Origin of the sequence: Streptomyces palmae, assembly GCF_004684805.1 — a bacterium.
Classification (GTDB): domain Bacteria; phylum Actinomycetota; class Actinomycetes; order Streptomycetales; family Streptomycetaceae; genus Streptomyces; species Streptomyces palmae.
On the sequence record NZ_SRID01000014.1, the window covers coordinates 1 to 43,983 of the forward strand.

36 protein-coding genes are annotated in these 43,983 nt (G+C 73.9%); 21 read left to right on the forward strand and 15 right to left on the reverse strand.

Annotated features, from left to right (window positions below; genetic code table 11):
* Nucleotides 1–196: 196 nt before the first annotated feature.
* Both E4099_RS03010 and E4099_RS03015 read right to left on the reverse strand, forming a co-directional pair.
* On the reverse strand, nt 197–1,009 hold the full coding sequence (locus E4099_RS03010) for a hypothetical protein (protein WP_245244550.1): 813 nt from the start codon (nt 1,007–1,009) through the stop codon (nt 197–199).
* A 169-nt stretch (nt 1,010–1,178) separates the two neighbouring features.
* Nucleotides 1,179–1,715, reverse strand: a complete 537-nt coding sequence (locus E4099_RS03015; RefSeq protein WP_135337327.1) for a PadR family transcriptional regulator — start codon at nt 1,713–1,715, stop codon at nt 1,179–1,181.
* A 143-nt stretch (nt 1,716–1,858) separates the two neighbouring features.
* Here E4099_RS03015 and E4099_RS03020 point away from each other — a divergent pair, with 143 nt between their 5' ends.
* Together E4099_RS03020 and E4099_RS03025 are read left to right on the forward strand one after the other, a co-directional pair.
* The gene (locus E4099_RS03020; RefSeq protein ID WP_135337328.1) at nt 1,859–2,617 is read left to right on the forward strand and encodes an alpha/beta fold hydrolase; all 759 of its coding nucleotides are present in this window, start codon (nt 1,859–1,861) and stop codon (nt 2,615–2,617) included.
* 346 nt (nt 2,618–2,963) lie between these two features.
* On the forward strand, nt 2,964–3,191 hold the full coding sequence (locus E4099_RS03025) for a hypothetical protein (RefSeq protein ID WP_135337329.1): 228 nt from the start codon (nt 2,964–2,966) through the stop codon (nt 3,189–3,191).
* A 108-nt stretch (nt 3,192–3,299) separates the two neighbouring features.
* Here E4099_RS03025 and E4099_RS03030 read toward each other — a convergent pair whose 3' ends face one another.
* Nucleotides 3,300–4,106, reverse strand: coding sequence for a helix-turn-helix transcriptional regulator (locus E4099_RS03030; RefSeq protein WP_135337330.1), 807 nt, complete (start codon nt 4,104–4,106; stop codon nt 3,300–3,302).
* Between the two features lie 202 nt (nt 4,107–4,308).
* Here E4099_RS03030 and E4099_RS03035 point away from each other — a divergent pair, with 202 nt between their 5' ends.
* From E4099_RS03035 to E4099_RS03050, 4 genes are all read left to right on the forward strand, one after another.
* Complete coding sequence (locus tag E4099_RS03035) at nt 4,309–5,043, forward strand: SDR family oxidoreductase (protein ID WP_135337331.1); 735 nt, start codon at nt 4,309–4,311, stop codon at nt 5,041–5,043.
* Between the two features lie 44 nt (nt 5,044–5,087).
* A complete protein-coding gene (locus E4099_RS03040; protein ID WP_135337332.1) occupies nt 5,088–5,846 on the forward strand; it encodes an SDR family NAD(P)-dependent oxidoreductase in 759 nt (252 codons plus the stop codon).
* 109 nt (nt 5,847–5,955) lie between these two features.
* Nucleotides 5,956–6,858: an aldo/keto reductase gene (locus tag E4099_RS03045; protein WP_135337333.1), complete on the forward strand. Its 903-nt coding sequence runs from the start codon at nt 5,956–5,958 to the stop codon at nt 6,856–6,858.
* Nucleotides 6,859–7,612: 754 nt separating this feature from the next.
* A complete protein-coding gene (locus tag E4099_RS03050; protein WP_135337334.1) occupies nt 7,613–8,023 on the forward strand; it encodes a roadblock/LC7 domain-containing protein in 411 nt (136 codons plus the stop codon).
* A gap of 119 nt (nt 8,024–8,142) precedes the next feature.
* Here E4099_RS03050 and E4099_RS03055 read toward each other — a convergent pair whose 3' ends face one another.
* The 8 genes from E4099_RS03055 to E4099_RS33940 form a co-directional block, all read right to left on the reverse strand.
* A complete protein-coding gene (locus E4099_RS03055; RefSeq protein WP_135337335.1) occupies nt 8,143–9,666 on the reverse strand; it encodes a chitinase in 1,524 nt (507 codons plus the stop codon).
* 405 nt (nt 9,667–10,071) lie between these two features.
* Nucleotides 10,072–11,886 carry a complex I subunit 5 family protein gene (locus tag E4099_RS03060; protein WP_135337336.1) on the reverse strand — a complete coding sequence of 605 codons (1,815 nt, stop codon included), beginning with the start codon at nt 11,884–11,886 and terminating at the stop codon, nt 10,072–10,074.
* Nucleotides 11,887–11,888: 2 nt separating this feature from the next.
* A complete protein-coding gene (locus tag E4099_RS03065; RefSeq protein ID WP_135337337.1) occupies nt 11,889–12,236 on the reverse strand; it encodes a sodium:proton antiporter in 348 nt (115 codons plus the stop codon).
* Nucleotides 12,236–12,988, reverse strand: coding sequence for an MnhB domain-containing protein (locus E4099_RS03070; protein WP_135337338.1), 753 nt, complete (start codon nt 12,986–12,988; stop codon nt 12,236–12,238). The genes E4099_RS03065 and E4099_RS03070 overlap by 1 nt, the downstream gene beginning before the upstream one ends.
* Nucleotides 12,985–13,269 carry a Na(+)/H(+) antiporter subunit B gene (locus E4099_RS03075; protein ID WP_135337339.1) on the reverse strand — a complete coding sequence of 95 codons (285 nt, stop codon included), beginning with the start codon at nt 13,267–13,269 and terminating at the stop codon, nt 12,985–12,987. The genes E4099_RS03070 and E4099_RS03075 overlap by 4 nt, the downstream gene beginning before the upstream one ends.
* Nucleotides 13,266–13,565, reverse strand: coding sequence for a cation:proton antiporter (locus E4099_RS03080; RefSeq protein ID WP_135337340.1), 300 nt, complete (start codon nt 13,563–13,565; stop codon nt 13,266–13,268). The genes E4099_RS03075 and E4099_RS03080 overlap by 4 nt, the downstream gene beginning before the upstream one ends.
* A 46-nt stretch (nt 13,566–13,611) precedes the next feature.
* On the reverse strand, nt 13,612–13,908 hold the full coding sequence (locus E4099_RS03085; RefSeq protein ID WP_245244552.1) for a monovalent cation/H+ antiporter complex subunit F: 297 nt from the start codon (nt 13,906–13,908) through the stop codon (nt 13,612–13,614).
* A complete protein-coding gene (locus tag E4099_RS33940) occupies nt 13,905–14,372 on the reverse strand; it encodes a hypothetical protein (RefSeq protein ID WP_245244554.1) in 468 nt (155 codons plus the stop codon). The genes E4099_RS03085 and E4099_RS33940 overlap by 4 nt, the downstream gene beginning before the upstream one ends.
* 197 nt (nt 14,373–14,569) lie before the next feature.
* Between E4099_RS33940 and E4099_RS03090 the strand changes: the two genes are divergently transcribed.
* On the forward strand, nt 14,570–15,226 hold the full coding sequence (locus tag E4099_RS03090) for a HemK2/MTQ2 family protein methyltransferase (RefSeq protein WP_135337342.1): 657 nt from the start codon (nt 14,570–14,572) through the stop codon (nt 15,224–15,226).
* Complete coding sequence (locus tag E4099_RS35010) at nt 15,207–15,680, forward strand: CDGSH iron-sulfur domain-containing protein (protein ID WP_342451901.1); 474 nt, start codon at nt 15,207–15,209, stop codon at nt 15,678–15,680. The genes E4099_RS03090 and E4099_RS35010 overlap by 20 nt, the downstream gene beginning before the upstream one ends.
* Here the strand turns inward: E4099_RS35010 and E4099_RS03100 are convergent.
* Nucleotides 15,651–16,637, reverse strand: a complete 987-nt coding sequence (locus E4099_RS03100) for an iron-containing redox enzyme family protein (RefSeq protein WP_135337343.1) — start codon at nt 16,635–16,637, stop codon at nt 15,651–15,653. The two genes, E4099_RS35010 and E4099_RS03100, sit on opposite strands and share 30 nt — an antisense overlap.
* A gap of 503 nt (nt 16,638–17,140) precedes the next feature.
* Between E4099_RS03100 and E4099_RS03105 the strand changes: the two genes are divergently transcribed.
* Nucleotides 17,141–19,294, forward strand: a complete 2,154-nt coding sequence (locus tag E4099_RS03105; RefSeq protein WP_135337344.1) for a hypothetical protein — start codon at nt 17,141–17,143, stop codon at nt 19,292–19,294.
* 177 nt (nt 19,295–19,471) lie between these two features.
* On the opposite strand, the gene E4099_RS03110 is transcribed toward E4099_RS03105, so the two are convergent.
* Nucleotides 19,472–19,858, reverse strand: coding sequence for a hypothetical protein (locus tag E4099_RS03110; RefSeq protein ID WP_245244555.1), 387 nt, complete (start codon nt 19,856–19,858; stop codon nt 19,472–19,474).
* Between the two features lie 368 nt (nt 19,859–20,226).
* Here E4099_RS03110 and E4099_RS03115 point away from each other — a divergent pair, with 368 nt between their 5' ends.
* From E4099_RS03115 to E4099_RS03150, 8 genes are read left to right on the forward strand one after another with little or no spacing between them, the layout of a single operon-like run.
* Nucleotides 20,227–22,116, forward strand: a complete 1,890-nt coding sequence (locus E4099_RS03115) for a hypothetical protein (protein WP_245244556.1) — start codon at nt 20,227–20,229, stop codon at nt 22,114–22,116.
* Nucleotides 22,117–22,143: 27 nt separating this feature from the next.
* On the forward strand, nt 22,144–23,304 hold the full coding sequence (locus tag E4099_RS03120) for a hypothetical protein (protein WP_135337345.1): 1,161 nt from the start codon (nt 22,144–22,146) through the stop codon (nt 23,302–23,304).
* A complete protein-coding gene (locus E4099_RS33500; RefSeq protein ID WP_135337346.1) occupies nt 23,301–25,949 on the forward strand; it encodes a hypothetical protein in 2,649 nt (882 codons plus the stop codon). Before E4099_RS03120 ends, E4099_RS33500 begins: the two co-directional genes overlap by 4 nt.
* Nucleotides 25,946–27,271 (forward strand): hypothetical protein, encoded by a 1,326-nt coding sequence (locus E4099_RS03130; RefSeq protein WP_135337347.1) that lies wholly within the window; start codon nt 25,946–25,948, stop codon nt 27,269–27,271. The genes E4099_RS33500 and E4099_RS03130 overlap by 4 nt, the downstream gene beginning before the upstream one ends.
* The gene (locus tag E4099_RS03135; protein ID WP_135337348.1) at nt 27,271–28,878 is read left to right on the forward strand and encodes a vWA domain-containing protein; all 1,608 of its coding nucleotides are present in this window, start codon (nt 27,271–27,273) and stop codon (nt 28,876–28,878) included. The genes E4099_RS03130 and E4099_RS03135 overlap by 1 nt, the downstream gene beginning before the upstream one ends.
* Entirely contained in the window at nt 28,875–29,534 is a 660-nt protein-coding gene (locus E4099_RS03140) for a 4Fe-4S single cluster domain-containing protein (protein WP_135337349.1), read from the forward strand. Before E4099_RS03135 ends, E4099_RS03140 begins: the two co-directional genes overlap by 4 nt.
* Complete coding sequence (locus E4099_RS03145; protein ID WP_209446508.1) at nt 29,524–30,936, forward strand: hypothetical protein; 1,413 nt, start codon at nt 29,524–29,526, stop codon at nt 30,934–30,936. Before E4099_RS03140 ends, E4099_RS03145 begins: the two co-directional genes overlap by 11 nt.
* Nucleotides 30,937–30,947: 11 nt before the next feature.
* Nucleotides 30,948–33,557, forward strand: coding sequence for an AAA family ATPase (locus E4099_RS03150; RefSeq protein WP_245244558.1), 2,610 nt, complete (start codon nt 30,948–30,950; stop codon nt 33,555–33,557).
* On the opposite strand, the gene E4099_RS03155 is transcribed toward E4099_RS03150, so the two are convergent.
* Entirely contained in the window at nt 33,532–34,506 is a 975-nt protein-coding gene (locus tag E4099_RS03155) for a coiled-coil domain-containing protein (RefSeq protein WP_135337351.1), read from the reverse strand. The genes E4099_RS03150 and E4099_RS03155 overlap by 26 nt on opposite strands.
* A gap of 167 nt (nt 34,507–34,673) precedes the next feature.
* Between E4099_RS03155 and E4099_RS03160 the strand changes: the two genes are divergently transcribed.
* The 4 genes from E4099_RS03160 (at nt 34,674) to E4099_RS33945 (ending at nt 42,394) form a co-directional block, all read left to right on the forward strand.
* Complete coding sequence (locus E4099_RS03160) at nt 34,674–35,003, forward strand: CU044_2847 family protein (RefSeq protein ID WP_135337352.1); 330 nt, start codon at nt 34,674–34,676, stop codon at nt 35,001–35,003.
* 4 nt (nt 35,004–35,007) lie between these two features.
* Nucleotides 35,008–39,423 carry a tetratricopeptide repeat protein gene (locus E4099_RS03165; protein WP_135337353.1) on the forward strand — a complete coding sequence of 1,472 codons (4,416 nt, stop codon included), beginning with the start codon at nt 35,008–35,010 and terminating at the stop codon, nt 39,421–39,423.
* A 240-nt stretch (nt 39,424–39,663) separates the two neighbouring features.
* Complete coding sequence (locus tag E4099_RS03170) at nt 39,664–41,367, forward strand: amidohydrolase (RefSeq protein WP_135337354.1); 1,704 nt, start codon at nt 39,664–39,666, stop codon at nt 41,365–41,367.
* 28 nt (nt 41,368–41,395) lie between these two features.
* A complete protein-coding gene (locus E4099_RS33945; protein ID WP_245244560.1) occupies nt 41,396–42,394 on the forward strand; it encodes a helix-turn-helix transcriptional regulator in 999 nt (332 codons plus the stop codon).
* 161 nt (nt 42,395–42,555) lie between these two features.
* On the opposite strand, the gene E4099_RS03185 is transcribed toward E4099_RS33945, so the two are convergent.
* On the reverse strand, nt 42,556–43,983 hold a 1,428-nt coding region (locus E4099_RS03185; RefSeq protein ID WP_135337355.1), incomplete at its 5' end, for a DUF3516 domain-containing protein.

The window sequence follows — 43,983 nt, forward strand, 5'->3', positions numbered from 1 at the left end:
GGGGGAACGGGAGCCGGGCATGGGCGTCCTCCGGGTGCGGGGGGCTGCGGACAGCGCCCCATCCTGCGGTCGCGGTCGCCCGTCGGGCCATGGGTGGGGCGCACACCCCCGCACCCCGTCCGGTGTGGCCCATCGTAGGAGCGCCAGGCTGAGCCCGCCTCCCGCACGGAGGCCGCCGGCCTCCTGGGGCGGTGGGTCAGCCCGGGCGGACCGCCAGCTCGTCCAGGGCGCTCAGCAGCGCGGGCAGCTCCGGCCCCCGGCCGACCGGAAGCACCTCCCCGGGGGCCTCGTCCAGCAGCACGAAGGCGATGTCGTCGGTGCGCGCGACCAGACTCCAGCCGGGCCCGTCGGCGCGCAGCGTACGCGCCTGGCCGGGGGCGAAGGCGGACCGGACCCGGCCCGCCGGGGGCGGTGTCCTGGTGTAGCCCCGCGCCTCCTCCAGCACCCGGCGCACCCCCTGGTGCGGCTGCCGCCCGGCGGGGACGAAGGTGTCCTCGTCGCTGATCTGCTCCCGCCAGGACGCCCACTGCAAGGCGATCTCGTCCGCCCCCAGCCGCCGCTGCGCCGGGCCCCACCGCTCGGCGTCCGCCGGGGTGAGCGGCGGCCGGGCTCCGTCGGCGCCCGGGGGCGGGTCGTGCGGCGCGGGGATGCCGGGCACGGCCACCGCGACCGCGAGCGGCCAGCCGGGCAGCGAGGCGGTCACCGACCGGTCGTCCAGGGTCAGTTCGTACTCCATGCCGCAGTCCCAGGTGGCGATGGCGCAGGCCACCAGCGACACGTCGGCGGTCACCACCGTCCAGCGCGCGCCGGCCCCGTCCTGGCCCAGGACCAGGCCGTACCCCGCGTCATGAGGGGCCAGCCCCAGGGCCGCGCAGGCCTGGGGGAAGTCGTCGCCGAGCACGCTGGGGAACCGCGCCGGCGTCAGCAGGACCGCCGTCAGCACGTACAGCGGTTCGTCACCGGGCTCGCCCTCCGGCCCCGTCGGAGCGTCTCCCACCGTCGCGGCCACGGCAGCCTCCTCGTTCGGCGTTCCGCCTTCACCGGCGCGGGCGCAACTTAACCCGCCGGTAGCCTTGGCGTCGAGAGGTGGCACCGCAACGAAATCCGTGCCCGGCGGGGGTCCGCGAGCCCTCCTCGCCCTGCCGGGCGGCCCGGTACGGCGGGCCGCCGCGCGGCCGTCAGTCCCCGGCCGCGGCGTGCAGTGACGCCAGGGTCCGCCGCAGCCAGGCGAGTTCGGCCCGGCTGGTGGCGCGGGCGATGGTGAGGATGCCGTTCCGGAAGGGATCCTCGACCTCCTCGGCGCGCAGCGGCCGGTCGCCCTCGTAGAAGAAGCTGGTGGGCCGGCTCAGGAAGTCCAGACGGCGCTGGAGGACGGCCGCCTGCGCCCGCGGGTCCTCCAGGTGCCGCAAGAACGCCAGCAGGGTGAACCAGCGGTTCTCGTCGCTGATCTCCCCCTCCGCGGGCTCGGCGAGCCGACGGCGCAGCTCCGCGCGGCCGGCCGGGGTCAGCGTCAGCACATGCCGAGGGGCGGCGCCGCTTCCCGGCTGCGTCTCGCGGGCCAGCAGCCCACCCTTCTCCAGGCGCTTGATGGCGGGGTAGAGGGTGCTCTCCGCCACCGGCTTGATGTGCCCGGTCAGCGCCGAGATGCGCTTGCGCAGCTCATAGCCGTGCAGCGGGAGGTCGTAGAGGAAGCCGAGGACGGCGAGTTCCAGCATGCCCACATTGTGCCTCAGTGGCGCTGTACCTCGCACTTGCAATACATCGGCACCGATGTATTGTCTGAGCGCGGCGCGACCGGCGCCGCCATCACCGCGAGGACGGCGGAGGCCGTTACGGCCCGCGGACAGCAGGAGGGGACATGCGACACACCGAGTTCACCGACAACGGGGATCTCGTCTGCTGGACCGAGGCGGCGGGGGAGGGACCGGCCCGGGTCTATGTGCACGGGCTGGGCAGCTCCAGCGCGCCCTACCACGCGCACATCGCCGCCGACCCCCGGCTGACCGGACGGCGGTCGCTCTTCGTCGACCTGCCCGGACACGGGCTCAGCGACCGCCCCCGGGACTTCGGCTACACCCTCGAGGAGCACGCCGGAGCCCTGGCCCGGGTGCTGGAGGCGGCCGGGGCCCGCGGCGCGGAGATCGTGGGGCACAGCATGGGCGGCGCGGTGGCCATCGTGCTCGCCCACCACCGCCCCGACCTGGTATCCCGCCTGCTGCTCACCGAGGCCAACCTCGACCCCGACCCGCCGGCCACCGCCGGCAGCAGCGGCATCGCCGGCTACACCGAGGAGGAGTTCGCGCACGGTGGGGGCTGGGCCGAGACCCTGGAGCGGGTGGGGCCGGTCTGGCGGGCCACCATGCGGCTCGCCGACCCCGCCGCCCTGCACCGCTCGGCCCGCAACCTGCGCGCGGGCACCCGGCCGACCATGCGGCAGATGCTCCTCGCCCTCCCGATGCCGCGCACCTTCGTCCAAGGAGAACTCAGCGGGCCGCCCGCCGGTCGGGCGGAGCTGGAGGAGGCGGGGGTGCGGGTGGTCACCGTGCCGGGCGCCGGGCACAACGTGATGTTCGACAACCCGGACCGCTACGCGGAAGCGATCGCCGCCCAGCCCTGACCGGCCCGGCCGCACCCAAGCCCGTGGCTGAAGGGATTGTCCCAAGGGCCGCCAGCGTCTCCGCAGGACGGCATTCCGAAGCGATCAGTCAGCCGTCACGCTCCACCCCGCTTCTGCCGCTGCCGTGTTTCTCTGGCACCGTATCGGGCACGGGTGCGAAACCTGGCCGTGGCAAAGGCCAACGCTCCCCGGCCCGGTCCTGCCCGGCCTGGGAACGCGCGCCTACCCGCTTACCGGCCCGTCCACCACTGGCATCAGACGCCGGCCGTGATGAAGCACACACCTGGAAGTTCCTCCGGACGCCCGATGGCTGCTACCGCATCACCAACTCCCTGCCCAGAGGTACTTGGGCACCGAAGGCGGCCTGGTCCAGCTCAACAAGAGGCTGTACCTCCCGGAGATCGACCAGCGGCCGGTCTGGCGGATAGAAAGGCAAGGCGACTGTCGCCTGATCACACCCCGCGCCGACCCGGAATTGGCCATGGCACCCGAACACGACGGCGAAGACGTGCATCTGCGCTTGTGGAATCGGTGGTGGACGATGGACCGCCTCTGGTTCATCCTCAACGCCTGACTCGCGTGTCTACCGGCACGTGCCGGTCCAGCCGGTCGCTTTCAGCCGGACCGGGCTCTCGGTCACCTTGGGTACGTCACATGCGGGACGTACCGCGGGCGCCTGGGGTCAGAGCGTGCGGAGCGCGGCTTCGGAGGACGATCCGGGTTCCACGGGGTACAGGCCGAGGGTCTGGCGCGGGGATCCGGCGGGTGTGAACGCCTCGAAGCCGAGGGTGAGGTCGCCGGCGATCGGGTGGTGGTAGAGCTTGGTGCCGTAGGTGGGCCGGTACACGTCCTGGTCGTCCCACAGGCGCCGGAAGTCGGGGTTGGCGGTGAGGTCGTCGACGATGCGGGCGAGGCGTTCGTCCTGCGGGTTGCGGCCGGCGTAGAGGCGCAGCATGCCGACGTTCTCGCGGGCGGTCTCGCTCCAGTCTGCGTAGAGCTCGCGGGCGGCGGGGTCGAGGAACATGAAGCGGGCCATGTTCCATTCGCCGGCCGGGGCGTCGTCGAAGGTCGGGTAGAAGGCGCGGGCGAGGCGGTTCATGGCCAGGACGTCGAGGCGGTGGTCGAGGACCAGCGCGGGGATGTTGGTGATGTTGTCCAGGGCGTGGAGCAGGCCGGGGCGTACCGCCTCGGGTGCGTTGTGGGGCTGCGGTCGGGCGGGCTTGGCGAGGGCGAAGAGGTGGTCGCGTTCGGCGGCATCCAGTTTCAGGGCGCGGGCCACGGCGTCCAGGACGGCGGGGGAGGCGTGCGGGTTGCGGCCGCGTTCGAGGCGTACGTAGTAGTCGACGCTGACGCCGGCGAGCTGGGCGACCTCTTCGCGGCGCAGTCCGGGGACGCGACGAACCCCGGGCGGGCGGGGCAGGCCCGCGGCCTCGGGGCTGACGCGGGCGCGACGGGAGCGCAGGAAGTCCCGCAGGTCACTGTCGGTCATAGCTGGCGAGACTAGCCGACTCACCTGCCCGGCGGGGCAGGCCGCACCCCTCCGTCCCGGGGGTCCAGAGGGGGGTATGCCGTACCCCCCGTACGCGGTGCCGAGGGTTCGGTTCCCGTCTGCCGCCACCGTCGCGGCGGTGGTGGTCTGGATATGTCGCGACCGACACCCACCTCTTCCGGAACCCCGAAGGGAACGAGCCATGAGCACGTCCAAGATCGTTCTGATTACCGGCGCCTCCAGCGGTATCGGCGAGGCCACCGCCCGCCGGTTGGCCGAGTCCGGGCACCACGTCGTTCTCGGCGCCCGCCGCGTGGACCGCCTCGCCCGGCTGACGGCCGAGCTGAAGGAGGCCGGGTACGAGGCGGAGTACGCGGAGCTGGACGTCACCGACCTTGACAGTGTGCGCGGTGTCGTCGACGACGTCCTCGCCCGGCTCGGCCGGCTCGACGTCCTGGTCAACAACGCGGGCATCATGCCGCTGTCCATGATCGAGGAGCTCCGGGTCGACGAGTGGAACCGGATGATCGACGTGAACCTGCGGGGCGTGCTGCACGGCATCGCGGCCGTCCTGCCGTCGATGCGCGAGCGTCACTCCGGGCAGATCATCAACGTCGCCTCCACCGCCGCCAACCGGGTCGACCCCACCGGCGTCGTGTACTCCGCGACGAAGTACGCCGTGCGCGCAGTGTCCGAAGGGCTGCGCCAGGAGACCTCCGACATCCGCGTCACCGTCGTCTGCCCCGGCCTCACCCGCACCGAGCTCACCTACTCCGGTGGCACGGACCAGCTCCAGGACGCGGTCCGCGGCGCGCTCAGCGTGGTCGGTCTCGACGCCTCGGCCATCGCGGAGGCCATCGGCTACGCGGTCGACCAGCCCGAGGGCGTCGACGTGAACGAGCTCATCGTCCGCTCCACCGCCTCGCTCCAGGGCTGACCCCACCCGCCACCGCAGCAGTACACGAGAGGGGAAGAAGGACCATGACGAAGCAGTTCGCGGGGAAGACGGCACTGATCACCGGCGGGGGCAGCGGGATCGGCCGGGCCAGCGCGCTGGCGCTCGCGGCCGAGGGCGCCTTGGTGACCGTCGCCGGCCGCACCGAGGAGTCCCTGAAAGAGACCGTGCGCCGCATCGAGGCCGCCGGCGGCACCGCTCGGTACGTCCTGGCCGACGTCTCACGGGAGGACGCCGTGGAGCGGGCCGTCGCGGCGGCGGTCGAAGGCACCGGCCGGCTCGACATCGCGCTCAACAACGCCGGCTACGACGGAGAGTTCCAGTACACCTGGGAGTACGACGCCGACATGCTCGACCGGATGCTCGCCACCAACACCCGCGGCGTGTTCCTGTCGATGAAGCACGAGCTGAAGCACATGGTCGCTCAGGGATCCGGCGTCATCGTGAACATGGCCTCCGGTGCCGGCCTGGTCGGGGTCACCGGCTTCTCGGGCTACACAGCCACCAAGGCGGCCGTGATCTCCATGACCAAGAGCACGGCACTGGAGGCCGCCCCGCACGGCATCCGCGTCAACGCGGTGGCGCCCGGGCTGGTCGAGACCCCGATGATCGCGGCCATGGACCCGGACACAGGGCCTATGAAGTCGATCGTCGCCTCGCATCCACTAGGTCGGATCGCCCGGGCCGCGGAGGTCGCCGACGCCGTGGTCTGGCTCAGCTCTGAGCGGTCGAGCTTCGTCACCGGCGCGGTCGTCCCGGTCGACGGCGGCTACACCGTCCCCTGACCGCACACCCTCCCATCGCCCGGCAGCGGACGGGACCCGGCCCCAGCCGGCTGGTGCTCCCGCCCGCCGCCGACCCAGCCACCGAACGAAGCGACCGCAGGAGAACGGCATGACCACCAAGCCCCAGGAACCCACCACGCCGGCAGCCGGGACCGTCACCATCGGCGGGGACCTCACCGTCCGCCGCATCGGCTACGGCGCGATGCGACTGACCGGGCCGAGGGTCTGGGGCGACTACCCCGACCGCGCCCGTGCCGTGGGCGTTCTGCGCGCCGCCGTCGAGCGGGGCGTGAACCTCATCGACACCGCCGACGTCTACGGCCCCCACGCCAACGAGGAACTGATCCATCAAGCCCTCCACCCCTACCCGGACGACCTGGTGATCGCTACCAAAGGCGGCTTCGTACGCGGCGGCCCCGCCTACGGCGACCTGGGCGCGGTCGGCAATCGCAACTACCTGCGACAGGCCGCCCACATGAGCGCACGACGGCTGGGCCTGGACCACCTCGACCTCTACTACCTCCACACGTCGGCCATGACCGACGTACCCTTCGAGGACATCGTCGGCACACTCGCCGACATGCGGCGCAGCGGCCTCATCCGGCATATCGGCCTGTCCAACATCAACGCCGACCAGCTCCGCACTGCCTTGACCATCACTGACATCGCGGCCGTCACCGTGCAGCACAACGTGATGGTCCGGGAGAACACGGCCGTACGGCGAGCAGCGGAAGAGGCCGGGGTCGTGTTCTCGCCCTGGCACCCAGGCGACATCCCCGAAGAAGGCGAAGGCGACGTCTTCCACGCGGTCATCGCCCCGATCGCCGCCGCCCACGAGGCCACGCCGCGGCAGATCGCCCTCGCGTGGCAGCTGCACCTGGGCCCCCGGACCCTGCTTATTCCCGGCACCACCAGCATCCGGCACCTGGCACAGAACCTCGACGCCGGACACATCCACCTCGACGCCGACGAGGTCGACGCCATCACAGCACTCGTCCCCGAAGAACACTGAGAAGGGGCAGCCCCTGCCCGAGCCCACCTCCCTTCTTACCGACTGGTTCAGCATGGCCATAGCCTGGTCGCACGGTGGAGTCCACCTGCACCATCCGGAGGGAAGGACGCCCGCCGGACGCCGGCGGTGCGGCGCGGACGGTCATCGCGTACATGATCCATCGCCACGGAGCGATCCATTTCGGCCGAATGGCGGCGGTTGCGGGAAACCGGCACCGCAGCCCTGACCAGCCGTCAGGCCGCAGATCTCGGTATCTCCGAAAGCCCCGCCGATTTCCCTACCTGACCTGCGATTTCGTCACGCACGCCACCGTGTGCCCAAGCCCCTTCGCCCCGGACCCGGCACCGCGGCGGTCGGCGATCCGGGTGGTCCGAAACCGCGACCGCTCGGCGCCGCCGCTCGGCTCCGCGCGCCCGCCCGCCAGGAGATTCGACGGCGACCGGCGGCCCGTCCTCGGTGCACCGCGCCCCGTCCCCACCGGTGCGGATCGCCTTGCCGGGCCAACTCCTTTACCTCTTCGCGGCGTTGCCCACCAGGTCATCCCCGGTCGGCGGGAACCGCGCCGGCATCCGCGGTGCGCCCTCCCCGCCGGGGGCGCGGCGGGCCACGGAATCCGGCCCACCCTGTAGCGATGTCTCCATCCTGTGCCAAGCCACCCCCGTTCACGTGCCGAAGGGTCGGTCGGCTTGCCCTGAAAGCCCGGGTGAGAAAGGCTGGCACGGCATTACGGGGAAGTCGGGACGGGGAGGACACGATGGCACAGGACCAGGGGCTCGACTGGCTGCTCGATGATCTGGTCGAGCGGATAGAGCACATACGGCACGCGCTCGTACTGTCCAGCGACGGCCTGGTGACCGCGGCGAGCTCCACGCTCGCCCGGCAGGACGCCGAGCACCTTGCCGCCGTCTCGTCCGGCCTGCACAGCCTGGCCAAGGGCTCAGGACACCACTTCCGGACCGGCGAGGTGCGTCAGACCATGGTGGAGTACGAGGAGGGCGTCCTCTTCGTGACGGCCGCGGGCGACGGGAGCTGTCTGTGCGTCCTCAGCGGCCCGGACAGCGATGTCGGGCAGATCGCCTACGAGATGGCGCTGATGGTCAACCGGGTCGGCGAGCACCTGGGCGTCGAGGCGCGCCAACGGGGCAGCGCCACCAGTCACCCGTGAGCCGCCCGGGCGGGAAGTGAACCACGGCAGGCCCGGCCCCGGAGGGGCGGCCGCCACGGGGAACGCGGTGGTGTCCGACGGCTCGACCGCCGGACACCACCGCGGAACCGCGGCCCCTGTCAGCAGGCGCCCAGGTCCTGCCAGACGCCCCACTCGCCGGTGGTGCCGGGCTCCTCGCCTGTCGTCCACCACTTGGCCTTCCAGGCGTGGCCCTGGTGGGAGACCTGCTGGCCCCCGGTGTAGACCGCGCCGGCGGACCAGGGGGCGGCCGTGCACTGGCCGCCGTTCCCGCCGGTGACGGTCAGGGTGTAGGAGGCGGTGTGCCTCCCGGAGGAACCCGTGCCGGTGACGGTGAGGGTGTAGGTGCCCGGGGTCGTCGCCGCGGTGGTGGCCACGGTCAGGGTCGAGGACCCGCCGGCGGTCACCGTGGCGGGGCTGAGGGTGGTGGTGGCGCCCTGGGGGGCGCCGCTGACCTCGAGGTCCACCGGCTGTGCCTGACCGGCCGTCACCGCGGTCTTGACGGTGGTGGTGGCCGTGCCTCCGGGGGCCACCGAACCGGTGGCGGGAGTGGCCGTCACCGAGAAGTCGTCGGCCGGATGGGTGCTCCCGCTGGTGAACGGGGCGAAGATACGGCTGAAGTCCCAGGTGTTCTGCTGGATCCCGGAGCAGTCGTCCGCCGCCGGGCCGCCGGGGCAGCCGCCGTTGTCCCGCTGGAGCGCCCACATCGACAGGGTGCCGATGCCCTTGTCGACCGCCCAGTCGTAGACCTGGCGGGCGTCGGCCAGGGTGAAGGTCTCGGCCGGGCCGAAGTCGTCCACCCCCGGCATCTCGGTGACCCCGATCATGCCCCAGAGCTGGTCTGAGGTCTTGTCCGGGTAGATGGCGGCCAGTTGGTCGTGCAGCCCCTGCGCCGCGGTCTCGGTGTCGTCGGCCATGTGGTGCGTGGCGTTGTCGTAGTAGTCGAACGTCATGATGTTCACCACGTCGACCCGTGCCCCGTTGCGTACCGCGTTCTTCAGCACGGCGAGCCCGCTGCCGGTCGGACCGTGGGTCGTGGTCGGCAGCGTGTAGGAGACCTCCAGCGGGCGCCCGTTCTGCGCCGCCCAGTCCTGGACCAGTTTGATGGCCTTGTTGCGGCGGTCGATGGCGGCCGAGTCGTCCAGCGAGTCGGCCTCGATGTCCATGTCGAGCCGGGAGACCCCGTACACCGTGATGACCTTCTCGTACGCCGCGGCGATCTTCTGCACATCGGTGCAGCTGTCGGCGATCTCGGTGCCGGTGGTGTCCGCGGTGTAGCCGCCGAAGGAGGGGATGGCGTCGCCGCCGTTCGCCTGGAGGGTGGCGATGTCGCTGCCGAAGGAGGCCGAGGAGATGGGCATGGCGGTGTCGCCGTTCCAGTACGGCGTGCAGGAGCCGGCGGCCTCGGTCTGGATGAACGCCATGGTCAGGTACGTGTTGCCGGACTGGGCGGCGAGGGCGGCGGGGCTCTCGCCGGTCCACGCCTCGAAGTACGGGGCGAAGACGTGGGCCGGCAGGGGGGTGGCCGCCCGGGCGGTGCCGCCGCCCGCCAGGGCCAGGCCGGCCGCGGCCAGGGTGGTGGCGGCCGCGGTGAGGACCGTGCGGAGGGAACGCATGCGTCTCATGTCAGTCCAACCGGTGAGGGGGAGTGGCCGCACGCTCCCGTGGGGCGGCGGCACCGGGGCTTTCTGGGATAGCCCTGCGGTCAGAAACATGTCAATGGTCTGAACCAAAATAGGACTGGACCAATTCGGGGGTGCGGGGTGCCCTCCGGCCGGGCCGGCCGCCGCGGTCAGCTGGCCGAACGCTCGCAGGCGCCGGCCGGCCACCCCCTTGCCGACACCGAACCGCACACGGCGTGTTCGAACAGCCGGCGCCGACCGCCGCGGGGCCCGCGCCGCCGTCGAAACCCGACCGGGGCGCGGCCCGGTGCCGGCGCGCCCTGCGACCCGGCGCGGCGACGCGGCGCCCAGGCCCTACGCCCGGCGAACGGACCGTCAGGTGGCGGCCCCGGTCCGCGCCCCCGCGGGTCAGGTCTGGGCGGCCAGCATGGCGCACAGCACCGCGACGCCGAGTGCCAGCCAGGCCAGATAGTCGCCGAGGTGGCCGGAGTGCAGGCGGCGCAGCGTCCGGACCGCGCGGGCGGCCGGGTGCCACCGCGGCGGCTGGGACCCGTACCGGACCGCGGTGGCGGCGAGTGCCGTGGCCAGGCCCGCGGACAGCAGGCCGAGGAGCACCCCCGCGGTGGTCCACCCGGCGGCCGGCTCGTGCGCACCTGACGAGGCGCTCCGCCCGGTGATCACGGCGGCCCGGTAGGAGGCCGGGTCGGTGAAGGCGGCCGCCCCCCGCGCCAGAGCACCGGCGACCGCGGGCAGGCAGCCCAGCGCGAGGGCCAGCGCCAGCAGGACCGCGGGAACGAGGACCATGGTGGGCGGCAGGGTGCGCCGCGGGGAGCGGATCTCGGGCTCCTCGCCCTCGCCCGAGGTCTCCTCCTCGCCCGGCCGGCCGCGCGGCACCGGGCCCAGGCCCCAGAAGATCCGCAGGCCCGCACGGAGCACCGCGGCGCCGGTGACGGCGGAGGCGGCGACGAACATGGCGGGCAGCCACGGCTGCCAGTGGCCGGCGGCGTCCTCGCTGAGGGCCTTGCCCAGCCCGGTGCCGAACGGCGGCAGTCCGGTCAGCGCCAGAGCGCCGGCCGCGAACAGCAGGCCCACGGGGCGAAGGGCACGAGCCCTGCCGTGCAGACCGTGCTCGTCGACAGAGCCGTAGCGATCCAGCAGCACCCCGCTCAGGGCGAACAGAGCCGCTTTCACACAGCCGTGCGCGGCGACGTAGAGCGCCGTTCCGGTGGCACCGTCGGGGGTGAGCAGGGCGACACCGATGAGGAACAGGCCGACATGGCTGACGGTGGAGAACGCCAGCAGGCGCTTGAGGTGCCGCTGCTGCCAGCACATCACCGCGCCCACCAGAGCCGTCAGCACCCCCAGCGTCACGAAGGTGGTGCGGAACGCGCCGTGCGGGATGCCGCCGGGCCCCGAGAAGACGGTCCAGTACACGCGACCGATGCCGTACGCACCGAGTTCGACCATGGCGCCGGACATCAGCATGCACACGGGCGTCGGGGCGACCGCGTGCGCGTCGGGCAGCCAGAAGTGGAACGGCACGGCGGCGGCCTTCACCAGCAGAGCGGTGGCGATCAGCACGAACCCGACCACGGTCAGCAGATCGGTGGGGTGTCCGGCCAGGCCGCGCCCGAGGCGGGCGAGGTTGAGTTCGCCGGTACGGGCGTACAGCAGGCCGATGCCGAGCAGGGAGCAGTAGGCGGCGAAGGAGGTGACGACGCCGAAGGCCAGCGCCCCTTGCAGGGGCCGGGGGTCTTCGATGCGGTAGCCGGTCAGGGCGTAGGCCGCCGCGCCCATGAGCTCGAAGAAGACGAAGGCGTTGAACAGGTCCCCGGTGAGCGCGAAGCCCGCCATCCCCGCCTCGAACAGCAGGATGAGGGCGGGGAAGACGCCGGCGTGCTGCCCCCGCGGTTCGTCGAAGTACCGCCAGGAGTACACCACCACCGCGAGCACCAGGACGGCGACCAGCAGCGCCAGGCCGGCGCCGATCGGGTCGGCCGCGAGCACGATGCCGACCCGGGCCGGCCAGCCACCCAGCTCCGCCGTGGCGAGGTGGCCGCCGCGCGTCCACAGCAAGGCCAGGCAGACCACCTCGGCGGTCGCGGCGGCGGTGGCCACGATGTCGCAGCCGACCCGGGACAGCAGCCGGCCGGTGACGGCGAGCAGGGCGGAGCCGAGCAGGGGAATGGCCACGGCCAGGGGCAGCAGCGCGGCCGGGCCCACGGTCAGCCCTTGAGGCCGGTGAGAGCCTGCGGGTCGACGGTGTGGTGGCGTTTGCGCAGCTGGATGGTGAGGGCGAGCAGCAGCGCGGTGACGGTGGCGCCGACGACCACATCGGTCAGGGCCAGGGCCTGGACGACGGGATCGACCACGGGGCGGGTGCCGGGGGTCAGGTCGGAGTAGACGGGGGCGGTGCCGCCCCGGCGGTAGCCGACGGCGAGGAGCAGCAGATAGGTCGAGGACTGGGCGACGGCCAGACAGCCGATGGCATGGATGAGGTTGTGGCTGGTGACCAGGCCGTAGAGGGCGACGAGCAGGACCCAGCCGGCGGCGAGGTAGGGCCAGATCCCCATCAGTCCCCTCCGGTCTCGTGCTGGTCGGGATCGGTGAGTTCGACGGCCTGGTCGAGGAAGTGGGCGAGCAGGGCGATGAGGCCGGAGGCGACCTCGATGCCGACCGCCGCGTTGAGGACCGGGACGGTGCCTCCGGAGGTGATCTGGTTGAAGGTGCCCAGCGGCAGTACGTTCTCCAGGAACGCGCCACCGGCGACCAGGCCGGCCAGCCCCACCAGGGTGAAGGAGGCGGCGGCGAGCGAGTCCGCGACGTCCAGGAAGGTCAGCGGGCGCAGTCGCTTCAGGGCGCGGTAGTCGGCGGCGACATAGGCCAGGTGCAGGGCGGTGGCCAGGACGACGCCGCCCTGGAAGCCGCCGCCGGGGCTGAGCTGGCCGTGCGCGACGATGTACACCCCCACGACCAGGGTGACCGGGAGCAGCAGTGTGCCGAACAGGCGGGTGGTGGGCATGACGCGCTCGGCCTCGGCCCGCCGGTGGCGCTCGTCCCGGGCCCGGCGCAGCAGCAGGGTGGCGCCGAGGACGGTGCCGAAGAGGATGGACTCCTCGCCGAGGGTGTCGAAGGCCCGGATGTCGAAGTTGACGGAGGCGACGGTGTTGGCGGTGCGGTGGGCGAGGGCCGCCGCCACCGCTCGGGCGGCGTACGGGTGGTCAGGTGTCCCGAAGGGCGGCAGCCGCGAGCAGGCGGCGGCGAAGAAGCCGGCGATCACCGCGGCCGCGGCCAGGAACATGATCAGCCGGGTGCGTGCCGTCATCCCTCCTCCTTGCCGCCGCCGCTCTCGCGGTGATCGGTACCGGAGGGCCTGCGGCTGACCTTGCGGACGCTGAGGAGGATCAGCAGCGGGGTCAGCGCGCTGCCCACCGCCAGCTGGGACAGGGCCACATCGGGGGCCTGGAGCACCGCGAACAGCACGGCCAGGCCCAGACCGAGCGCGGACAGGACGACGGCCTGGCGGGCCGGGTCACGGGTGAGCACGGCCGCGGTGGCGGACAGCACGACGAACGCCAGGGCAGCGCCGATCAGCCACTCGTTCACGGTCTCCCGCCTTCCGCCTCGGCCTGGTGGGAGGCGCGGCCGACGGCGATCGTCGTGACCGTGCTCCCGGCGGCGAAGAGCAGGCCGATGACCAGCGTCTTGACCGCCGCCCGGCTCCCCCCTTGGTCGACGGCCACGGCCACGGCGATCAGCGGCACCCCGAGGACGGAGGCGGGAGCCAGGGCGTGCAGGCGCATCAGCGTGCCGCGGAGCCGCAGGATGGCGAGCGCGGAGAGCAGCAGGCACCCGGTCCCGGCCCACAGCATGACGAGTACCACCAGGTGACGCGCCGTCATCCGACCCCCCGATCCCGCCGCCGGCCGTGCCCGGACCAGGCGCCGATCACGTCGGCGCACCGGGAGCGCCGCCGGTCGGCCGCCGTCCACGGTGCCCTCCGGCCAGGAAGCGGGTGAAGACGAGGGTGCCGGCGGGGGCCAGGACGGCCAGTATCAGCGCGAGGTCCTGGTAGGAGGGCCGGCCGTAGGCCTGGGGCAGCAGCAGGAAGACCGCGCCGACGACGGTCGACAGCAGCGAGGCTCCGGCGAGCCGTCGCACGGCGGTGCCGTGCCCCACCACCCACAGGCAGGCGGGTACCGGGACGGCCAGCAAGGCCAGGGCGGCCGCGGCCCAGGCATTCACCGCGACCCGCCCGCCTGGGAGACGACCTCTTCGAGGGGTCCCGCCTCCGGACGCAGGGCATGCACCACCGCCGTGTCCTCGCGCGGGACGTCGATCACGCAGGTGTCCGGGGACGCGGCGAGGAGCGCCGCGGCCCATCCCGCGTGGGCCTCCGGTTTCAGACGGACGCTCCGCACCGTCGCCCCGGTGGGGCGGGCGACGACGGCGACCACCAGGGCGGCCAGGCCGCGCAGGACCGCACGGGGCAGTGCCGGCACGGCCCGCGCGGCGCCGCGGACGCCCGTCACCTCCGCGCCGGCGGCCCGGCGCATCCGCCGGGCCGCGACCGCCCCGCCCGAGGCGGCGGCGCCGGCCACCGCCAGCTCGACGGGCGAGACCGCGCTGATCGACACCACCGCCAGCCCGAACAGCACGGCGCCCCACACCGTGATCTCCGCCGCAGCGCGCACCAGACCTCCCGTCACCCAGGCCATTGTTCGACCCCGCGGGGCCCGGCGACGCCTGATGCCGGGTGGCGTGCCCGGGTATCACCCGCTAGGCGCAGCACCACGGCCGAGCGGTCCCGCAGGCGCCGGGTCTTCGCGGGCCCCTCCGCCCGCCGGCGTCGGCGGGCGGTCCCCGATCCGGTTTCGCCGGCGCCGCGAGGGGTACCCCGTGGCGGATGGGGCTGCTGACACTTCCCCGGGTGTACCCGCCGCAGGAGGACACGGCCCTGCTGGAGCGGGCGCTGCGCGGGGAGGGGACGCTGACCGGCGCACACGTCCTGGACGTCGGTACCGGCTCGGGGGCGCTGGCCCTCGCCGCCGCACGGCGCGGGGCGGAGCGAGTCGTCGCCGTCGACATCGCCTGGGCCGCCGTGCTCACCGCCCGGCTGAACGCCGCACTGTCCCGGCGGCGTGTCCGGGTGCTCCGCGGGGACCTGCTGGCCCCGGTGGAGGGGCAGCGGTTCGACCTGATCGTGGCCAACCCGCCCTATGTGCCCTCGCTCGGCGAGAAGGTGCCGACACGCGGGCGCGGACGCGCCTGGGAAGGCGGACGGAGGGGCCGCGAGCTGGTGGACCGGCTCTGTGCGGGGGTCATGCCCCTGATGCGGCCAGGGGGTGTGCTGCTGGTGGTGCACTCCGAACTGTGCGGGACGGAGATGACGCTCGAGCGCCTGCGGCAGGCCGGGCTGGCCTCGGAAGTCGCCGAACGGCACCGGGTGCCGTTCGGGCCGGTCCTCCGCTCGCGCGGCGGCTGGCTGCGGGCGCAGGGGCTTGCCGGGCCGGACCAGGAGACGGACGAACTGGTGGTGATCCGTGGCCGACGCCCCGCGTGAGCGTGAGGCCCCGTACGACCGTGAGGTCCCGTACGTCCGCGAGGCTTCGTACGACCGCAAGGCCCCGCACGGCTGTGAGACCCCGCACGACTGCGAGACCCCGCACGACTGTGAGACCCCGCACGACTGCGAGACCCCGCACGACTGCGAGGCCCCGTACGACAACGAGGCTCCGCACGGCTGCGAGGTTCCGTGCGACCGTGAGGCCCCGCAGGACCGGGGGGAAGGCGACCGGAGGCGGCCCGCGCGGCGCGTGTGGCAGGAACCCGGCGGGCCCGTGCTGATCGAGGGACCGGTCGAGGTCGTCATGGAGGACGGCACCATCCTCCGCTCCGACCGGCCGATGGTGGCGCTGTGCACCTGCCGGCGCAGCCACATCCAGCCCTGGTGCGACACCAGCCACCGGGACCGGCGCCGACCCGCCTCAGGAGCCGGGGAGCGGCGCGCGCAGTGACGTGCGGCCCGAGCGCCAGGCGTCGAGCAGGCACCGGGCGAAGCGGTCCTCCAGGAACCGGGTGACGCGGACGCCGAAGGCCACGTCCGCGGCCAGCCGGGGCTCGCGGCGGAGCAGGTCGCCGATGACGTCATGGCGCACGAGTTGCTCGTGGACGGCGTCGGCCTCCACGTGCTCGGCGTAGAACCGCACCGCGGCCGGCCCGGCGCCCAGCCGTTCCATCGCCTGGACCAGCCGCCGGGAGGCGGGTGGCGAGGTGGCCTCCACCACGGCGAAGTGGCCCACGAGACCGCCGCGCAGCGCACGGTGCAGTCCCAGCAGGGACATGACGTTGACCGTGGCGAGGGTGGGCGCGGGGAGGTCGTCGAGGTAGTACCCGTGGGTGTCGTCGAGCCCGAGGTCCCGCATCAGGTCGGCGAACAGCCGCGCGTGCACCCGGTCGGCCCGCCCGGCGCCGAACTCGTCGTACTCCACGGCGACCAGGGACGCCTTGGCCCGCCCGGTCAGCCGCGGCACGGCCCAGACGTGCGGGTCGGCCTCCTTGAGCTGGTAGAGCGAGCGGTGGGCGGCGTACTCGCGCAGCTGCCACAGCTCACCCTCGTCGCGGAGGAACGACGACACGCCGGTACCGCCCGCGGGCTCGACCAGCACCTCCCGGAGGGCGGCGTCCACATCGTCACCGTCCGGGACGTCCGCACGCAGCCGCTCCAGGAAGAGCCGCTCCAGCGCGGCGCGGAAGCGCAGCAGGTCCGGGTCCCACTCCCACTCGTCAGCGACGCCGTGCAGGCCCTGATAGTGCAACTCGTAGCAGAGGCAGAGGGCGAGCTGGAGGTCATCCCCGTACGGATCGGCGCCGGCGACCGCCGATCCGGCGGGCGGAGCCCGGTCACCGGGCGGTCCGTCGAGCAGGTCCAAGAGGGCGGCGGACAGCTCGCCGCGCGGACGCGGGCGTCTCATCCCTCCTGCTTACCACCCCTCGCCAGGGCCCGCACGCCGACACCGCCCGCCCGGCCCGGGCCGTCCAGGCCGATCGCCCCGCCCAGCGGCCGGCGCCTGCCACAGGCCGCGGCCGGATGGGTGGCAAGGCGAACACCGCGGCGGATCCGCGACACCTTCCTCACCAGCGCGTTCCGTGCGGAGTTCCAAGCCGTCGGCTCGACGGCTCGGGTCACGACGGCCGCATGGCACGCGGTCCCATGGGCGCGGGCCGGTTCTCGCCGGCAGCCGAGACATCGGGACGTACCGCAGGCCGTCCTCACCACCCGAGCTGCCGCGGCATCCCCGGCCCAGCCTTCACAGAACCCGTCGGCCCAGCTCGTTACCGCCAACTCCCCGACTGTGACAGGGTGTTGCATCGGTGAAGCGCCATGTGGGCTGCGGCTGTCGGTGAGCCGGCATCGTCAGTCACCGGTGCGCGGGCGACCTGCACCCCACCCTCGGCACGGACTGGAGCAGGACTGATGACCGGCTATGTGATGGCTGCCACCGACGCCGGTGGTAAACGGCTCGGGGAACGCGTCGTCGCCACCGCGCCCACCCTGGGCGAAGCCGCCCAGCTCGGCGACAGCCATCGGATGAACTATGTGTCGGTCCGCCACGGCCACGACATCACCCTCTACGGGAGAGACACCACCGGCACCTGGTCGGTCCTCGTCGCCGATGCGCCCGCCGCTGTCGTCGTGGAGATACGCCGGCAGCACGATGCCCGGTGCCGGCCGGGGCCGGACTGGGACGACGAAGCCCAGGTGGGCTTCGAGTACGCCCCCGCCCCGGACAGCGGCTATCTGCTGACCGCCGTCGGGGTGGACGGCGAGCCGTTCGGAGAGCGCGTCAGCCCCACGGCGCCCACCCCCACCGAGGCCGCCGAGCTCGGCGGTCGCCACGGGTCGGACTACGTCATAGCCGGCCGGGACGACAGCGACGTGGTCACGCTCTACGGGCGGGACGCCGGCGGCTCCTGGTCGGTGATCGCGGCCGATGTCGACGTGGACACCGCCGAGGAGATGTGCCTCTGGTTCGACCTCACGCAGCACTACCGAGGCCGATCGCCGGCCGGCCACCACCCCCTCGACGACGTCCCGGCGCCCGAGGACGGGCGGATGGCGGCGCCACAGGCGATCTCACTGGTGGTGGCAGAGGTTCGCTCACGCGACCTGGACCACCCGACACAGGGTCTGACGGCGGATCGCTTCGCGGCGGGCTGGAGCGTATACGCCCCGGTGGACGTCGACGACAGCGACCCGATGGCATTCCTGGACATACCGGTGGGCCGATCGGTGTTCCTCGTCAGCGACGCCGGGCGGGTCAAGGAGATCTCGAGTGCGATCCCGCCGCAACAGGCGGAGGCGTTGTTCACCGCCGAGGAGGCCTACGTCCGCCGGCAGCTCGCCGAGGAACGCTTCATGGCCGATCTCAGGGGCGAGGTCATGCGGCTCGACTCCGCGTCCGGCCGCTCCGCGGGCATCGGCTCGTTCACCGTGGACGGTCCCTCCCAGGAGGTGATCGCGACCAGGGCGTCCCGGCTGGTCGGCCCGATCGCCCAGCAACTGGCGCTGCTCGGCCCGCCGGGATGGGACCACTTCACCGCCGTCTTCTCCTGCACGGTCTCCGGCGAGGTCACCCGGCTGCGGTTCCGGTCCGGGAAACGGAGCACCGAGGCCCGGGTACCCGAGCGGACAGCCGTGCTGGTCCGCCGGCAGCGGCACCTCGCCGCGCGCATGCCGGCCGGGCCGTGGTGGCGCCTGCTGCTCACCGTCAGCCACAGCCCGGGAACGGGCGCCCGGATGACCACCGACTACGACTACGGCGACCAGCCCTTCCCCGAGGAGGATCTGCTGGCCCCGGAGCACTACCGCAACGACCTGGCCGCCTACCCGCGCACCCACACACCGGCATGGCTGTCCGCGTACGCCGCGGGCGCCGGCCGGCCCGGCCGCGCGACCACCCCCACGGCACCGCAGGCCAGCACCGGGGCGGCGGGGCGGCCCTCCAGCCCCCGGCAGGACCGGACGGCGATACCGCCCGAGCGGCCGGCGCAGCCTGGACCGGTTCCCGTGCTCGATACGCGGATCGGGCGGAAGCGTCTCTACGCCGACCCCCATGAGATCACCTACGGAAAGAAATCGATCGCGCTCGACCAGGTGGAGTGGGTCGGTTACGCGGCGACCCACACCGCCACCAAGCGCTTCCTGTACCCGACGACCCACGACAGCACATGGGACTTCGTCGTGGGCAGATACCCGTACCACGGCGGGCCCTCGGTCCGGGTGGGCTTCTACCGGACGGGCCGCCGAGCCGAGCAGCCGGAGGAGTGGGCGTTCCTGGTGAACCTGGTCAGGCAGTACGTGGAGCCCCGGTTGCTGGCGGAGTCGGTCGCGCGGGTCCGCCGAGGTGAGACCGTGACCGTCGGCGGCGGCGTCAAGGTGGACCAGGCAGGCATCGCGTGCGCGAAGCCACGGCTCGCGCTGCCCTGGGGGTCCCTCCACAGCTCACAGCTCAACGGCGGCATGATCTGCGTCTATCAGAGGGGCAGCGAAAAACCGGTACTGACCGTGCCGCTGAGCCACCCCAACGCGGCATTGATTCCCGACCTCTTCGCGGCGCTCACCTCGTGACGGCCAAGCGCCGGCCACCGTTCGTCCAGCCAAGGCCTCGGCGGCACCTTGAGGACCATCCCACCAGCCTCGCCGGCCAGCGCGGTGGCCGACGACATGCGGCAGATCCGCCGGGCCAAGCGGACCTCATCGAGGGGGACACCCGGATGACCTGGCCATCGGGGTCGGCGAAGGCTGTCACCGGACAACCGTGATCCTCGGGAGCGGTTGCCGCCATCCACCCATTTCCGCAGCAAGAACTCGGCGTGCCAAGCACCGAGTCTGGGCCCACCCCGCGTCGGTGGACAGGGCGTCCGTTGTCCACCGATCGGTGATCTCGTCGTCGCTCATCCCGCTGAGGATCGCGTCGATCTTCCCCAGGGCGGCCATCACTCCGCCGGAGAGCCGGCCTTCGGCCACCAGGGCGTCGGCCATGCGAAAGGCATGATCGAAGTCCAAAGCGATCTCGTCCGCCATCACGCCATGGCTGTCCAGCCAGGCGGCCTGGGTTTGGGCATCAGCTGCCAACACGGCCAGCGATTCGATCAGCAGACGCTGACGGAACAAGGGACCAGGTGTCTCCACACCACGATCGTCGCATGGCCCCTCTCCCGCGCCCACCAGTGGTGCCGAGGTTCTCCGGGGTGGCGGTGAGTGCCGTGCGCGGTAGGCCGGAGATCGACCACCAGGGAATCGCCTGGAAGCTACCTCGGAGTTCGGCTTCGGGGTGGCTAAATGATCATTTCAAGATTCTCGGATAAAGGGATCGTCCTACGTCCTGTTGTGCCATCATGATGCACTCGGGTACGAGCACTTCCGGTCGGCGGTCGAGTGTGTCGTGGTGATCAAGTGCGCGGCCCGAGAGGCGAGACGGCATGTCGACATCGGTGATCGACAGATCGCATCGGGGGAGTCGCCGGATGGGAGGATCCCATATTGATCAAGCGTGCCCGGTGTGCGGAAATCCCGAGCAGGGCACCGAGTTCTGCGCGGTCTGCGCATGGCTGCTCCACGATGATCCGGTTCTGGGCGACCTGACCGAGGAGGACGTGCGCCGGGCGGCCTCGGCGCTGCGGGCGGCCGAACACGCCTGGGACGTACGGGCGGCGGCGCTCGCGGTGCGGGGCGCCGACGTCCGCGACGGCGGTGGCGGCGGACCGGTCGCGGACGTACTCCGCGGGGGGCCGCCCAGGCCGGGGGAGAAGGTGCCGTCGCCCCCGGAGGATTCTCCCGGGAATATGCCAGAAGCAGGCGCGGCAGGGTGTCGGGACATTCTCGACGAGCTGCTCGGCCGCCATGTCGAGGAATTGCTGTTCATCGAATTCACGCCTGAGGGCGTGCAGGTGATCAAGGTTTCGGTGGGCGAGGGGGGAATACCGCGCCACACCGACGGGGGAAGCACCGAATGGCGTTCCCTGGCGCCGGCGCTCGACGCCCGCGAGGATATCCGCCGCTTTCAACTCGCGGGCGGTATCGGCACGCTGCCGCCCGTCGGGCGCACGGAATTCGACGCCACCGTCCGGCGCTGGCTCAGGGCGTACATCCCGCCCTCCCGCGAACGCTCCCTGGTGCTGCTGACCCCCCGCGGCGGATGGGTCCTGCTGGAGCGCGCCGCGGCCATCGTGCGCGGCGCCTATCCCCTCCGGGCCGAGCTGCGCAGGGGCCACGCGGTCGCCGCGGACGGTCCGACCCCCGATGCGGTGGGGGAGGTACTGCGCACCGCGCCGCTGCTGGCCGACCACACGCTGCTGCTGGCCCGAGCCGACCGGCTGACCGGTGCCGTGCGCCCGCACAGCCATGTGCTCTTCCCCGCCGGTTCCCGGCTCGCCCCCGGGGAGACGGCGACCGCGGAGGTCGTCGTGCACGGCGGAGTCGGCCCCCCGGCGCCGCTGCTGCTGCCCGTGCTGGCCGGCGCGCCCGCCGCCGACGGCACCGGCGCCGTTCCGCTGGCCGTCCACCAGGTCACCGTGGGACCGCTGGAACAGGCCCGGTTGCGCTTCGTGCTGCGCGGGCCCGGCGAGGTCGACCTGGTCGCACCCGCCGCCGGCGCCCCGGGAACGCAGGGGCGGCGGTCCGCCGTCGACGTGCCCGGCCTGGTCCGCCGACTGCCCCGCCGCGTCATCCGCCCGCCCCGGCTGGAGCTCCTGTGCACCGTCGAACTCAGCGGCGCGCAGCAGGCGGAGACCGAGGAGCGGCTGGCCTTCGTCCGCGACCTGATCACCGCACTGGCCCGGCAGGACGGATCCGGTGCCGCCTTCCGCGCCGGCGCGGTCGGCCACTACGACCACGCGGTCCACGAGAACCTCTACACCTCCCGGCGCACCCTGCTGCAGGCGCCGGTGCCGGCCGGCCCCCCGCACACCACGCTCGCCGCACTGGCCGGCTGGCGGCCCGCACAGCGCACCCAGGACATGGCCTCCTCGCTGGAGGACGCGCTCAAGGCGCTGGTGCAGCTCGTCACCGGTGCCGCCGGTGCCACCGGCGCCGAGGACGTACGGCGCGTGGTGCTGATCGTCGCGCGCAGGCCGCCGGGACTCCCCGAGCAGCGCGGCATCGTCCCGGCCTGTCCGCTCGGGGTGGACTGGCAGCCGGCGCTCGACCGGCTGCGCGCCGCCGGCGTACAGGTGATGACCAGAGCGGACCCGGTCACCGGTCCGCTGCCCTACGACCACCCGGGCGCCGCGGCCCGGCGCTACGCCGACGCGGCGTGGGCGGCCCTCTCCGCCGACGGCGCCTTCCGACCCGGCACCGACTCGGCGGCGGACGTGGCCAGGGCACTCGCCCCGCCGTGGCGGCTGGAGGGCCCCGACTGCCGCCTGGCCTTCGCCGCCCCGCTCATATGACCCACCGTCCCGGTACGAGGAGACCCCATGTCCGCTGATTTCTACGACCCGAACAAGAAGTCGTCCGGCGGTCCGACGACGTCCTCCGCCGGTGGCCCCGCAGCGTCCGCCGAGCCCGCACCGCCGCCCATCCCGCCGCCCGCGGGCGCGCCCGCCTACCCGGTCCAGCCGCCGCTGCCGCCGGTGGCGGACGGCAACCTGGAACCGCTGCGCATCCCGACCGCGCCGCAGGGTGAGGGGGCGGCCCAGGACCGCGTCCGGATCGGGCTGTGGGGCGCGCCGCGCTCGGGCAAGACGACCTATCTGGCCGCGCTGCCGATCGCCGCGATGCAGGGCCGGCGGCACAGCCCGCACAACTGGCTGATCAGCGGCATGACACCGGAGGCCAACAACTTCCTCGGCGACAGCGTCTCCCAGCTCGCGGTCCGGCGGGTCTTCCCTCAGGCCACCGTGGGCATCCAGAACATGAGCTGGGCGTTCCAGGGCGAGGTGGCGCCGTCGGGGATGATGCGGCACCGGACCCAGCAGGTGAGCTTCGTACTGGAGATCCAGGACGCCTCGGGCGAGGTGTTCAAGCGGGACCACCCCCAGCACCAGGGGATCGTCGACCAGCTGGCCCGGGCCCAGGGCCTGATCTACCTCTTCGATCCCCTCGGCGACGCCCAGGAACTGACCGAGAGCCTGACCTTCTTCTACTCGACGCTGAACGAACTGAGCACGCGCATCCGGGACATGGGCGGGCACTACCGCGGCCGACTGCCGCACCATGTCTCCGTCTGCGTCGCCAAGTTCGACCACCCGGACGTCTTCCGGCCCTCCGTGGAGGCGGGCTGGGTCACCCAGGACACGGTGGGCTCGCAGCTGCCCAGGGTCCCCGCACAGCTCAGCGAGCGCTTCTTCCAGTGGATGTGCGACGACTTCCGCGGCTCCAACGCCCGCCTGGTGCGCGACGGGCTGGCCAACTTCTTCCATCCCGACCGCATCAGCTACTACGCCACGTCGGCCATCGGGTTCCGGCTCAATCCGCAGCACGTCTTCGACTACCGCAACTACGTCAACGAGGAGATCGTCGACGGCGTGCGCCGGATCTGCACCTCGCCCGAGCCCATCAACGTCCTGGAACCGCTGACCGACCTGGAGCACAACATCCGCACCGCACGCGCCGGGCGCAAGGGGTGGCGGCGGTGAACGAGGGCCTCGGATCGGTGCGGTTGACCGCCGACTGGGCGGTGCTGGGCAAGCATCCGGGGCAGGCCATGGGGTACGACGTCCTGGACGGCAGCCTGCCGGCGGACCGCGCCAAGCGCTACCTCTGGGGCGCCACCACCGGGGTCCCGGACAACCGGGACCCCGCGGAGGGGCTGCCGTGGCGGGTGTTCCTGGGCAGTGTGAGCACGGACCCGACCCCGGTGTGCGCGGCCGTGGAGACCACCTGGGACGGCAGCGCCGACGGCACCGGCGCCCCCAGCTACACCTGGCGGCTGCTCCTGCTGGAGTGGCCGCAGGCCAGCAACGCCCAACTGACCTGGTCCGCGATCGACCAGGTCCTGCCGCGCGACCGACTGCCCGACTCCGGGACCGGGGTGTCCCTCGCCGTGCCCCGCACCCCCGCCGCCGAACTCGCGGCCACCGTCGACCGGCTGGGCTTCGACTGGGCCGCCCGGGTCGCCGCCCTGCTGCTCGACCACCGGCAGGTGGCGATCGTCACCCCGCCCGGCGCGGCACTCCCGGAGGTCGCCGAGCGCGTCCGCGTCCTGGACGCGGTCTGCTCGCTGCTGCCGTACGGCTGCCGCGCCTGGCTCAGCGCCGCGACCTGGACCGGCCACTCCGAGCACGGCCTGCGGCTGGTCTTCGCGGCCACCGCGCGGACCGGGCAACTGGAGGTCCGGCTGGGCGCGGGCAGCCTGCCCGAACCCCAGGGCGCCGCGGCGCGCACCTATCTCGACGAGCTGCTGAGGCTGCGGGCCAAGCGCCACTCGACCACCGACCTGGTCGCACACCTGCTGGCCGCCGTCGCGGTCATCCCGGCACACGGTGCCGCCGAGGCGGTCCGGGTGCTGCGCGAGGCCGACCTGCTGGACTCGGTCATCGCGGAGATCGGTCACGGACGCGGTGAACTCCACGACGTGCAGCGGGTGCTGGAGCTGTATCCGGCGCACGCCCTGGGCGAGAACCGGCTGCGGGTGCTGGTGCCCTTCCTGGCCCAGCGCGCGAACCGCGGCAGCCTCCTGGCCCAGGCGGTGCTCCAGCAGCACTGGAGCCCGCTGACCCCGGGGCTGCTCGCCCGGGACGTCGTCCAGAGGGGCTCGACCCAGGAGTCCTTCGCACGGGCCAGGGGCTATCTGAGCCTGATGAACGCCCTGAACGCGGACCGTCCCGGTGCCTTCGAGGAGCTGTTCACCGACCTGGTGGGCGACCCGAGCCAGGATCCCGGCTGGACCGGGAACCTCATCTACATGGTGGAGAACGAGTTCGGCCACCGGTCGGAGGCGGCCGACGCCTTCCTCCTGCGCTCCCCGGCCGCCGGGCTCGCCTGGCTCCGCACGCTGGCGAAGAACCAGACCCCCGACCTGGCCCCGCTCCGCCGCCTGGCGGAGCGGGGGATCGGCGGGGACGCCGGCGGCACCGCCGGGTGGCCGCGCTTCGCCGCGGTCCTGGTGGGGATCGCCACCCCGGACCAGGCCACGGCCGAGGACGCCGCCGAGTTCACCGCGGCCATGGACGACGCCTGGCGGTTCGCCCTGGACATCGCCGCGACGGAGGGCCGGCCGGAGGTGCTGGGCCTGCTGGGCCCCGAGCTGCGGGAGGTGGCACGGGGCCGGGCCGGCCGCACGTATCTGCTGCACCTCCTGGACCGGCTGGTTCCGCCCGCGGCCGGCGGCACGGCGCCGGAGGTGGCCGCGGACGCCGATCTGCTGTACGCGCTGATCGCCGCCGCGCCGGGCGAGGTCCGGATGCCCTTGGCGCTGCCACGGCTGCGGCGGATCACCGGCGCGTGGGAGCAGGACGCCTACGCCTCCGCGCTGGTCGACCGGATCGGACCCGACGACCAGCTCCTTCGACTCGTGGTGGAGGCCCTGCTCGGCGAGGTGCCGAACGCGGACTCCTGGCGGGTGCTCAGCCGGCTCATGGAGCGTCGGCCCACCGCCGAGCACCTGGTGTGCGACGGCCTTGAGCGGCGGCTCACCCACAACCACCGGACCTGGCTCGACCTGGACTTCCCCGAGGAACTGATGGCGGCGCTGGAGCGCCGGCGCCACCTGGACTGGCTCCGGCCGCTTCGGGACTTCCGGAACGCCGTCCGGGCCCGCGAGCCGATCGAGGACCTGGCCCGGATCATCGTCCGGGCCACCACTTCGGCCTCCCGCGGGTTCCCCCCGCAGCTGCTTGCGGAGATCAGCGTCTGGCTGCGGGCCTACGGGGCGTCGGAGGGGTACGCCCTGAAGACCGCGCTGGACGCCGTGGTGCCCGGTCTGGGGCTCGAGTTGTACACGGCGGTCAGCCGGGGCGAGGAGGGCAGGGCGCTGCGGGACCAGCTGGCCCGGTTCAGCCGTCTCGAAGTCGACCGCCACCAGCGGATCCTGGCGGCCCTGGGGGCCGTACCGCAGGCCCTGCCCCAGGCGCAGCCGAGCCCGCGGCCCCTGCCGGCCGCACAGCCCCCGCTGCCGGCCCCTCAACCAGCGTCGCCGAACCCTCAGCCGCCGCCGGCTCCCCAACCACCGGCGGGGACCCTGCCGCCCGTCGCGCCGCCCCAGCACGCCGAGCGGAAGAAGGGCCTGCTGCGGAAACTCCTGCCGGATCGCCCCGACTGGTATCGGGGTACGAGGGAATGACCGCGCCCACCGCGATAGCGATCGACGCCGGCGCCCGCTTCACCCGCATCGCCCACCTCGGCGAGGACGGGACGCCGGTGCCGGCCGAGCTGCCCGGTTCGGTGCCCGGGGAGGGGCTGCCCACCCCGGTGGGCACCGGCGGTCACCGCGGCGCCGCCCTGCGGGACGCGTACGCCGCCTACCGCGAGCACCGCGGCACCCCCGAGCGCGTGGTGCTGGTCGTCCCCCAGCAGGACCGGGCCGACCACGCGCGCCGGGCAGTGGACGTGCTGACCGCCCTCCACGGCACCGACCCGATGCCCCGGCTGCGGGTGCTGGGAGCGCCGCACGCGGTCATGGCGCTGCTGCGGCACACGGCCACCGCGACCGCCCCCCGCTACACGGTGTGCGATCTGGGCGCCGGGGCGGTGGAGGTGTCGCTGTGCGCCTTCACCGCGGGCTCGGTGGCCGTGACCGGCTCGGCCCGGTACGGGCCCGCCGGCGGCTACGGCGCCGCATCCGACGCCGCCCTGCTGGACGGCGCCGGGCTGCCGGACGACGACGCGGGCCGCCGGGCACTCGACCAGGCCAGGGCACGGCAGGGGGCAGCGCAGCGGCTCGACGTCGCACTGCGGCGCACCGCACGCCACCCCGGGCGGTACGAGGACACCGTGGTCCTCCAGGTGGCCGGGCGGGACATCACCGCCGGCATGGTGCGCCGCGCGCTCGACCGGCTCGCCGCCGGTCTCGACCGGGCGCTGGCCGAGGCGCGGGGCGGCCGGCCCGCCCCGCCGGTGGTCGCGGTGGGCGGCGGGGCGCGGTTCGGCCCGCTGCTGCGGCATCTGGCGGACCGCCAGGGCGAGCCGGTCGCGCTGCCCGGCGGTGTGGACCCCGCGCACGCCGCCGTGTTCGGCGCCGCGCTGGTCGCCGCCGGCCGGGTCGACCCGGCCGACCGCTATCCGTACGCCGTGAGCGTGGGCACCCACCGGACCGCGGCGGGCCGACCCCGCGCGGAGGAACTGCTGATCAGCCCCGCCGGCGCGCTGGAACCGGGAGGCGCGACGGTGTTCGCCGAGTCCGGCGGGCGACGCGTCCTGGTGCGCACCGGGCCGGCCGGTGCGCGGCCGGTCCGGATACAGGTACGCGACGCCGAGAGCGGCGCGGTGACCTCGGCGGGCACCCTGACGATCCCTCCGGGCGCCGAAGGGGCGCGCTTCCACGTGGGCGTACGCATCGCCGCCGACGGGACGGCCCGTCTCGTCCTGCACCCGCTGGGCTCCGGGACGCCCAGCGAACACCCGCTCGGCGCCTTGCCGACCGACATCGAGGGAGCCCGTTCGTGATGCGATCCGCCGGGGGCCGTGTGCCGCGCCCCCACCCAGGGAACCGGGCCGCCCGGCGCGGCCGGCGTCTGGCCGCGCGGTGCCGGGGCGCCCTGCTGGCCGTGGCCCTGCTCTCCGTCTCCCTGCTCGCCGGTTCCGCGGCACACGCCGACGCGGGCCCCTCACGCGCCGAGATCTACCAGGCGCTCGGACTGAGCGACCAGCCCGCCGACTACGTCGTCCTGGTGGACACCTCGGGCTCGATGGCGGACGACGGCCGGTACAGCACCGTCCGCTCCACCCTGCGCTCCTTCCTGGACGGCCTGTCGCCCCGCGACCACATCGCGCTCATCACCTTCGACTCCCGCCCCGAGCCGCGCTACATCGGCCCGGCCGAGAACGCCGACCGGATCATCTCCCGGCTGCCCAAGGCACCCGATCCCCGGGGCGAGACCGACATCGGCGCGGCACTGGACAGCGCGCTGCGCGAGCTGGAGAGGGGCGACGCCGCCGAGATCGCCTCCGTGGTGCTGCTCACCGACGGCGAGCACCACCCGCCCAGGGGATCCGGGTACCCGAAGTCGAGCGGCGCCCCCTGGAACGCGCTGCGCCAGCGGGCCCACGCCATCGACCAGCGGGCCGAACTCGCCGGGTACGCCCTTCCCTTGGGCAGCGGGGCCAGCGGCGCCGAACTGCTCGGCGACGTCGTGGACGACACCACCGTGCTGCGGCCGGACAGCATCCAGGACCTCGACGCCTACCTGGAGCGGGCCGGCGACGGCACCCGGGCCCGCAAGGCGCGCCTCCTGCTCGCCGACGACATCGGCAAGGGGATCACCGCGTCCTGGACCGAGCGCGGCCGGCGCGATGTCACGGACGGATCCGCGACGGCCTCCGTCACCCTCCGCTCGACGTCCCGCCACACCCCGCTGACCGTCACCGGCCTGCGCGTCTCGGCCGACGGCACCCCGCTGCGGCTGAGCGGCCTGCCCACCCGGCTGACCCTGGCCCCGGGCACCTCGAAGACGTACTCGGTGCGGCTGCGCGGCACACTGCCGGCCGGCGGCGTGCCGTACCGCCACGCCGAGGAGACCGACGCGACCCTGCGGGTGTCCGGCCGGGTGACCTCGGCATGGCAGCGGGCGCTCGCCCCGGATGTGCGGCTGAAGGTACCCGAGCGGGTCCGGGTCACCGGGGCGGCCCTGCCGTTGCGGGCCACGGTCGGCTCGGCGGTCCTCCTGCCCGCCGCCGGCGCGGGCCTGGCAGCGGTCCTCGTGGCCGCCTGGCTGTGGTGGCGGCGCGTCCACCGTCCGCCGCTCCGCGGCGAACTGCTCGTCGTCCCGGCCTTCGGCGGGGAACTGCCCGAACGCATCGCCCTCTCCGGGCGCAGGGCGTCGCTGCGGCCGCGGTCGGGCGGGCGCGGCACGGTCCACGGCCGGCGCCGCAGGACGGACCGCGGGCCCCGGGTGGACCTGCTGATCCGCTACACCCCGGACGGCTCCGCCGACCGGCAGAGCGACGCCACCTGCGTGCCCGGCCGCCAGGCCGTCGTCAACGGGATGTCGTTCACCTATCTTCCCGAGCAGCGGGCCGAACAGGCAGCCCCCGGCAGCGGCCGGCCGCGATGAGCACCGCCCCCGCCGTGCTCAACGTCGCGGCCACGCATGTCGGCACCGAGGCCCTGGGGCCGGGCGTGCGGTCCGCCCTGTGGGTGCAGGGCTGCCCCTTCCACTGCGCGGGCTGCGTCGCCCCGGACTGGATCCCCGACCGCCCGGCCCGGCGCGCCACCCCCGGGGAACTGGCGGCGGAACTCCTCGCCGACCCCCGGGTGACCGGTCTGACCCTCTCCGGCGGAGAGCCGATGCGGCAGGCGGCCGGACTGGCCGAGGTGGTCGGGATCGCCCGGGAGATCCGGGACGTCTCGGTGATCTGCTTCACCGGGTACCGCCTGGAGCGGCTGCGCGCCCAGCCGCCGGATCCCGGCGTACCGGCGCTGCTCGCCGCCGTCGACGTACTGATCGACGGCCGCTATGTGGCCGCGCTCGACGACGGGCGCGGGCTGCGCGGCAGCTCCAACCAGCGGATCCACCACCTCACCCGGCGGTTGGCCGACAGCGGGCACGACCTCGACCGCGGACCCCGCAGCGCCGAGATCGCCATCCGCGGCCCGGAGGCCCTGCTCATCGGGGTGCCCCCGCCAGGGCTGCCGGCCGCCTTCGACACCGCGGTCGACGCCGTCCGCGGCCGTATGTCCCCAGGAAGGAAGCACCACCGTGAGCGGTAAGAAGCGCATCCAGGTCGACGAGTCGGAGTGGTACCGCCTCCAGCGGGAGGCGCAGCAGCTGAAGAACGTGCAGCGCAACCTCCCCCGGCTCATCGACGACGTACGGGCCCGGACGCGCGCGGACATCGACCGGACCTTCTCCACCGTCCAGGAGCGGCAGCGGCAGCACGAGGAGGCGGTCCGCCGGCTGAGCGACCGGACCCGGGAGATGGAGGCCGACACCACGCGCAGGCTTCGGGAGCAGGCCGCCGAGCTGCACCGCACCCTGCACGAGACCGCCGGCCGGATGCAGGAGGAGACCCGCCGCCGGCTCGCCGAGCAGCAGGCCGAGACCCGGCGCGCGATCGCCGAGGAACGCGCCGAGCGGCGCGCCGAGACCGCCCGGCTGTCCCGGGAGATCGACGCCCTCACCGAGGACCGGGCGCGGGCCGCCGAGACCGTGCGGACCTGGCTGGCGGACGCCGACACCATGGCCGGGCTGATCGGCCGGACGCTGCCGCACCAGCGGTACGCGCCGGGGGAACTGGACCGGCTCACCGCCCGGCTCGGCACCGCGCGGCACAACGCCGCCGACGGCCGGTTCGACGCCGCCCTCGCCATGGCGCAGGACACCTACCACTCACTGGGCGAGCTGCGCGTGGACATCGAGCAGCGCGAGCTGGAACGCTGCTCGGCGCAGCAGGAGGCGGTCGAGGCCCTGGTGCGCGTCGAGACCCTGATCACGGGCAACGAGCAGCGGCCGGTCATCGGGCCGGACGGCGAGGCCCTGGCCGGATATGTGCTCGACGTCGTGTACTGGTCGGAGGGCGAGCTGGAGGAACTGCGCCGGGAGACCGGGCACGCGCTCACCCGGGCACGTGACGACGCGACGGCCACCGAGGAGTTGCGCGGCCTGCGCGACGAGGAGGCGCCCCGGCTCGAACAGGCCCTGGGGGGCACCGTGGAGCGTGCCGGGATGCGCCACCTCGCCTCGCAGATACGTGTCAACCTGGCCGACGCGGTGGCCCAGAGCCTGAGCGAGTACGCCTACTACGACCTGGTCGACGGCGAGTACGAGGCCGCGGACCCCCGGGGCAGGTACTACGCCAAGCTCCGCAACGACGCCACCGGCAACGAGATCGTGGTGGACATCTCGCAGGCCGACCGGGACTCCGAGCAGTGTGTGGTGCGGGTGCTCTCCTACGACCACGACGCCACGGCCGAGGCCGTCCTCCAGGACCGCGCCGAGGCGATCCAGCAGGCGCTGGCGGCGGACGGCCTGAGTGCGTCGGCGCCGGTGAGGGAGCCGGGCCTACCGGACCCCGCGCTGACCGACATCGCACGGCACCGCGAGCCGGACCCGGCCGCGCAGGCCGCGGCGCGGCCCCCGGAGGGGCGGCGGCCGGGGGCGGCCGCCGAATGACGGAGCCGGCGGTGGAGACGCCACCCGCGCCCGGCCCCACCATGGAACGGTTCGATCCGGCCGTCCTGCACAGCGGCGAACCGTTCACCATCCTCTACGGCCCGGGCGTGGGAGACGTCTTCGTGGACAGCGCCTACCAGATCTGCTTCTTCGAACAGGCGCTGTGGCGGCTGCTGCGGGCCGACGGCTTCGAGCGCATCGTCTTCAGCTCCCTCCAGCACCCGGTCTACTTCCGGGACCACGCCTCCCGCGACCTCTCCCGCGGCGAGAGCCGCCGAACCGCCAGCGCCCCGAACCCGCCGGGCGCACGGACCATGCGGCACCCGCGGCTGCGCGGGCCGCTCGACGCACTGCTGGTACGGGACTTCGGCCGCCGACCGGCCCCGGAGCCACCGGGGAACCAGCCGGCCGGCGCCGCCGGCACCGGCTCCGCACCCGCGGCGCCGTCCACCGGAGTCTCCGACCCGTTCGGGGTGATGACCCTCGTCGGCTATCTGCGCGGGTCGAAGCGGCGGACCGCGGTGGTCTTCCCGCACGCCGAGGAGATCCTCCGCCACACCCGCGCCCCGCGGCAGCTGGCCGACGCCCTGGCCGGCTGGGCCGACCACGTCGACGACCGCAACCAGTGGATCCTGGTCTTCAGCAAGCCGACCCTGGACGAGGTGGCGGAGTTCGTACGGGGCTGCGGCAACTATCCGCGGCTGGACACCTTCGTCACCGAGCGGCGCGCCGCGCCGGGCCGCGGCGGCACCCTCCGGATCGACCACCCCCAGGCCGCCGAACTGGAGCGGCTGATCCACGCGGTGCGGGTACGAGAGCGCCTGCGGATCGCCGACTGGCGGGAACTGGACCCGATCGTCAAGGCGATGGCCGCCCATCCGGAGACCGCCCGCGCCTGGCGGACCCGGCTCAGGGAACTGGCCGCCGCGGGCGGGGAGCTGAGCCGCGACACGGTGCGCCAGTGGGTGGGCGCGGTGGCCGCCGACGGCCGCACCCCCTGGGAGCGGCTGGCCGCCATGCCCGGACTCGACGCGCTCAAGGAGCATGTCGAGCAGCTGCGGGCCGAGGTGGAGGCGAACGCGGAACTGCGGGCCGCGGGGCGGCTCACCCACGCCGAACCCCCGGCGCTGCACCTGGTGTTCACCGGCAATCCGGGCACGGGCAAGACCACCGTGGCCCGGCTGGTCGGCGAGATGTACCGGGACCTGGGCCTGCTCAGCCGCGGGCATGTGTTCGAGGCGAGGATCAGCGACCTGGTCGCCGGATACGTCGGGCAGACCGCCGGGCGGACCGAGGCGGCCGTGGACCGGGCCCTGGACGGGGTGCTGTTCATCGACGAGGCCTATGGACTCAGCGACCAGCGGGAGGGGTTCGGCGGCGAGGCGATCCAGACACTGCTCAAGCGCATGGAGGACGACCGGGGCCGCCTGGTCGTCATCGTGGCCGGCTACCCGGAGAAGATGGCGGAGTTCCTGGCCGCCAACCCCGGCCTGGCGAGCCGGTTCCCCGGGTACAACATCATCGACTTCCCCGACTACCCACCCGAGACCCTGCACGCCATCCTGCTGCGCCGCCTGCACGAGCTCGGCCTGAGGCCGGCCGCCGACACCGCCGACCGGCTGCGGGAGATCGCCACCGAGATGCACCGGACCCGCGGCGAGGACTTCGCCAACGCCCGGGACATGCGCACCCTCGCCGACGCCGTGCGCAGGGAGTGGGCGCGACGCGTCCGGGGCAACGTCACGGAGCCGGTCAGCGCCGCCGACATCCCCGAGCAGTACCGGGCCTACCTGCCCAAACCCCCGCCCACCCCCGCCGCCCTGCTGGCCGAACTCGACGACTACGTGGGTCTCACGCCGGTCCGGGAGGTGCTCACGGGCCTGGCCGACCGGCTGAGGATGCGCCAGGACCTGGGCAAGGACACCATCGCCCCGCCCCATCTGCTGTTCACCGGGCCGCCCGGGACCGGCAAGACCACCGTGGCCCGGCTGATCGGGAAGCTCTTCCGCGACCTCGGCCTGCTGCGCAGGGGACACATGGTGGAGGCGACCCGCACCGACCTGGTCGCCGGCTATGTGGGACAGACCGCGCCCCTGGTGCGCCAGGCCGTGCACGACGCGCTGGACGGGGTGCTGTTCATCGACGAGGCGTACAGCCTGGTCCGCGACACGGGAGGACAGGGGGGCTTCGGCGCCGAGGCCATCGACACGCTGAACCGCGAGATGGAGGAGTGGCGGGGCCGCCTGGTGGTGATCGCGGCCGGCTACCCGCGGGACATGGACGCACTGCTGGACTTCAACGCGGGGATGCGGTCGCGGTTCACCACCCGGGTGCCCTTCCCCGAGTACACGCTCGAGGACCTGGTGGAGATCCTGCGCCGGATGGCCGCCGCGGACGGCTACACCCTGGGCGCGGGAGTCGTCGAACGGGCCGCGAGCTGGCTGGAGCGGACCCGGCGGGCGAATCCGGCCGCCTTCGGCAACGCCCGTACGGTGCGCGGACTGCTGGGGACCATGGAGGGCCGGATGGCGGCCCGGTACGTACCGGGGGTCACCGAACCGGAGTTCCGGCCCGAGGACGTGCCCGGCCCGCCGGTCAGCCCCCCGTCCGAAGGAGGGTGACCCGCCCTTCGGTGTCCTGCGCCCCGCGCTCCTCCAACACCTGGCCCAGCGCCTCGTCCGCCGCCCGGAGCCGCTGGTCGATGGCGTCCGTCACGGCCTCCACCTCCTCCAGCGTGGCGTGCTGCCCCGCCTGCGCTTCGGCGGTGCCCCCCGCCGCCGCGGCGGCGCCGCGCAGCGCCCGGGCGAGTTCGCGGTCGGCCTGCGCGTGCCGGCGCAGGGACGCCAGCCGCGAGCCCCGCTCGGCCTGGATGCGCTCCAGGCGGTCATGGCAGGAGGCGAGCTCGGCGAGGCTCGCCTCGTGCTCCCGCTCCGCGGCGGCCAGCGCCCCCTGCGCCTTCGCCGCCCGCTCCAGGACCTGCCTGGTCTGCGGTGCCAGGACCGCGAGCTGGTCCTCGGTGAGCCGCACCAGCGCGTCACTGCCGGTGCGCAGCGCCCCGTCCACCCCGGTGTCCCGGCCGCGCAGCTCCGCCAGCCGGCCGCCGATGACCTCCTGCTGCTCGCGCAGCGCGTCCAGCGCGAGAACCAGCCGCTCCAGCCGGCGCAGCTCGTCGACCTGCCGACGCAGCTCCTCGTGCTCCGCCAGCCGGCGGCGCAGGGCCTCCTCCGCGGCCACCAGCTTCTCCAGGACCTCGCGCTCGGCCGCGACCCGGTCGCCCGCCTCCGTGAGCTGCCGCATCAGCTCCTCGGTGCCGCGCCCCACCCGGTCCCCGGGCCGGGCCGTCGCCAGCAGCCCGGGCAGCGCCTCGGCCAGCCCCCGGCCCTCCTCCAGCGCGTCGTCCAGCTCGTACAGGACCGCGAGCGCGTGACTGCCGCCGGCGCCGCCGTCCACCCGGCCCACCGCGGCCGCGGCCCACCGCAGGGCGCACCCCAGCACCCGCAGCGCGGCCTCCTGCTCGCCGATGCCGGTGGCGGCCAGCACATCCGCGATCTCCCGCCTGGTGTCGTCCACGACGCCCCCCGTCGGACTCCCGTCCCCTCGGACCCTCATCGAACCCGCCCGTGTCCGGACCGCACCGGCCGGCCGCGGTGCATCACCGGGAAACCCGCCCGCGGACGGCGCTCCCGGCACTATCCTCCTTCAGACCGGTGTCCGGCGGGTGGCAGTTCGGGGGACTGATGGCCGAGTTGGTGCGATTCGACGGTCCTGAAGGGACCTCACTGCTGGTCGAGGTGGCGGACGACGGACCGGAGCTGGAGCTCATCGCCCGGGATCCCAGCGGCGTGGCGCAGGCCGGCCGCCGACTGGAGGAGGCGCTGGCGGCGGTGCGCCCGGCCCTGCGCTCGGTGGCCGACTCGATACGGGCCCTGGCGCCCGACGAGTACGAGGTCGAGTTCGGGATGAAGCTCAACGCCGAAACCGGTGTGGTGATCGCCAAGACCGCCCTCGAGGGGCACTTCAACGTCACCCTCCGTTGGAGCCGGAGCGCTCAGGGCACCGGGGAGTGAGCCGGTGGCCGCGGCTCGGGAGCGCCCGCCCTGGCTGGTGAGCGTCCGGCGCTCCCGCGCCGAGGATCCGGTCGGCGCCGGGCTGCTGGTCACTCCGCGGCACGTGCTGACCTGCGCCCATGTGGTGCGCCCGGGGTCGGCCCCGGGGCTGCCCGAGGACCCGGTGTTCGTGCAGTTCCAGCACGCCTCGGCACACGAGCCGATCCCCGCCACCGTGGTGCCCGGCGGCTGGCACCCGGTCTCCGGCTCCGGGAACGGTGACATCGCGGTCCTGGAACTCGGCGCCCCGGCGCCCCCGGAGGCGGAGCCCGCACCGCTGCGCAGTACGGACCCCGGCACCTGGGACCACCGGTTCCGCGCCTACGGCTACCCCCAGGAGCGCTCGCGCCAGGGGGTTCCGGTGCGGGGCGAGATCATCGGCCACGCCGGCAGCGAATGGCTGCAGGTGGAGGCGAGCCCGCACAGCGGCTGGGCGCTGGAACGGGGTTTCTCCGGCTCCCCGGTGTGGGACATGACGAGCCAGGGTGTGATCGGCGTACTGGTCGCCCGCGACTCGGTGAAGAAGGTCGACCGGCGCACGGCCTACGCGATCAGGGTGGAGACCCTGGTGCGGTACTGGCCCGCGCTCGCCCCGTACGTCCGCGACGCGACCTCCGAGGAACTGCGGACCCGCCTGGAGAACCTGCTGTGGATCCCGCTGACCGAGGAGGGGGAGATCCCCCGGGTCGACCAGGTGGACCCGCACGACATCGGGGTCTCCCGGTCCACCTACAGCGACCACCCGGACCAGGCCCCCTATGTGCCCCGGCGCCGGCAGGACGACCAGCTCGACGCCGCCCTCGCCGGGGCCAGGTTCGTCCTGCTGGCCGGGCGCTCCAAGGCCGGCAAGTCCCGCACGCTGTACGAGGCGCTGCGGCGCACGCTGCCCGGCGCCCGGCTGATCGTGCCGCGCCCGGACAGCTCGGGCTCCCGGATCCTGGACGACCTGAGCCGGCTCAAGCTGCCGACCGGATCGGACCGGTCCGTGCTCTGGCTCGACGACCTGCACCGCTACCTCCAGCCCGGCGGCCTGGACCTGCAGATCCTCGACCGGCTGGCCCACCGGAACCCGGCCGTCACCGTGGTCGCCACGCTGCCTGCCAAGCAGCGGGCGGCGCTCACCGCCATGGAGAACGAGGTCGGCCGCATCGCCCGTACCGTCCTCGGCAAGGCGCGCACCGTCGAACTGCCGTCGTTCCTCGCCGCCGAGGACGCCGCCGTCGCCCGGGAGCTCTATCCCAGGGAGGACTTCACCTCCCGCGGCATCGGCGAGCTGATGGTCGCCGCTCCCGCCCTGGAGCAGCGTTTCGGCGACGCCCCCGAGAGCTGCCCGGCCGGCTGGGCGCTGGTGAAGGCCGCCGCCGACTGGCACCGGATGGGCATGACCGCGCCGGTGCCCGAGGCCGCGCTGCTGGAGCTCTTCGAGGCCTACCTCCGCGCCCACCCCCCGCACGTCGACGCCGACGAGTCGCTGTACGGGACGGGCCTGGCCTGGGCGCGGGAGCCGGTCGCCGGCGGCATCGCCCTGCTGGAGCGGGTCCCGGGCCCCGACGGCAGGCCCGCGTACGCCGGATCCCCGTACCTGTCCGAGTACCTGGACGGCAGGTCCGACGACCCGTCCGCCGCGGTGCCCGCCTTCGCCTGGGAGTACCTGGCCGGCCGGCAGCCGGCCGGGGAACTGCTCCGGATCGCGTACGTGGCGCTGGTGCGCGCCGAGCCCGATGTCGCCGTGCGGATGTTCCAGCGGGTCGCCCGGGTGGCGGACGACCGGGAGGGTTCGGCCTGGGCCTCGCTGATGCTCGGTGAGATACGCCTGTACCAGGGGGACTTCGAGCAGGCCGTGGCCCTGCTGGACACCGCGGCCTCCTCGGGCGCGGAGGACGTGGTCCCGCTCGCCCAGGTCGAGCTGGCCGGAGTGCTCATGATGACCGGTGAGCGGGCCCGCGCGCGAGCGCTGCTGGAGGTGGCCGTCGGCGCCCGGGACCCGCAGGTCTCGCAGATGGCCCAGGTCGGTCTCGCCCGGGTGCTGGCGTTCCAGGGCGAGGCCCAGCGGGCCGAACAGCTGCTGGAGGCCGTCCTCGCCGCCGGCGACGCGGAGGTGACCACCCTGGCCCAGACGGAGCTGGTCCGGGCGCTGACCGACGGCGGCTCGCGGGGAGTGCGCTCCGGGCGCGCGGCGGGCCGCGAGATCGGAAAGCCCGGTGGCCCGGCGCTGGGAGCCGCCCGCGCGGGTTCGGCCGAGATGGCCGAGCAGCCCTGGGCGCTGTCCCGGGCGGTGGGCGACTCGATCGCGGGCCAGATCACCGGGCTGGCCGAGGTGAACCTCAGCGGGCTCTACGCCAACCAGGGCAAGCTGGACCGGGCCGAGGAACTGCTGAAGTCGGCGGTGAGCAGCGGCGGGTACCACATCGTGCCGCAGGCCCAGTGGGGCCTGGGCGAGCTGTACATGCTGCGGGGCAGGCTCGCCGAGGCTCACGGGATGCTGGAGGCCGTACTGCGCTCCGGACATCCGCTGCTGGTCCCGCCCGCCACGGTCAGCCTCGCGATCGTGCTGCTGCGCCAGGGCGACGAGCGGGCCCTGCCCATGCTGCGCGAGGTGGACCGGCTGGGCCATCCCGATCAGGGGCCGCGCGCGGCCTGCGTCCTGGGCGAGTGGTACACCGGCCAGGGGGATGCCGAACCGGCCCGGCACTGGCTGGACCGGGCGATCGCCTCCGGCCACCCGGACTGGTCGCTCACCGCCCGGGTCGACCTCGCCTTCGTCGTGGCGGCGGACCGGGAGACGGACGGCGAGCAGGACGGGACGGCCCGGGCCGAGGAACTGCTGAGGGAGGTGATGCGGTCCGGGCACCCGGAGCAGGCCCCGCGCGCCGCCGACACCCTGGGTGAGCTGCTGGCCGCGGAGGGCCGGCCGGGCGAGGCGGAGGAGGCCTACCGGGCGGCGATCGCCTCCGGTCACCGCGACTGGACCCAGATCTCCCGGATCAACCTGGCCGCCGTACTGTCCGGCAGCGGGGAGAGCGGCACGGCCGAGGTGCGGGAGCTGCTCACCGAGGTGATGGGGTCCGGGCACCCCGAACAGGGTCCGCGCGCCGCCGACATCCTGGGTGATCTGCTGGCCGCGGACGGCCGGGTGGAGGAGGCGGAGGAGGCCTACCGGGTCGCGATCGACTCCGGCCACGGCGAGTGGTCCCTGATCGCCCGGATCGACCTGGCCGTGATGCTCGCCGACAACGGGGACCTCGCACGGGCCGAGAGCCTGCTGCGGGTGGTGGCCGAAGCGGACAACCCCACCGCGGCGGTCTGGGCCAACACACTGCTCGGCATGGTCCTGGTGTACGGCGGCCGCAGCGCCGAAGGCTTCCCGTACCTGCGTGAGGCGGGTGAACGCGGTCAACCGCCGGTGGCCCAACTGGCCCGCTTCCAGCTGGCGAAGTTCCTGCTCGACGGCGACGGCGACGGCGACGGCGGCGCCGACCACGCCGAGGCCCGCGAACTCCTGCGGTCCGTGGTCGAGGACGCCCCCTCGGACGTGACCGAGGTGGCCCGTGCCTACCTGTGCGTGCTGCTGCTGCGCGAGGGCAACCACGACGCGGCCGGGGAACTCATGCTCGGCGTGGAGGAGTCGGGCGACACCGAGGCGATCGCGGTCGCCTATCTCGGCGCGGGGGAGTATCTGCTGGAGGTCGGTGAGGTGGAGGCGGCCGGGGACCTCCTGGAAGGCGCCCTGCACGCGGACGACCCGCAGGTCGCGGCCCGGGCCGGGGCGCTGCTGGGTGTCGTACGCCGTTCCGCCAACGACTTCGAGGAGGCACGGCGGCTGCTGGGCGACGCCCTGGCCACCGGGGACCCGGAGGTCGAGCCGATGGCCCGGCGCTACCTCGGCAGCACCCTCTTCCGGATGGGCCTGCTCCGGGAGGCCGAGGAGGTCCTGCTCCCCCTGGGCCGCTCGGCGGACGCCGAGCACCGGCCGCAGGCGCTGCGCCTGCTGGGGCAGGTCCTGGTGGCGGACGGCAGGCCGGAGGAGGCATACCCCTGGTTCGAGGAGGCCATCGGGTGCGGCGACCCGGAGACCGAGTCCGCGGCCCGCTACGACTTCGCCGAGTTGCTGCTCAGCATGGGGCAGCGGGAACGGGCCCGGGAGGTCTGGGCCCCGGAGGTGGCCGAGGAGGAGGAGCCGGCGGACGGCCCCGCCGGGACCGGCCCCCTCCCGGCTCCGGCCGCCGGGCGTGCGCCGGCCGACCCGCCGGGGCCCGCCCCGCACCCCCTGCCGGCGGTGGTGCTCTCGCTGCTGGGCGACGTGGCCTCCGCCGAGGGCGACGAGGCCGAGGCCCGCTACTGGTACGGCCTGGCCGGGAACGGGCCGGAGCCCTCGGCATGAGCCCCGGACGGGACGCGGCTTCCGCGGCCCTGGTGTCGCCGGACGGTCGCGAAGGAGCCCTCGCTGGGGAACCCGGGGTCCGGCCGCTCCGGGAACCGCGCTCCGATCACCGGCACATCGGTTGAATGACCGATGTGCCGCGCCGCCGGCAGGGCGCATAGTCCTCATCGTTCGACCTTTCCGTGCCCGTACGCGCTCCGCGTGCGCTCGGCTCGGACGTACCGATGAAAGGACGCCGCCATGGCCACTCCCGCAGACCTGGTCTTCCTCAACGGGTCCGTACTCACCGTCGATCCGGCCTTCACCGTCGCCTCCGCGGCGGCCGTGACCGGCGGGGTGATCAGCGCCGTCGGCGACCACGAGGCTGTCGCGTCGCACATCGGTCCCGACACCCGGGTCGTCGACCTCGGCGGCAGGACCCTGCTTCCCGGCATCAACGACTCGCACCTGCACGGCTGCGCGTTCGGCATCGGCATGCCGCCGCTGTCGCTCGCCGTCGGCTCCCCGGCGGTGCGCTCCCTGGCCGACGTGGCCGAGGCCGTGCGGGAGGCGGCTGAGCGGACCCCGGCGGGGGAGTGGATCACCGGGCACGGCTGGGACCCCGGCTACCTGGAGGAGTGCGTCGCCGACCCCTCCCGGCTGCCCACCCGCCACGACCTGGACGCGGTCAGCCCGGACCACCCGGTGCTGCTGTACTCCTTCTCCGGCCACGCGACCTGGGTCAACTCCGCCGCCCTGGAGCTGACCGGGGTCGGCCGGGACGCGGTGGCCGAGTACGGCTCCCTCATCGTCACCGACGCCGACGGAGAGCCCACCGGCATCCTCCACGAGGCTGCCCAGGACCTGGTCCACCGGGCGCTGCCGGCGCTCGACCCGGCGGTGCGGGCCACAGCGATCAAGGCGACCCTGGGCGCCCTCGCCGCCCTCGGCATCACCAGCTACACCGAGCCGGGGCTCGGCCCCGGCGGCGACGCACTGATGCGCGGCGCGATGGCCCACAGCACCCTGGACGTCTACCGGCGGCTGCTCGCCGACGGGGAGCTGACCGCGCGGGTCAGCGTGCTGCTGCTGCCGAGCGGGATGGGGGGCACCGCCGAGGAGTTCATCGAGGCCCTGGACGGGCTCGGCACCGTCACGACCGCCGACCCGCGACTGCTCAACGTCGTCGGGGTCAAGGTCTTCGCCGATGGCGTCGTGCCGAACAAGACCGCCTGGATGCACGAGCCGTACGTCGGCGGCGGCTGCGGATCCCTGTGCGTCGGCAGCGGCAGCGACGATGAGCGGGTCGCCGAGGTCCGGCGGATGATCCGGCACGCGCATGCCGCCGGCTACCAGCTCGGCGTCCACGTCACCGGGGACCGCGGCATCGACGCCGTCACCGAGGCCTTCGCCGAAGCGGCCACCGAGCACCCCCGGACCGACCCCCGCCACTACGTCATCCACGGAGACTTCCTCAGCGCCCGCAGCATGAAGACGCTCGCCTCGCACGGCTTCGGCGTCAACATGAACCCCACGATCAAATGGGTCGTGGCGGACCTGGAGGAGGAGTTCGTCGGGGCCGAGCGGGCGGCGTACGCCTGGCCGTACCGCGACGCCATCGACGCCGGAGTGACCGTGGCCAGCGGCTCGGACGCCCCGGTGACCTTCCCCGACTGGCGCCAGGGGGTCGCCACCATGCTGCTGCGCGAGTCCAAGGCGAGCGGCCGGGTCAGCGGGCCGGACCAGCGCATCCAGCTGGCCGAGGCGCTCCGCACCTACACGGTCAACGCCGCCTGGCAGGACTTCGCCGAGGAGTGGAAGGGCTCGCTGGAGGTCGGCAAGGTCGCCGACCTGTGTGTGCTCGAGGGGGACCTGCTCACCGCCGCCCCGTCCGACATCCCGAACATGCCGGTGGTCCTCACCGCGGTCGGCGGGCGGATCGTGCACGACCTGCTGAAGGACTGACCAGCCTTCATGCGATGATCGTACTGAGATGGTGGCGAAGCGGAGCTCAGTACAGGTGCTCGGCGCGGCCTTGCGGGTACGCGAGGCCGCGCGGCACGCCGTCCGCGGCGAAGCGGACGCCGCGGCCGTACTCACGGCACTGTCCGAGGTCATCGACTACGACCATGCCTCGCTGTCGCGCTGGGACCCACTGCTCCGCCGCCACCTCACGCTGACGGGCAGCTACCCGCCCGAGGTCACCGCGTACATCGAGACCCGGCTGTACGACGACCCGATGTTCGCGCTGATCCGCCACTCGGCGGACGCCGCGCGCTGGCTCCGCGACGTGCCGGGCCCCCTGCGGCGGATATCGCCCGGCTTCCGCGAGGTGCTGGAGCCGAAGGGCATCACGGACGGGGTGGCGCAGTGCCTGTTCACCCCCGACGGCCGGTACGTCGGCGTGCTCAACGTCAGCACCACACGGGTGCGCGGCCGGCGCGACCCCGCCCGGGCCGCCCTGCCGCTGCTGGCCGACTGCCTGGCGGCGGTCGCCGACCGGCCGTGCCCGCCCCCGGCCGCCGCACCCGGTACCGCGGCGCCAGGAGGCGGAGAGGGGGTGGGCGTCGTGCTGTTCCCGGCGCGGCGGGCCGAGCCGGTGCCGCTGGAGGGACGCGTGCCACCGGAGCTGGCCGACGCCGACTCACCGCTGGCCGCCGTCGTCCGGCGGGCCGGTGCCGAGCGCCCGCTGCCCGCCACCTTGCTGGTGCCCCACGGGCCGCGACTGCTGGAACTCCGGCTGACCCGCCAGGGCGCCGAGACCGTCGTGGTGTGCCGTCCCGTCGCCCGCCCCGGCGGGCTCTCCCCGCGCGAACTCCAGGTACTGGCCGAGCTGACCCTCGGGCGGACCAACCAGGAGATCGCCACCCGGCTGTTCGTCACCCCGCGCACGGTCGCCACCCATGTGGAACACATCCTGGGCAAGCTCGGCCTCCACAACCGCGCCGCCGCCGCCGCACGCGCCGCCGCCTGGGGGCTGGAGCCGCTGTAGCCGGGCCCGGACACCCCGGGCAGCACGGTGGTGGGCCCACCGGCGGGCCGGACCCGCCCGAAGGCGGCAGCCGGGAGGGGATGGCGACCCCGGCGGGCCGGTCCCCGGCCGCCCGGCGCGAGCGGGGACTTCCGACCAGGTGCCCGCCGGGAGCCGGGGGACTACAGGGCACCCACCTCGGTGACGCGGATGACCGCACGGCCCTCCTCGTCCGAGGCCGCCAGGTCCACCTCCGCCGAAATGCCCCAGTCGTGGTCGCCGTTCGGGTCGGCGAAGGTCTGCCGCACCCGCCACAACCCGTGCTGCGGCTGCTCCTCGATGCTCAGCAGCTTGGGCCCGCGGGCGTCCGGACCGGTACCCAGGTCCTCGTACTCCTCCCAGTAGGCGTCCATCGCCTCGCCCCAGCGCTCCTCGTCCCAGCCCGACTCCCCGTCCAGCTCGCCGAGCTCGGCCACCTTGTCCAAGGCGGCCAGCTCCACCCGGCGGAACATCGCGTTGCGCACCAGCACCCGGAACGCCCGGGCGTTCGCGGTCACCGGCTTGACCTGGTCGGCCCGCTCCTGTGCCTCCTCCGGCGACTCCTCGCCGGGGTTGGCCAGCTGCTCCCACTCGTCCAGCAGGCTGGAGTCCACCTGCCGCACCATCTCACCCAGCCAGGCGATCAGGTCCTCGAAGTCCTCCGACTTCAGGTCGTCCGGGACGTTGTGGTCCAGTGCCTTGAACGCACTGGCCAGATAGCGCAGCACGATGCCCTCGGTGCGGGCCAGGTCGTAGAACGAGGTGAACTCGGTGAAGGTCATGGCCCGCTCGTACATGTCGCGGATGACCGACTTGGGGGAGAGCGGGTGGTCGCCCACCCACGGGTGGCTCTTGCGGTACAGCCCGTACGCGTGGAACAGCAGCTCCTCCAGCGGCTTGGGGTACGAGACCTCCTGGAGCCGCTCCATCCGCTCCTCGTACTCGACGCCGTCCGCCTTCATGGCGGCCACCGCCTCGCCGCGCGCCTTGTTCTGCTGCGCCGCCAGGATCTGCCGCGGGTCGTCCAGCGTCGACTCCACCACCGAGACCATGTCCAGCGCGTACGAGGGGGACTCCGGGTCCAGCAGCTCGAACGCGGCCAGCGCGAAGGTGGACAGCGGCTGGTTCAGCGCGAAGTCCTGCTGCAGATCCACGGTCAGCCGGACGATCCGGCCCTCCGCGTCCGGTGTCTCCAACTGCTCCACGATCCCGCCGTCCAGCAGCGAGCGGTAGATGGCGATGGCCCGGCGGATGTGCCGCAGCTGGTTCCGGCGCGGCTCGTGGTTGTCCTCCAGCAGCCGCCGCATCGCCTCGAAGGCGTTCCCCGGCCGGGCGATCACCGACAGCAGCATGGCGTGGGTGACCCGGAACCGCGAGGTCAGCGGCTCCGGTTCGGAGGCGATCAGCTTCTCGAAGGTGTTCTGGCCCCAGCTGACGAAGCCCTCGGGGGCCTTCTTGCGGACCACCTTGCGGCGCTTCTTGGGATCGTCTCCCGCCTTGGCCAGCGCCTTCTCGTTCTCGATGACATGCTCGGGCGCCTGGGCCACCACGAAGCCGGCGGTGTCGAACCC

Coding starts and splice junctions, on each gene's coding strand:
- E4099_RS03070 (WP_135337338.1), bottom strand. CDS start 12,988: ATGACGGCACGCACCCGGCTGATCATGTTCCTGGCCGCGGCCGCGGTG.
- E4099_RS03090 (WP_135337342.1), top strand. CDS start 14,570: ATGGGGCTGCTGACACTTCCCCGGGTGTACCCGCCGCAGGAGGACACG.
- E4099_RS03045 (WP_135337333.1), top strand. CDS start 5,956: ATGACCACCAAGCCCCAGGAACCCACCACGCCGGCAGCCGGGACCGTC.
- E4099_RS03130 (WP_135337347.1), top strand. CDS start 25,946: ATGACCGCGCCCACCGCGATAGCGATCGACGCCGGCGCCCGCTTCACC.
- E4099_RS03105 (WP_135337344.1), top strand. CDS start 17,141: ATGACCGGCTATGTGATGGCTGCCACCGACGCCGGTGGTAAACGGCTC.
- E4099_RS03065 (WP_135337337.1), bottom strand. CDS start 12,236: ATGGGGATCTGGCCCTACCTCGCCGCCGGCTGGGTCCTGCTCGTCGCC.
- E4099_RS03015 (WP_135337327.1), bottom strand. CDS start 1,715: ATGCTGGAACTCGCCGTCCTCGGCTTCCTCTACGACCTCCCGCTGCAC.
- E4099_RS03055 (WP_135337335.1), bottom strand. CDS start 9,666: ATGAGACGCATGCGTTCCCTCCGCACGGTCCTCACCGCGGCCGCCACC.
- E4099_RS03030 (WP_135337330.1), bottom strand. CDS start 4,106: ATGACCGACAGTGACCTGCGGGACTTCCTGCGCTCCCGTCGCGCCCGC.
- E4099_RS03170 (WP_135337354.1), top strand. CDS start 39,664: ATGGCCACTCCCGCAGACCTGGTCTTCCTCAACGGGTCCGTACTCACC.
- E4099_RS03135 (WP_135337348.1), top strand. CDS start 27,271: ATGCGATCCGCCGGGGGCCGTGTGCCGCGCCCCCACCCAGGGAACCGG.
- E4099_RS33945 (WP_245244560.1), top strand. CDS start 41,396: ATGGTGGCGAAGCGGAGCTCAGTACAGGTGCTCGGCGCGGCCTTGCGG.
- E4099_RS03080 (WP_135337340.1), bottom strand. CDS start 13,565: ATGACGGCGCGTCACCTGGTGGTACTCGTCATGCTGTGGGCCGGGACC.
- E4099_RS03160 (WP_135337352.1), top strand. CDS start 34,674: ATGGCCGAGTTGGTGCGATTCGACGGTCCTGAAGGGACCTCACTGCTG.
- E4099_RS03140 (WP_135337349.1), top strand. CDS start 28,875: ATGAGCACCGCCCCCGCCGTGCTCAACGTCGCGGCCACGCATGTCGGC.
- E4099_RS03040 (WP_135337332.1), top strand. CDS start 5,088: ATGACGAAGCAGTTCGCGGGGAAGACGGCACTGATCACCGGCGGGGGC.
- E4099_RS03050 (WP_135337334.1), top strand. CDS start 7,613: ATGGCACAGGACCAGGGGCTCGACTGGCTGCTCGATGATCTGGTCGAG.
- E4099_RS03020 (WP_135337328.1), top strand. CDS start 1,859: ATGCGACACACCGAGTTCACCGACAACGGGGATCTCGTCTGCTGGACC.
- E4099_RS03120 (WP_135337345.1), top strand. CDS start 22,144: ATGTCCGCTGATTTCTACGACCCGAACAAGAAGTCGTCCGGCGGTCCG.
- E4099_RS03035 (WP_135337331.1), top strand. CDS start 4,309: ATGAGCACGTCCAAGATCGTTCTGATTACCGGCGCCTCCAGCGGTATC.
- E4099_RS03100 (WP_135337343.1), bottom strand. CDS start 16,637: ATGAGACGCCCGCGTCCGCGCGGCGAGCTGTCCGCCGCCCTCTTGGAC.